Genomic DNA, 57,671 nt, shown 5'->3' with positions numbered 1-57,671 from the left:
GGTACACAATCACCTTCCCTTAAAAAATCTATTGGTTTAGGTTATGTAGATGCTGCATTCGCAAAAGACGGATCAGAAATCTTTATTTCTATCAGAAACCAACCGATCAAAGCTGTGGTAAGAAAACCTCCGTTTGTAAAATAATAAAGAACTCAAAAAATAAAGGGCTATTTTTTAGCCCTTTTCTTTTGTTTCATTTCTTGTTGAGCCAACCTTGCTCTTTCTTCTTGTTTTGCACGAACATCCCTGTTCACTTGCTTCAACAATACAATCTTCAGATAAATCAACACCACCAATAAGGCAATAGAAATACCCAAATAAAGCATTTGGCCACTATTATATCCTGCCCAAGCACTCAACACTAAAAATACAATCCCTAGATTGAGCAGTAAATTCAATATAAACTTCTTTGTCATCTTTTCTTTATTACTTTAAATCCTGTAACCCGTTCCCGAATGAAATAAAAATACACTATTCCCGCCAAAATATTGCCCATAATAATGAATAAAACCAATATTAAGCGCTCACCATTTGATATTCTCGTAGAACGCATGATCTCCAATAAAACTAATATGACCCATATCAAAGACAGTAATATAGAGATACTCAATAGGATAGGGGCATAGCCAACCTTAAGGACAAAAAGAATTAGTGACAAAACATAAAAAACCAGACTAAATAGGAATGCCTGTTTAGTCTGGTGGAATAATTTATTCATAAAACAAAGTTAAGGATAAATTTCCTAGCCTTGGTTATGGGAATATACCTAACTCTTTATAGGATTCTCCAACTTTATTGATAGCACAAATAAATGCTGCAGTTCTTAAATCTTCAACTCCTTCCGTATTCTTCCAGATCTGATGGATTTCTTGATAAGAACCAATCATCGTGTCTTCAAGACCCGAGTAAACTAAATCAACTTCATCAGGACCTCTTAAAATGATTTTACGTTCTAATTTTGAAACCTTTTGATTGGTCATAGATTCGATAATGTTCAGAATTTCTGCAAACATATTTTCGCTAAATCTCTTTTCCAATCTTCCATATCTTACGTGGCTTAAGTTTTTCAACCATTCAAAATAAGATACAGTTACACCGCCGGCATTTAGATAGATATCAGGGATTACCAATTTTCCTTTTCTGTTGAATATTTCATCAGCATCCGGTGTCAAAGGTCCATTTGCTGCTTCACCAATAATCTGAGCTTGGATACGGTCAGCATTGAAACCATTAATTACAGATTCTAGTGCTGCGGGAATCAAAATATCACATGGATACTCTAATCCTTTCGAAGGGTCTTCAATATTGGTAGCTCCTGGGAAGTTTAATATTGATCCTGTAGATTTACGGTGAGCAACAACTTCCTCCAAATCCAATCCGCTTTCATTGTAAATTGCTCCTTCATATTCAATTAATCCAACTAAGATCGATCCACCTTCTTCAAAATACTTGGCAGCATGGTACCCTACATTTCCTAATCCTTGAACAATCACTTTTTTTCCTTCAACACCTGTTGTAAGACCTAGTCTTTGCATGTCCTCTTCATTCTTACAAGCTTCTCTGACACCAAAGAAAACACCAAGACCTGTAGCCTCCGTTCTTCCGCGAACACCGCCCTGTGAAACAGGTTTTCCAGTTACACAAGCCTGAGCATTGATATCATTGGGGTTTAAGGTAGTATAGGTATCAACGATCCAACTCATTTCCCTTGCACTAGTACCATAATCTGGGGCAGGAACATCTGTTCCCGGGCCAATAAAGTTTTTCTTTACCAGCTCCGTAGTATAGCGACGGGTAATCTTTTCCAGTTCATATTCAGTATACTTTTTGGTATCGATTTTTACTCCACCTTTAGCTCCTCCAAAAGGAACATTTACAATGGCGCATTTGTAAGTCATCAAAGATGCCAAGGCCATCACCTCATCCTGATCAACTTCCATGCTAAAGCGAATCCCGCCCTTACATGGTAATTTATGATGCGAATGCTGAACACGATAAGCTTCGATAACTTCTACATTATCTCCTATCTTGACAGGGAATCTAACCCTCAAAATAGAATTACATGCCTTGATTTGTTCAAGTATGCCAGAAGAGAATTTGGTAAACTTGGCCGCCTTGTCGAAATTACGGCCTACTCCTTGAAAGAAGCTCTGAGTTGTGTTGGAATGTTGTGACATAAAATTATGTTTTTGTTTACTCTTGGTACAATGATATAAAGTTAGCTCTTTTATAATTTTTACAATGCAGAAAGAAATAAAAACATAATTTTTTAACAAATATTAATAAGACCGCCCAAAAATTGCTATTTATGCAACAAATAGCCTTAAAAATAAAAAGCTCAAGGTAACCTTGAGCTTTTTATTGATTTACTGTTTTTTAATAAACATCCATTTCAGGATCAAAAGCTTCTTTCCAAGCTAAAATCCCGCCTTGAAGATTCGATAAATTTGTAAATCCTTCCTGCTCCAACAACATAACTGCTTGAGCACTACGCTTTCCTGAACGACAATGAATCACTACTGGAATATCTCTTGAAATCTTTTCAGACTCAATTACAACTCCTGACAATGGAATATTAATCCCATTTAAATTAGATACTTCATATTCGAAAGGCTCACGAACGTCGATCAATTGAAACTCAACGTTGTGATCCATCATGTCCTTTAATTCTTGAACGCTAATTTCCTTCATAGTGTGCTTTTTATCAAATATAAAGATTTTTGAATTCAAACTGTCCCCAAATAGTTTAGAATTTTTGTTATTTTCATCGTAAAAAAATTATATATGAGAAATCAATTATTATCCCTGCTATTTATAGCCTTGCTGTCCAACTTCAGCATAGCACAGGAAACACAAATAACAAGTACTGAAAACATATCCAGAATATTGAACACCCTTGCCTCTGATGATATGAGAGGAAGGTCGGCTCTAAATATCAACGATATCGGAAAAGCTGCAGATTTTATTGCCAATGAATTCAAAGAAATTGGACTTAAACCATATGCAGAAGAAACATTTAGACAATCGTTTATAGTCGAACGCTCCAAAGTAACCGAACAAAATGTAAAATTCGGCAAAAAAAATATCCCTGAAGATGAATTCCTGATATGGGGAGACCTTAATGGTACCATAACCGAAAAAGACAAAAATACTAAACAATATACCATTACGGATGAACAAGATTTCTCTCAAGAGTTCCGAAATATTGTACAGAAAGATACTTCCACAGCAGTGATCCTTGTTGGTAAAAAACATGCTCCGCTGTTAGCAAGGTTTAAAAAAATCTACAACAGAGAACAAGTTAAGTTTATAGACCAAAACACGTCCTCAAAAGGAGCCAAGGTCTTCATTATTGCTGATGGAATTGAAAATAAATATAATATTTCTCAAAAGAAGGATAGCCAGGAATTCTCAATGTTCAATGTTGCTGGCATTATTCCTGGAAAATCAAAACCAGATGAATTCGTGATCATTTCTTGCCACTATGATCATATTGGCATTATTCAACCTGTGGAACAAGATTCAATAGCTAATGGAGCGGATGATGATGCATCAGGAACAACAGCAATGATAGAATTAGCAAGGTATTATAAGAAACTGAACAACAACGAAAGGACATTGATTTTTGTAGCATTTACGGGTGAAGAAATTGGAATGTTTGGTTCTAAATACTTCTCTAACAATATAGATCCCGAAAAAGTGGTTGCCATGATTAATATTGAGATGATAGGAAAGGATTCAAAGTTTGGCCCAAATTGCCTATATATAACAGGATATGAAGCGTCAAACTTAGGAAAGCTAATGCAAGAAAACCTAAAGGGATCAGCATTTACATTTCATCCAGACCCTTATACCACACAAAACCTATTCTATAGAAGTGATAATGCGGTATTGGCAGCATTGGGTGTTCCAGCACATACGTTTTCAACATCACAAATCGACAAAGATCAGTATTACCACACTGTAAAGGACGAAGTAAGCACGCTAGATATCAATAATATCAAATCCAGCATTGAAGCAATTGCAACTGGTGCAATTGGAATCATTAATGGATCTCAAACACCTAGTAGAGTAGAAAAATTAAGAGATTAATGATTTACGCATAACGTAATCATTTAGAAAAAATTCGTAGTAGGGGATATCAACTTCCTCTACTACTTTAAAACCTTGCTTAAGGTAAAAATTATAAGCTTTATTGTATCTGTTTACGTTCAGTTCAAGCTCTTTAAAACCGAGGTTTCTCGCCTCCTCCGCAGCAAGATCAATCAGCATTTTACCAAAGCCTTTTCCTTGCGTACTTGGCAACAAATAGATTTTATCAATCTTCAAAACATCTTCCTTAGGACCAAAACCAATAAATCCAACCGCAACATTCCCTTCATACAGAATATAAAATGTTGTGTTTCCTTGTATTGAACTCTCAAGTGTTTCTATGCAATATAGATTGTCAAGCATAAAATCAATCTGCTCTTTCGACAAGATTTCAGAATAGGTAGGATACCAAATGGCATGAGCCAATTGTTGAATCAATTTTGCGTCCTCAATCTTTGCTTTTATGATCTGGATCATAGCTCTTCAGATATTAATAGGTAATTGTCTTGTTCTAGGATAGAAATAAAACCATCAGACGCTACTTCATAACGATTGATATCAAGATGGTTTAAATTCTTTAAATCTTCCACATTCCCTCTATAATTCTCAATAATCAATGAATATCCTTTGGGAAGCCATTTCTCATATTTTTTTAATAAAAGTGATTTCCGATCAGCATTCAATAATATAATGACAAACTCCTCCAAATACGGCTCGTAGTCAACGATGTTAACTCGATCTGTTAAGATATTGACAGCATGATTTTTCTTTTCATCAAGGTATTTAAAGAGGGGAACAAAATAGTCTTGGGAATAGGGTATAAGGACAAGGTCTTCTTCTATTTCTTTAGTGTCGAGTCCTTGGTTATCAACGACCACGTCAACTTTTATTTCTCGAGATTTTAATAAATCATAATGCTCAGAAAGAGTTATAATGGTAGGGCTCCATTCAAGGAGTTGATTCAAATAGTCGTCAGCAAGACAGTCTGGGTTGGCTATAAACAGGGCTGGTTCCTGATTCTCACGGACTATATGATGGGATGACATCCGATTAGTATTAATTCCCTAAATATTGGACAGCAATATAAGACATCAATCCAATGCTGGTTTCCAAGGCTTTTTCATCAATATCAAACGTCGGCGTATGAACGGCAGAATTTATACCTTTCTCTTGGTTTCCTGTACCCAATCTATAAAAACAAGCATTGGTTTCTTGAGAGTAATAGGCAAAATCTTCCGCTGCCGGCCATAAATCTAATTCAACGACATTATCTGCGCCTAGGTATTCGATAGCATAAGACTGTGCGGCAGCAGTGATGCCTGGTTCGTTGACCAAAAATGGATAGCCTTTTCTTACTTCAAAGTCACAGGTTGCCCCCATGCTCTCAGCAATACCAACGGCCATTTTTACCATTCTCTCATGCGCATCTGCTCTCCATTTCTCGTCGAAAGTACGGAATGTACCTTCTAAATTAACTTCGTCAGGGATAACATTCGTTGCTCCATTTCCGATAATCTTACCCCAAGAAAGCACAGAGGGCGTTCTTGGATCTGCGTTTCTGCTCACGACTTGTTGCAAAGCGGTGATAATTTGTGCGGTAATCGCAATAGGATCTATATTTTGGTGAGGCATGGCACCATGACCACCCTTACCTTTTACAGTCATAAATAACTCGTCACAGGAAGCCATGTACTTCCCAGATCGAAAACCAACTTTGCCAGATTCTATAAATGGCATCACATGTTGGCCAACAATTCCTTGCGGCTCTGGATTCTGCAAAACACCTTCCTTGATCATCAATGATGCTCCACCCGGAAGACGTTCCTCGCCAGGTTGGAAAATCAACTTTATAGTTCCTCCAAACTCTGACTTCAGATTATTTAAGATTTTGGCTACGCCCAAAAGGGAAGAGGTATGGACATCATGTCCACAAGCATGCATAACACCAATATTCTTCGAACCGTAGGATCGACCTTCAACCTCAGTAATGGGAAGGGCGTCCATATCGGCTCTTAACGCCAATACCTTATCTGAAGGTAAATCACCTTTGATAATCCCTACAACTCCAGTGTTGGCCATAGATTCAAAGGGAATATTAAGATCAGTTAGCTTTTGCTTCACAAATGCAGAAGTATTATACTCCTCAAATGAAAGTTCAGGGTTCTGATGTAAAAACCTTCTGTTGTCTACGGTATCTTGAAAATAGGAATTTGCTAGTTCTTGAATTCGTTGTTTTGTTATTGGCATGATGATCCTCCACTATTGCCATGTCCAGACATCTTCGACAAACACAAAAACATTTCTGTATTTACCTCGAAGTTCTCTCATATATGCAGTTGCTGCAGAACGGCTTGTAAAGTCGCCTACTTTGATTCTGTAGTTTGGTTCTACATAATCTAAATAAGCATTGATATCAGAGTTTTGGCTTTGGAAAGAACGCTGAACGTTTTCAGCCTCTCTCCGGCTTGACCCTGAAAAAATCTGAACCCTAAAACCACGGACTTTAACACGAGTAGCTCTCGATTTATCTATGGTTTTAGGCTCTAGACTTACTGCTTTTGTAGAAGTAGTTGGATTTAATGCGTAAAATGACCGATATTCCTGCAAAAGACCAATTAATGAATCTTTTTCAACCAATACCTTATTCTCTTGTGCTTTAGAAATTGTAACTGTAGCAATTAGAATTAAACAGCTTACTATAAATCCTTTGTATTTCATTGTTTTATTAACCTTGTTTCCCGTGACAGTTTTTGTACTTCAACCCAGAACCACAAGGACATTCATCGTTTCTACCAATTGCCTGATCTTTACGGATCGGCTGAGTAACTTGAGGCTCTTGTGTATTCAAGTCTTCCTCTGATACCCCTGTTGGTGAACTTAACTCTTCTTTTGTCTCTTTTACCTTTACCTTCGGTGCCTCTGGGCGTGCTGCTTGAATGTTTTGAGGTTCTTGCTGCTGTCCAGGAATTTCGCCTTTGAACAAGAAGCTGACAATATCTTTGTTCATGCCGGCCAACATCGTTTTAAATAAGTTGTAAGCCTCCATTTTATAGATAATGATCGGATCTTTTTGCTCATATCTAGCATTCTGTACAGATTGTTTCAAATCATCCATCTCACGAAGATGTTCTTTCCATGCCTCATCGATCAAAGCCAATACAATGCCTTTCTCGAATGATTTGAAAACTTCTTTACCTTTACTTTCTACAGCTTTTTGAAGATTTGTAGCAACTTGAATGCCACGAATTCCATCTGAAAAAGGAACGATGATATTTTCTATCATTCCACCACGTTCAGCCAATACATTTGTAAGGACAGGCAGGGTTTGCTCAGCAATATTTACTGCCTTGCGGTGGTAATGTGAAATAACCTGGTCAAATAGCTTGTCAACTAGTGTAGGAGCAGAATTACTTGCAAATTCTTCTTGAGAAATCTCAGGGTTGATCGCAAAAATACGAATCACCTCAATTTGAAACTCATCAAATGAATTGTCTTGTTTTGCTTCCAAAACAACATCTTCAACAACATCATAAATTGTATTGTTCAAATCAACGTCTAAACGCTCACCGAACAATGCATTTTTACGTTTAGTATAGATTACTGTACGCTGTGAGTTCATCACGTCGTCATATTCCAACAAATGCTTACGTGTTCCGAAGTTGTTTTCCTCTACTTTGCGCTGTGCTCTTTCGATAGACTTGGTCAACATACCATGTTGCATCACCTCACCATCTTCAACACCCATCTTAACCATTAGGTTGGAAATACGCTCTGAAGCGAATAAACGCATCAATGGATCTTCAAGTGATACAAAGAACTGTGATGAACCTGGGTCACCTTGACGTCCCGCACGACCTCTTAACTGACGGTCAACACGACGAGATTCGTGACGCTCAGTACCGATAATTGCTAAACCACCTGCATTGATAACCTCAGAAGTAAGCTTAATATCCGTACCACGACCAGCCATGTTGGTAGCAATAGTTACCTGACCTGGACGACCTGCCTCAGCAACGATATCAGCCTCCTTCTGGTGTAACTTCGCGTTCAGTACATTGTGCTTAACACCACGTAACTTCAACATACGGCTCAACAATTCCGAAATCTCAACAGATGTCGTACCAACCAATACCGGACGGCCTTGTTCTGTCAACGTTTGGATTTCTTGTGCAACCGCATTATATTTTTCACGAGCCGTACGATAAATTAAATCCTGACGGTCATCGCGCTGAATAGCCTTGTTTGTAGGTATCTCAACCACATCCAATTTGTAGATTTCCCATAACTCACCCGCTTCAGTAGATGCTGTACCAGTCATACCTGATAATTTATGGTACATACGGAAGTAGTTCTGTAAAGTAATGGTAGCATATGTTTGAGTTGCATCCTCAACCTTAACGTTTTCTTTCGCCTCAATCGCTTGGTGCAACCCGTCAGAATAACGACGTCCATCCATGATACGACCAGTTTGCTCATCAACGATCTTTACTTTACCATCATCAACGATATATTGATCATCGATTTCAAATAAGGTATATGCTTTCAACAATTGGTTGATAGAGTGAATACGCTCTGCTTTAACAGAATAATCACGCATTAACTCTTCTTTTCTTTGTGCTTTCTCTTCAACAGGAATGCTTGATTTTTCGATCTCAGCGATCTCGGTACCTACATCTGGTAGGATAAAGAAGTTTGGATCTTCACCTGTTGCTGTAATTAATTCAATACCTTTTTCAGTAAGTTCAACTTGGTTGTTTTTCTCATCAATTACAAAGAACAATTCCGCATCTGCTTTTGGCATATGGCGATTCTGCTCTTGCATATAGTAGTTTTCAACCTTTTGAAGAATCTGACGGTGATTGCCTTCAGACAAATATTTAATTAATGCTTTGTTCTTTGGCAAACCTCTATAAGCACGGAACAATGCCAATCCTCCTTTTTCAGGATCGGTATCATTTTCTGCAATTGCTTTCTTAGCTTGGTTCAATACCGTATTGATATATGCTTTCTGAGCATTTACCAAACGCTCGATCCTTGGTTTCAACTGATAGAACTCATGTTGATCTCCCAATGGGATAGGACCAGAGATAATCAATGGCGTACGGGCATCATCGATCAATACCGAATCCACCTCATCGATCATTGCAAAGTGAAGTTTGCGCTGAACCATAGAATCCTTGGTATTGGTCATGTTGTCACGTAAGTAGTCAAAACCAAATTCATTGTTTGTACCATAAACGATATCACACATATAGGCTTGACGGCGTTGTGGTGAGTTAGGTTGATATTTGTCGATACAGTCAACACTCATTCCGTGGAACTCGAAGATAGGACCATTCCATTCCGAGTCACGACGTGCTAAGTAATCATTCACCGTTACAATGTGTATACCTTGACCTGCCAATGCGTTCAGATAGGTCGGCAAGGTTCCTACCAATGTTTTACCTTCACCCGTTGACATCTCAGCAATCTTACCTTGGTGCAATACAATACCACCGATCAACTGAACATCATAGTGAACCATATTCCAGGTAACTTCAGTACCGGCTGCTGTCCATGTATTTTTCCAATGTGCTTTGTCACCCTCTATGGTAACATTTGGTTTGCGAGCTGCAATATCTCTATCGAATTGCGTTGCTGTAACCTCAATTTCTTTATTTTCTGTAAAGCGACGTGCAGTTTCCTTAACAACAGCAAAAGCTTCAGGTAATATCTCTAATAATACTTCCTCAAGCTTTTTGTCGCGATCTTTTGTCAATTTGTCAATCTTGTCGTAGGTCGAAGTTTTCAGCTCCATATCTTCGGTAGCTTCAGCCTCTGTTTTCAGACCGTTGATTTCATTGTCGATATCCTGCAAATAGTCGCTGATTCTTTGTTTAAAATCTGCTGTCTTCCCACGCAACTCATCATGTGTTAATGAGGATAGTTTCTCGTATTCTTCTTTGATTTTATTTACTAATGGTTGTACTCCTTTGACATCTCGCTCAGACTTACTACCAAATAATTTGCTTAAAAACTTTAACATAATATTCTATTTCTCTATTCGCATGTACAATAATGACTCCAATTCAATTAAGCAGACATTTTGACATTAATCGGGCAAATTTAGTTATTAAGGTTGATAACTAATACTTTCCCCATTCTTTTTTATTAATTATTTTACCAAAAACAAATTTTTCTCCGTACTGGGTACCAAGTTTAATTCCCGAGCCTTTTCAAACATTTGGTTTATGGCCCTTTTTCCTTCGTCTCCAAGGTTCTCTGAAAACTTATTTACATACAGTTCAATATGTTTGTACATTACTGATTCTTCCATTTCCTGAGCATGGGATCTGATATATTCCAGCCCTGACTTCGGATGGTCAAACCCAAATTTTACGCTCTCAGCAATCAGCCTATTGACTTTGTTCTTTACCTCTTCTGGCAGTGATCTTTTGATCACAATTCCGCCCAATGGAATAGGGGAGCCTGTCGTTTGTTCCCAATAGTCGCCCAGATCAACGATTTTGTGGAGACCTTTGTCCATGTAGGTGAATCTATTTTCGTGGATGATCAACCCTACGTCGATACTGCCATCCAAAAGAGATTTCTCGATATCGGAAAACACCATGATTTCTTTCTGCTGCAACTCTGGAAATGCAAGACCGAGCAGGAAGTTGGCGGTTGTATATTTACCTGGTATGCCAACCTTCAGGTCTTTCAGTTTTTCGGGAAGATCCTTGCCTACATATTGTGAAAGTTCGGCTGCTAGATCCTTGTCCTTGCAGATCAAAAGAGGTCCGACACCAAATCCCAACGCTGAACCCGCATCCAAGAGCTCGTAATCCTCTACAGCATAGGCAAAGGCATGGTAGCTCAGTTTGGTGATATCCAGGTCGCCGCGGAAAGCCTTGGCATTCAAAGTCTCCACATCATGATATTCCACGTGAAACTGTAAGCCCTCGCAATTTATCTTGTCATGGATCAAGGCGTCAAAAATAAATGTATCGTTAGGACAGGGAGAAAACCCCAATGTTAATTCCATTCTCTAATTATTAAAATATACTGATGTTCTTGGTGAACACCAGGGCTAACATACCTAGAAATGTTGCCAAAACAAGACCATTGCCAAACTTGTCCAATTCTTTTTTATAACTGATCCAACAACCAACCAAATTGATCGCTGCAGCAATAACATACAAACCCGCCGGTTTGTCCGGAAAAAGATCCGCCTGCACATTACTGTACCGCATCAGCAAAAAAGCCGCCAATGGACAGATCAAGCCAACAACAAAACCCAAACCAATACTGTTCTTCATAGACCTGTTGTTATTTGTCGAAAGACCATGAATTCAACTCCGGTATAACGTGATGAGCCGTCATGTCAAATTGCGTCGGAACAATGGATACATAACCGTTAAGGATAGCATAAGCATCCGTGTCCTCACCGCGATCCTGAAGATCGAAGTTTCCAGTCATCCAGAAATATTCCCGGTTATATGGGTCCAACCTCTCATCAAACTCCTCAAACCACTTCGCATTCGCCTGCCTACAGATCTTAATGCCCTTGATTTCCTCTCTTTTGTTCGGAAAATTAACGTTCAATAAAGAGTTTTTAGGCAATCCATTTAACAGAACCTGCTCTGCGATAGTCTTTACCCAAGGTCTCGTATGCGAGAAATCTGCATTGTGATGAAAGTCGTCTAAAGAGTAACCAATCGATGGAATTCCTTCAATGGCTCCTTCCACCGCTGCAGACATCGTGCCCGAATACAACACATTGATAGAATAGTTCAAGCCATGGTTGATTCCAGAAACACATAAATCTGGCTTCTTGCCCTTGAAGATCTTGTTTACTGCCAATTTAACACAGTCTACAGGAGTACCTGAGCATTTATACATCTCAACACCTTCATAAAGGTCGATTTTATCTAACCTCAATGGCTTTCCGATCGTTATAGCATGTCCCATTCCTGATTGTGGGCTGTCAGGAGCAACAACTACAACATCCCCGATCTCTTGCATCACCTCTAAAAGAACCTTGATTCCTGGAGCAGTAATACCGTCATCATTTACAACAAGTATAGTGGGTCTCTTTTTTGTCATAGCGCTAAGTTAGTAAAATATGCCTTCAAAATGATGTGACATAAATCAGTAAGATGTTAAACTTTTATTAAGACAGCATTGGAGGTTTATTTATACTTTCTATTCGATCTCCTTCCATTCTCATTATACTCTCCTTCCACTCTCATTCGTCTCTTGTTCGGACTTCCTTCGGACCTCGTTCGGATCTGCTTCGGAAAACACCCGAACAAGGTCCGAACAAGGTCCGAACGAAAGAGGACTCAGAGTGGAACGAGGTAGGAACGAGAGTGGAAGGAGAGTCGAAAAAAAAGTGAGAGATATGGGATGTGAGATGTGAGATATGAGATGTGAGATATGAGATGTGAGAAATGAGATGTGAGATATGAGATAGGAAGGCGCTAGCAAAGCCGTGGGTTGGTGTCTCCACCTGCCACTGAACTGTGAATTGTCTATTTTCTTTTATCTATTTCACAAAATTAGTTTCCTTATCTTGCGATAAGGAATGAACAAGCATTTCCCCAAAAATCGCCCCGTTTTAAAAAAAGAACCTGTCATTCCAGAGCTTTAGCTCTGGAAACTATTTTATCGCCATAATAGTTGCACCCCTCTGGGGCGGTATGATGTAAATGTCATTTTCGACAATAGCACAATCCCATCGGGATGACCTTATTATAGCAGGAATTTAACAAACATGCCACACCTACGGCGTTGGTGTTTGAGGCGATTTTCTTTTCTATAGATATGGCATGCCGATGGCATTTAAGAGAATTCTCATGCCTCCGGCATTTAACCCCGATGGGGTTTTTGGGGTGTATGGCCTTATTTTTTTCTTAACCTAATGACATTGGTCATGCAGGGCATTGACAAACTTGAATGTCTGGTTGGTGGGGACACCAACCAGGGCAATGTGAGCGGAACAAGACACCAAAAAAAGTGAGATATGAGATGTGAGATATGAGATAGGCAGGCGCTAGCAAAGCCGTGGGTTGGTGCATCATAGACAACGATTTATTAGAAGACAAGTTTCTGGTTGGTGGGGACTCCAACCAGGGCAGTGGAAAAACCAGGGACGTGGAATTCCAGGGCAGTGGAAAATAAAAAAGCCGACAAAAATGTCGGCCTTCACTATTTTGTTTTAGGGATTAATCCAGTTTATTCAACCAGTCAATTACTTCTTCTCTGGATTTTCCCAATTTTTGTTGAAGCTTTCCTAATAACTCATCATCTTTTCCTTCTTCATAAGCTAAATCATCATCAGTCCATTCTGCATACTGTTGTTTGATTTTACCCTTCAACTCATTCCATTTTCCTTTTAAATCTAATCTATCCATTTTAAATTTCCTCCTATTGTTTAATTATACAGGTTAAACAGAAGCTGAAAAAAATGGTTTTGTAAAAAAATGTTAATTGATGAATTTGGTACTTAAGAAGAATACAGTCCTTTTTTATCAATAAAATCGATTACCGCATCAGGGGTATAGAATTTTACAGATTTACCTTCTTTGATGGCATTTCGGAGGAAAGTCGATGAAAGTTCCATTACAGGAGTATCGGTCATCAATACGGACGGGTGTTCTTTCATTTCGCCAGCATTATAGCCCGGCCTAGGATAAACAATGATTTTATAATCCCGCAAGATTATATCTGCATTCTTCCATTTCATCAACCCCTGCAGGTTATCCTCCCCCATAATCAGTAAGAAGTCTTTATTCGGATATTTTTCGGCAAGATGTGTTAGGGTATCTATTGTATAGGATGGTTGTGGCAGACTGAATTCGATATCACTTGCGCGCAAATTTTCAGAACCTTCAATAGCAAGGTTTACCATTTCAAGGCGGTCATACATATTCCCAAGGCTCTTTTTATCTTTAAAAGGATTCTGGGGGGATACAACAAACCATACTTCATCCAAGGTAGTATAGTTGGCCATATAATTGGCTATGATCAGGTGTCCTATGTGAATAGGATTGAACGAACCGAAGAATAAACCTACTTTACTATTTGACATATTAAGAATTAATAAAATCCAAGACTAATTTCTCAGCTTCAGCACAGGCTGTTTCTAAATCATTGTTCTGTAGAATAACGTCGAATTTATTGGCAAAGCTCAGCTCATGTTCCGCTTTGGCAAATCGCTCTTTCAGTTTTTCTTCAGAATCTGTTCCTCTCCCAGCAAGCCTTTCTTTCAATATTTCTAGTGATGGCGGATTAACAAATATAGCGAGCGCTTCATTAGGGAACTTCGATTTCAATCTCAGACCTCCTACTACGTCAATATCAAAGATCACATGCTTTCCTTCATTCCAAATACGCTCAACTTCAGAACGTAAAGTTCCATAGAATGTTCCTGAGTAAACTTCTTCAAATTCTATAAACTCGTGTTTAGCAACTTTATGCAAAAAGTCTTCTTTGGAAACAAAATAATAGTCAACCCCATCGACTTCCGCACCACGTGGTTGGCGTGTACTTGCAGAGATCGAAAAAGCGATCTTGTCGCCATGTTTTTCCAATAATCTTCTGACAATAGTGGTTTTTCCTGCGCCAGAAGGAGCAGAAAAAATAATTAGTTTGCCGCTCATATTACAATACGTTTAATAGTTGTTCCTTTACTTTTTCCAACTCATCCTTCATTTTAACAACGATTTGTTGGATCTGCGCATTGTTGGCTTTTGAACCAAGAGTATTGATCTCACGACCCATCTCCTGTGAAATAAAACCTAGTTTTTTACCGTTTGAGTCATCGCTGTTTAATGCTTGTACAAAATAGTCGCAGTGTGAGCGTAAGCGAACCTTTTCCTCTGTGATATCTAATTTCTCAATATAGAACACCAATTCTTGTTCGAAACGGTTCATATCGACATTTTCTTTCCCTACAGCTTCTTCCATATATTGGTTGATCCTTTCACGGATCAGGGGTATGCGGCTACCCTCTACTGCTTCAACTTCTGTTAAGTATGATAAAATCAAGGATACACGATGCTCCAGGTCTTTCTTAAGGACAGCACCTTCATCACCTCTAAATTTATTGAACTGAACCACGGCGGCGTGAAATGCATCTACTAATACCTTTCCCTCTTCTTCATCGATCTCATCATCATGGCTGATTACCTCCGGCATATTCAATGCTAATTCAAACATATTTGCCTTGGTATCGCCCAATTGAAAACCGATATCCTGCAATTGCTTGTAATATGCTTTTAATAAGTCTGCATTGATGTTTGCCCCTTTGGCGGTCTGATCAACGTATTCGGTGCTGATGTTAATATTTACCTTACCACGTTCGATTAACTTGCTACATTCCCCACGAAGTAACAATTCTTTGTCGGAAACAGCTTTTGGCAAGCGAAGGTTTAGTTCGAGGAACTTAGAATTTAAGGATTTGATCTCTACGGTATATTTTACAGTACCGTTCTCTGCAGTACCAATACCATAACCTGTCATCGATTTTATCATATGCAAAGGTATAAAAATTACGAAAAGAAATTACCAATCATGCTTTGCGATTAATACGCAGAGATATGTTTTATAGGCAGCACCCTTTTTCACCCTTACAAATCCGATTCCTACGTCTTTCAAGGAGGCATTCCACGCATCTAAGCCCAACATATGTTTTCGGTGCATAAAACCCGGAGAGCCTTTTCCGATTATAAAAGATTGGATTCCTTCGATGGCCGTATCATGGTTGGCACCAATGGATTCGAAATTATTGGTAGATCTTTTCTTCAACCAATCAGGATTCAGTGCATATCCAGCTTGGCTGATATGATAGTTGGGACCATATCCATCTGGGTCGGTATGGTCGAAATAATTGCGCCTTGCCATGTCTTTTGCTCGTTCTTCAGCAACCTTGGCAAGCTTATCATTCCAAACAAGTTTTGTTTGTGTTACGTTTCTAAGATTGTTAACACGGATTTGTCGGCCATATTTTTTAGGATTCATCCTAAAATCATTCAGATAGTTATAGGCCTGTTTGGCCTCACGACGGTCAACTCGAATATTTTGAGCCAAGATAGGTTGGGCCCATAGGATAAAAGCAAATAATAGATACCTCATAGAAATGTTTAAGAATAAAGACTCCGTTTAAAACTCAACGTTTAAACAAGCTTTTCATTTTAAACCGATTTTTTTGAAGTTTTCTCCTTAATCACCTCAATAATAGGAGGTAAGAGAGAAATACCGATAATAGCAAGAACGACAATGGAGAAATTTTCTTTGACAAAAGAGATCTGTCCGAAAAAATAACCGCCCAAAAGGAACATGCTGACCCATAACACGCCCCCAACAATATTGTAGAGTCCAAATTTTGAGTAAGGCATCTTGGCTATTCCTGCAACAAATGGCGCAAAGGTCCTTACAATGGGAACAAAACGAGCATAAATAATGGTTTTTAATCCGTATTTGCCATAAAAGTTCTGTGTTTTCTCAAGGTAGGAAAGTTTAAATATCTTGGAATCCTTGGTAAAGACACGTTGACCAAAATGCTTACCAATTTCGTAGTTTACAAAATCACCAATAATAGCTGCGGCAATCAATAAAAGCATCTTTATCCATAAGTTCAAATTTGTTTCCGGCTTTGCAATCAAAGCACCCATGGCAAACAAAACAGAATCGCCCGGCAAAAAAGGGGTTACAACAAGACCCGTTTCAGCAAAGATGATCAAGAAAAGAATCAAGTAAGTCCATGTTTGATATTCTTGCGTGATATCGATCAGATGTTTGTCGATATGAAGAATAAAATCGATTAAGGCAGATATAAATTCCATGATAATATATTCAATCCGTATAAAGCAACAATTGAACCAAGGTAGTGCGATTTAACTTTCCAATTCCTTTCCGCAGGACCCAGAAGCAATAAAAAAAGGAAGCTTACTCAGCTTCCTTCTTTTTTGAAAATTTTTCTTTTACGATCTCTATGATTGGAGGGAGTATTGACAAGAATATAATTGCAAATACTACGATTGTAAAGTTGTCTTTGATAATTGGCAGACCACCGAAGAAATAACCAATAAATAAGAATGAGGTTACCCACAGGATTGCACCGATTACATTGTATGAGGCGAATTTACCATAGGACATGGATCCTACACCAGCTACAAATGGGGCAAATGTTCTAACGATTGGGACAAAGCGCGCATAGATAATGGTCTTTCCACCGTATTTTTCGTAGAATTTCTCTGTTTTTTCAAGGTATTCTTTTTTCAGGAACTTATATTTTCCTGAGAAGGCTTTTGGACCAATGTATTTACCGATATGGTAGTTGACCATGTCTCCTAGAATACCCGCAACCATTAACAATCCCCACATTACAAAAACGTTCAGGTTAGTTTCAGGTTTTGCTATAATAGCGCCTGCAGCAAATAAAAGAGAGTCTCCAGGAAGAAATGGTGTCACAACAAGACCTGTTTCGGCAAAAATTATCAGAAACAGGATCAAATAGGTCCAAGTCTGATAGTTATTGACGATTTCCACCAAATGGTCATCAATATGGAGGATAAAGTCAATTAGGGAATAAATTAAATCCAAAGTTCTATGCTATTAAATATTGTTCAACATTACAGGCATTACCAACATTAAGATATCCTCATGGTCTTCTTTTACTGCTGGAACTAATAAACCTGCACGATTAGGCGTGCTCATTTCAAGAACTACTTCTTCACAATTCAGGTTATTAAGCATTTCAACCAAGAACTTAGCATTAAATCCGATTTCCATGTCTTCCCCTTCAAATTGGCAGCTCAATCTTTCATGTGCTTCATTTGAAAAGTCCAGATCTTCAGCAGAGATATGCAATTCGCTTCCTGAAATCTTTAAACGAACCTGATGGGTTGTTTTGTTTGCAAAGATTACGACACGACGTAGGGTGTTCAAAAATAAAGAACGGTCTACGGTAAGTTTGTTCGGGTTGAGGCGCGGAATAACAGCTTCATAATCTGGATAACGCTCATCGATCAAACGACAGATCAGGTTAATGGTACCAAATTGGAAGAAAGCATTCGTGTTGTTGTATTCGATGGACACATTCACATCATCTGATGGAAGTGAGGATTTTAAAAGAGTTAGTGCTTTTTTAGGTAGAATGATTGATGTAGGTTTTTCGGCGCTTACATCAGTTCTACGATAACGTACAAGCTTATGTGCATCTGTAGCGACAAATGTGGTTGATTGCTCAGCCAATTGAACATACACACCAGACATTGCTGGTCGAAGTTCATCGTTGCTTACTGCAAAGATTGTTTTATTGATTGCTTCCAAGAGAATTGGAGCAGCAATATTTACTGTTGATATATTTTCTACGACAGGAATTTTCGGGAAATCATCGGCGTTTTCACCGCTAAGTTTGTACTTACCGTCACCGGCAGAAATCTCGATTGCTAGAGTTTTAGTATCTACTGAGAATGCTACAGGTTGATCTGGGAGAGTTTTTAGGGTTTCGATCAAGATTTTTGATGGCATGGCCACACGTCCTTCTTCTTTTGCTTCAATCTGCAAAGTAGTAACCATACTGGTTTGCAAGTCGGTTGCTGAAATAGTCAGGATGTTGTCTTTGATCTCAAACAAAAAATTCTCTAGAATAGGTAGCACCGTACTGGAGCTAGAGGCGCCACTAATAGCTTGTAATTGTTTCAGTAATATAGATGTTGATACAATAAATCTCATTTCTTTTAGCTAATAGATTTTATTGCAATTATACAGAAAAGAATCTGATTTTTTGCAATTCAAATTAGACTTCGCTTACATAAACATTAAAAAGCACTGCATTAAAATTTGTACATTTGTAAGATTAGGTATGCAATTTAAAAATATCGTAGGGCATCAGGAGCTCAAACAACATCTAATTTCTACGGTTGCTGAAAACCGTGTAAGTCACGCACAACTATTTTTAGGTCCTGAGGGGTCTGGTAGTTTAGCCTTGGCATTGGCTTATGCGCAATTTATCAATTGTGAGCAACGCTTGGAAAATGATAGTTGTGGCACCTGTCCATCCTGCATAAAATATGATAAATTGATCCACCCTGACCTTCATTTTTCATACCCATTTTTTGCAAAGCACAAAGATGACACTGCCACGACTTTTATTGAAGATTGGCGGAAGGCATTTTTAGAAAATCCCTATATGAGCTTAGGGCATTGGCGCAATCAATTGGAGGCAGAAAACAAACAAGCAAACATCAACATTGCTGAAGCACATGATATCATCAAAAAGTTAAGCCTAAAGTCCTTTGAAGCGGAATACAAGGTTTTGATCATGTGGCTGCCCGAATATTTGGATACGCAAGGGAATGCATTGCTGAAACTCATTGAGGAGCCGCCAGCAAAGACCCTCTTTTTATTGGTTGCGGAGAATCAGGATAAAATCTTAAATACGATTATCTCAAGAACGCAATTGGTAAAGGTGAATAAGTATTCACATGAAGAGCTGATGCAGTACCTGATTGACGAAAAGGGCATTGAGGCAAATCGAGCAAATGAGATTTCCTTCATTGCTGAGGGCAATATTCAGACTGCTCTTGATCAAATCGCGGAAGCATCAAATGAAAATTTCGATCTGTTGATTCGCTGGTTAAGATGTATCGTCACGGATGCGGGTTTGAATATTATTCAAATCTGTGATGATGAGATCAGCAAATTGGGGCGGGAGAACCAAAAATTGTTCTTGATGTATAGCATCAATGTCTTAAGACAGATTGTGCTATTAAACCAAGGGCTGCATGAACTAGTCTTTTTAAAGAATGCTGAATTGGATTTTGTCCAAAAGTTCAGCGAAATAACGACTTTGGAGAAGTTGGAAACTGCGATAGATATGCTTGAGAAAACGCATTATTCTGTTGAAAGAAATGCAAATCCTAAAATATTATTTTTAGATTTATCTTTGCAGTTAGTTTTACTATTTAAATACAATACGTTCCCTAAGGGGACTCAATATATATAATTAAACAAATATGGGATGTGGCAGTTGCTCATCCGGGGGTGGTTGCGGAAGTAAATCACTAGGCACAGTACCAGCAGGTTGCAATAACAATGGTACGTGCATGACCAGCGGATGTAATAAATTGGATGTTTACGATTGGTTAGTCGATATGGACTTACCATCTAACTATAAACCTTTTGATATTGTTGAAGTTCGTTTTAAAGGCTCTAGAAAGGAGTTTTTTGTAAATACGGACAATATTTACCTTGAAATGGGAGAGATGGTTGTTGTTGAGCCTAATACAGGCGGATATGACATTGGCCATGTTTCACTGACAGGTGAATTGGTAAGGCTTCAATTGAAAAAGAACAACGTTAAACCTGACGACGTTGTAAAGAAAGTATATAGAAAGGCGAATGAGAACGATGTTGCCAAGTATAATTTAGCCAAAGATCTGGAATGGGAAACCATGCATAGAGCGCGTAATCTAGCGCTCGAACTGGGTTTGTCCATGAAGATTTCTGATGTTGATTATCAAGGAGACAAGACGAAAGCGACTTTCTATTATACGGCTGAGGGCCGTGTGGATTTCCGTGAATTGATCAAAAGAATGGCTGAGGCCTTCCGTATCCGTATCGAAATGAGACAGATCGGGATGCGCCAAGAAGCCAGCAGACTTGGTGGTATCGGCTCATGTGGCCGTGAACTGTGTTGTTCAACTTGGTTAACGGATTTTAAAACGGTTTCAACTTCAGCTGCAAGATATCAGAATCTGTCCTTGAACACATTGAAATTAGCGGGACAATGCGGAAAATTAAAATGTTGTCTGAACTATGAGTTAGACAGCTATATGGATGCTCTAAAAGATATTCCAAACAATATTGACCGTATTGAAACACATTCAGGTGTTGCTTATTTGCAGAAAACGGATATTTTCAAGAAAACAATGTGGTTTTCATACCCACATGCAGAGTCTTGGATTCCATTGACAGTAGATCAAGTTAAGGAATTTGCAGAATTGAACTCACAGGGCAAGAAGCCTCAGGAATTAATCGTTCCTGAAAAAGAAGAGGTTGTAAATGTTCCTAATCCAGATTACGAAAATGTGGTAGGACAGGACAGCTTAACTCGTCTTGATGAGCGAAACAAAAAGAAGAAAAAGCGTAAACCGAAACGTAAGCCTGAGAATGCTCAAAATGCACAAGGTCAAAACGCTGAGAACAAACCTCAAAGGCCAAAGCCTGAAAACAAGAACCCGAATAACGGTCAAAATCAGAACAAGCCTAGAGAAAATCAAGGAAAAGCTGAAAATGGGAACGACTCTAATCAAAATAGAAGAAGACCTCAGAACAGAAATAGAAGAAACAACAACAATAATAATAGAAACAAAGACAATAACTCTGAGGGTTAATTATTAATCCAATGCGCAAATATGTATTTATAGCTATTGTTACGCTTTTGCTGACCTCCTGTCAGGAAGGGCCCTTCTATGAAAGAAATTCTGCTATCCCCAAACAACTGTGGGATAGCAGTTTTAAACCTCAATTCCAAGTCGAGGTGGAAAATAAAGAGGATCGATTCGATCTGTTCTTTAATATTCGACATACCGCCTATTATCCTTATTCGAACTTCTCCTTTTATATAGAACAGAAACAGCTTCAAGACAGTATAATCCGTTCGGAGATCAAATTGGCTGAATCCGACGGTAGATGGTTGGGAAACTCTGCCGGAAACCTATATGGGCAAACGGTTCTTTTAAGAGAGAATTTCACCTTTCCAGATACGGGAAAATATGTTTTTTCTGTTGGTCAGTCTATGCGTGAGAACCCATTAAGGGGAATAAACGATGTTGGTATCAAGATTATAAAGAGATAATTATGCAATGGCTTCGATGGTTACTATTTCCTTTTACCATCCTCTATACCCTTATTATATGGGTTAGAAACAAGCTCTATGACCTAAACTTCTTCCCTTCACGAACTTTTCCTGTTAAGACTATTGTGGTTGGAAATTTGGCTGTTGGAGGTGCTGGCAAAAGTCCGTTGACCCAAAAACTCATCCAATACTTTAGCAACAAATACCGTGTCGCTACCTTAAGCAGAGGGTATGGCAGAAAAACCAAAGGCTTTAGATTGGTGGAAGTAGAAGACAGTGTTGAAAATGTTGGTGATGAACCTTTACAGTTAAAAAAGAACTTCCCAAATATTACTATTGCCGTTGATGAAAATAGAACCGAAGGTATAGAAATCCTACAAAAAGATCATGATTTAATAATATTGGATGATGCTTTTCAACACCGTAAGGTAACTCCAAAATGTTCTATTCTCCTTTTTGAATACAGTTCCATTCTCAATCCGATCTTTTTATTACCTACTGGTAATTATAGAGATACTTTTAATCAAACCAAAAGAGCAGATATTGTTCTCATCACTAAATGTCCGGATGAAATTCCGGCCATGGAAAAGAATAAAATTGAGTCCAAAATAAGATCATACAACAAAACGACTAATATTTATTACAGCAAAATTGGTTATAAAGAATTGATTCCTATATCTGAAATTGCCACAGGAATCAAAGGTCTCCCAAAAAACGTTTTGTTGGTAACGGGTATTGCGAATCCGCAACCTTTAGCGGAATACTTAAGGATAAATGCTGTAAAAAAGGAGCATCTCAAGTTTCCTGACCACCACAACTTTGATGAATTTGATTATAAGGTAATCAATGCCAGGTTTGAGAAATTAAACGCAGACGGAGATTGTATTCTATTGACTACCGAAAAGGATGCTCAAAGACTTTTATTAAATAGACTGGAAGGTATTCCCATATATTATATTCCTATCGATATAATAATAGAAGACGAAGATCAATTTTTCCAAGAATTAGAAACTTCTATATTAAGATAAATTAATTCTAAAAATCAAGGTTATTATATAATGAGCGTGAGGCTATAAATGCTCCATCGAAAATTCTTGTACTCTCTATTCCCAAGTATTGTTGTAACAGATATATATTTTTTTTCTATTCAACTAAAATAAATATAATTTAACTGAAATCTTGCTTAAACCCTATGTTAAGCCACTATTTGAATAATAAAATCACCCTTAGTTGAATTCCTTAACTTGTTAAGAAATGTTAAAAAGTAACAAACATGATACAATTACACAATAAACCATACGAAAGGGCTGTTATTTATTGTACAGAAACGGAGTAAATAATAAAAGTGTTAAACAAAAAAATTAAAATCATGAAAAAGTTATTTTTAGCAGTATCCGCAGTATTATTTTCGTTAAGTCTAACATTCGCACAGGAAGTAAATCCTGAAGAAAAAGCAAAAGCAACAGTTACCGAATGGACTGAGAAGTTGCAACTAACACCAGAACAACAAACAGCTATCTATACAGTTGTCTTAGAGCATAAAAAATCAAAACATGCTTTAAAATCAGATACTACTGTTGCAGCAGAGGCTCAAGTTCAACAAATTGAGGCTTTAAATGCTGACTTAGACAAAAAAGTAAGTGAAATTTTGACAGATGAACAAAAACCATTGTACATTAAAATCGTGGAAGAACGCGCAACTAAAAAGATGCCTGAACCACAAGTACAATAAGCTAACTAATATTCATGTTTCATAAATAAGAAAAGGGATTGCACGAGGTGCAGTCCCTTTTTTCGTTACTTTTGAGGCGCAAAAGTAACCAAAACGCTCGCTCATTTAAGGTGGCTTGTCGCGCGGGGCCAACGCTCATGGAAAAAATGCCTTATTGCCGAGGATGCCGTTCTAATCAATTATCTCTTTTGAGGAGATAATTGCTTGAAAGCATCCAAGGGCAATCCCCACGCACAATGGCCGCGGCATTTTTCCATTCTTCCGCCACTGAAAATGAGCGGGCTAAAGATTGAAAGCCATGTTGAGAGCTTTAGGGCGATTTTTGGGGGAATGTTGTTGCGGCTGGCCGCAACAACATTCCCCCAAAAATCGCCCTTTTTAAAAAAAAGGATTCTGTCATTCCCGAGCTTTAGCTCGGGAAACTATTTAGGCGCTATAATAGTTACACCTACAGGGTTTATTGCCGTTGTATTAACCATTTCTATAATAGTTTCGCCCCGCTGGGGCGATATAGCGTGAAATGTCTTGTCAGTAGTCGGTGAGGACACCAGCCATCTTTAGGATTTGCTAACGCAAGTCTTACGCGCAGGTCTGAGCATAGGGTTGACTTGCGTTTCAACAAAAAAAAAAGCTTGGGATATTCTCCCAAGCTTTTAAATTTCTTTTCTTTACAATGTTTTGTTGTTTTTAAGACGCTTTTAATTTCTTTTGTATGTCTTGCACATAGGTTTTGAATTTCTTATCCGTTTCGATAAGGTCTTCTACTGTTTGGCAAGCATATATTACGGTAGAGTGGTCGCGACCGCCAAAGAAATTACCGATTGATTTCAGGGATGATTTGGTGTGATTTTTTGCCAAATACATTGAAATCTGTCTTGCTTGTACGATTTCACGTTTACGAACTTTCGATTTAACCATTTCAACTGGTACCTCAAAGTATTCACATACTAATTTTTGAATGTACTCCATTGATATTTCTTTATGTGTATTCTTCACAAAGTTTTTCAACATTGACTTTGCTAAATTCAGGTCAATTTCTCTTTTGTTAAGAGTAGATTGAGCCAATAAAGAAACCATAGCACCTTCTAATTCTCTGACACTGTTGTCAATCTGATTCGCCACGTATTCCACTACATTCTCTGGGAGTTCAATACCATCTGAATACATCTTTTTCTTGAGGATAGCCATTCTTGTTTCCAAGTCAGGCACTTGAATATCTGCAGATAATCCCCATTTAAAGCGGCTCAACAGCCTTTCTTCGAGACCAGAAAGATCTTTTGGCGCTTTATCAGATGTCAAGATGATTTGTTTACCAGTTTGGTGTAAGTGATTAAAAATGTGGAAGAAAATATCCTGTGTTTTTTCTTTACCCGCAAAATTGTGAACATCATCCATGATGATAACATCCATCGCTTGGTAAAAATTCACGAAATCATTGATGGTATTGTTCTTAAGGGAATCAACAAACTGTTGACAGAACTTTTCACATGACACGTAGATTACCAACTTATCTGGTAGATTACGTTTGATTTCATTACCAATTGCTTGAGCAAGGTGGGTTTTCCCCAATCCAACATCTCCATAGACCATTAAAGGGTTGAAAGAAGTTCCTCCGGGTTTATTTGCGACAGCATATCCAGCCGAACGAGCCAAACGGTTACATTCTCCTTCAATGAAGTTGTCGAAAGTATAATTTTGATTTAATTGAGGATCAACTTGCAGTTTCTTTAAGCCCGGAATCACGAAAGGATTCTTGATGTTCTTATTCAATGCAACAGGAACAGGAATAGATTGTTTCTTTCCTTCAGCACCATTTCCATTTGATGGAATGTTGGTGGTGTAAGGTGGGTTTGCAGATGATTTTTCTACAACGATGTTGTACTCCAAACGACCTTGCTCGCCCAAGAATTTTTTAACTGTTTTTCTGAGAATACCTACATAATGTTCTTCTAGCCACTCATAGAAAAACAAACTAGGTACTTGAATAGTTAAAACGTTTCCTTCAAGACGTACAGCTTTAACGGGCTCGAACCATGTTTTAAAACTTTGCGTTGGTATGTTATCTTTTATGACTGCAAGACAACTTTCCCAAACACTTGTACACGTTTTTTCCATTCTAAATTTGTTAATAACTTGAAAACCAATAATTGACAAAAATTCTGTTCATAACTTTTGCCTACAACGAATATGACAAAAAAAATTGAGCTAAAAAATTAAAAAGGTAAAAAAAAGACAAGTATCTAATAAACAATATTTTAATTGTAATTTTTAGCATATTTTGTCCATTTTATTAGCCCAAAATTATTTTATTAACACATATAATTTACATAAGATTTTTAAAGCTTTTTTAAAGCAAAAATTAAGCTTTAGGAAATTAATGTGGAAAACTTTTAATAAAAAAAGGAAGCCTGTTGGCTTCCTTAGGTAGACAATTAAAAGTCTTAGGATTACCGATTATTGATAAGCAATTATCCTACCAAAGTTTCAGTTTTTATACCTTTAGTTAATTTACGAACCTGATCCTCAATACCTGTAGCATCATATCCACAGATATGCCATAACTCAGCTTGCTCACCATGCTCAACTATACCATCAGGAATTCCCAAACGTACCACATGAGCATCATAATTATGGTCAGCCATAAATTCTAATACTGCTGAACCGATACCTCCAGGTAAACAGCCGTCTTCAACAGTTATAACTTTGTTGTATTTTCTAAACACTTCATGTAACATCTCTTCGTCCAAAGGCTTAGCAAACCTTAAATCATAATGAGCAGGATGTATACCATCTTCTCTTAATTTAAGAATAGCTTTGCTTGCTTCGTTCCCGATATGTCCGAATGTTAATATAGCAATTTCTTCTCCGTCACAGATTTTCCTTCCTTTACCGATTTGAATTTCTTTGAATGGAAGTTTCCAGTCAGGCATTACCCCATTACCACGAGGGTAACGGATTGTAAATGGTCCCTTATCAGGTAATTGTGCGGTATACATTAAGTTTCTCAGCTCTTCTTCGTTCATTGGCGATGAAACGATCATGTTAGGCACACATCGCATAAATGCGATATCATACGCTCCATGATGTGTTGGTCCATCTGCACCTACCAAACCTGCTCTATCCAAACAAAATACTACATTGAGCTTCTGAAGGGCTACATCATGGATGACCTGGTCGTATGCTCTCTGCATAAAAGAAGAATAGATATTACAAAAAGGCACCAAGCCTTGTGCTGCCAAGCCTGCACTGAATGTAACAGCATGTTGTTCGGCAATACCTACATCAAACGCCCTATCAGGCATAGCTTTCATCATGATATTCATCGATGAACCACTAGGCATTGCTGGGGTAATACCCATGATATCTTTATTCTGTTCTGCAAGTTCCACCAAACTGTGTCCAAATACATCTTGGTATTTTGGAGGTTGTGGCTTTTCAGAGATAGATTTCTTGATTTCTCCCGTTATTTTATCAAACAAGCCTGGAGCATGCCATTTTGTTTGATCTTTTTCTGCCAGCGCATAGCCTTTACCTTTTACAGTAACCACATGCAAAAGCTTTGGACCATTGATATGTTTCAGGTCCTCAATTGTCTTTACAAGTTTATTGACATCATGACCATCAACAGGTCCAAAATATCTGAAGTTTAAAGATTCAAATAGATTAGAGTTCTTTAAAAGAGTACCTTTAATGCTCTGTTCAAGTTTTTTTGCCCAGCCGTATGCATTAGGACCCTTTTTAGAGATCTTTTCCAATACAGAAACCAAATCATCTCTGAATCTATTATAGCTTTTTGAAGTTGTAATGCTTGTTAAATATTCTTTCATTGCACCCACATTTGGGTCAATGGACATACAGTTGTCATTTAGAATAACCAATAGGTTTGATTTTTCTATACCAGCGTGGTTTAGGGCTTCAAACGCCATTCCGCCGGTCAAGGCACCATCTCCAATAATGGCAACATGTTGTCTATCGGTTTCACCTTTGTAAGCTGATGCTACGGCCATACCGAGAGCTGCAGAGATGGATGTTGAGGAGTGTCCAACACCAAATGCATCATATTCACTTTCACTGCGTTTAGGAAAACCAGAAATACCACCAATAATACGATTGGTGTGAAAATCATCCCTTCTTCCCGTCAATATCTTATGTCCATAAGCTTGATGCCCTACATCAAAAATCACCTGATCATAGGGTGTATTCAATGCATAATGCAACGCTACGGTCAATTCAACAACGCCTAAACTAGCTGCAAAATGTCCGCCATTTACAGACACGATATCGATGATAAACTGTCTTAGCTCCTTACAAACTTCCTCAAGTTCTGACTCCTTCAGATTGCGAAGGTCAGATGGAAATTGAATCTGTTGTAATAGCGGTCCTGCTTCTACCTGCATAAATGAAAATTTTTCAAAATAAGATACAAAGTAACAATTTATTCTTTTAACTATAGAATATATATACAATTTAATAGGTAGCATTGTTTTGCTTTATTCAAAACAATATCACCATTTATTGGACCAAATCCTTATTTTTGGCATATTCTATGGAAGCTACGAACTACGAAATAAAATTAGCTCAATTTCAGGGTCCTTTTGACTTATTATTGTTCTTTATCGAACGTGATGAGCTCAATATCCACGATATTCCCATTTCAAAAATAACGGATGATTTCCTGGCCTATATCCAACATATGCAGGCCCTAAACATTGAATTGGCTTCAGAATTTATTTTCGTAGCTTCAACATTGATGCGTATCAAGGCCAAAATGCTGTTGCCAAGGCCTGAACTGGACGAGAATGAAAATGAAATCGACCTTAAAAAGGAACTTGTCCAAAAACTTATGCTCTATAAGCAGTTTAAGGAAGTTTGTGAAGAGCTGAAAGTATTGGAGGATAGGAGAGGGAAGTATTATGAAAGAGGAAATACAGATCAAGATCTTAAAATTGCCCGTGAAGCTAAAGCCCAAACTCTAGAAGAGGAACTTTCTACATTCGACCTGTATAAACTGATGTTGGTATATGAAAGAGTGATGTATAACTATTCCCATAGAGTTCAAGATGTCACACATACCGTTGTAAAATATCCTTACAGCATAGAACAACAAAAGAAAGCAATTGCCGAATTAATTGAAATCAATAAATCCTTGGATTTTTCGCAATTGGCAAAGAATTCTGAAAACAAAGTTCAATTTGTCTATAATTTCTTGGCTATGCTGGAAATGTTACAACAGAAATTATTAGACATTGAAATTGGTTTGGGATTCAATAATTTCTGGATTGAAAAGAAAGTTTCTTAGTTTTTATTGAGCTTTTCGTCCATAGATTTTTTCACTTCTTCTCTATCTTTCAGTTTATCCAAAGCCTGTAACAACAAATCATATTGCTTTGAGCTTTCTATATCACGGATTGCCTTTAATGCTTCTATTCCTGCTTTCATTGCAAAACCACTTTTTTCCGCAAAAGAACCCACGAAAGTTTCCAAATCCATTTGTTCAAGGTAACCATCAACCAATCCCAATTCGATTGCTTTTTCGGTATTAAATGGATTGGGATCTAAACATAGCTGTAGTACTTTCTTTTCAGGCATTATTCTTCTGAGTCCGGCCATCACTTGAAACGGAAAAATACCTAATGCTATTTCTGGAAGCCTAAAATTTAGGTCATTCTTGGCAAAAACAAAGGTACAGCCCAAGATATATAAAAATCCACCCGCTATTACATCTCCTTGTACAACCGCAATAGAAGGTTTGTTGAAATTATCGAATACCTCACCTAATGAAATATCTTGATTTTTAATTTCTGGATTGGGAGTATCCAATTCCTTATTTTGAAAAGTCTTTAGATCCATTCCGGCACAGAATACAGGTCCATTTGCTTTCAACACCAAAACATGGATATCATCATTGTCATTTGCTTGCTTTAGAGCATGCGCAATTTCATTAACAGTTGTAGGCGTAAAAGCATTGCGTTTAGCCTCCCTGTCTAATGTCAGAGTAAATACATGATCTTTTATCTCAGTTTTTATGAAATTATAGTTCATTGTTGATCAAATTTTGAAATCCTTGCATCAATTTAGAAACGTCTTCGAAACTTCCTTTGCCAAAACGGTCAACCAGCAATTCTGATGGTATATTTCCGACCAATTCATCTTTTGCAAAAGGACATCCACCATAGCCTAAAATTGCTCCTTCAAACCTCCTACACCCAGCAGCATATGCTGCATCAATTTTTAGTAAAGCACTTTCAACAGGTGAATGTAGATGTACGCTAAAAGGAATATCCTCATGTTCCTTTGTCAATTTATGAAAAAGGTCATGAATAGATTCAGGAGTGGCTTCAGATGTTGTATCAGCAATCGAGAAATTCTTAACACCGATATTTTTCAAATTGGAAACCCATTGGGATACTAAATCCATATCCCAATGATCTCCGTAAGGATTACCAAACGCCATAGAAATATAAACTACGAGCTCTTGATTACCTTTGTTTATAATATCCACCATTTCTTTTACAGTTTCAAATGCTTGAGCAATATTAGCATTGGTATTGTTTTTTTGAAATGTTTCTGAGATAGAAAATGGATACCCTAAATAATCTATTTTATCGATTTGAGATCCAATTTCGGCACCTCTTATGTTTGCAATAATCGCCAACAACTTCACTTGGTCATTCTTTTCCAATCCATTGATTACTTCAACCGTATCACTAAGTTGCGGAACAGCTTTTGGGGATACAAAACTTCCAAAATCTATACAATCAAACAATTTACTTTCGATCAATTGATTGATATAGGCAATCTTTTTTTGTGTAGGTATCTGGTTTTTTATTCCCTGAATAGCATCTCTGGGGCAATCTACCAAGCTTACATTATTGTTATTGTACATCTTTTTTAATTTCTCTAGCTATTACCATTCTTTGAATTGAGCTTGTTCCTTCACCAATGGTACATAATTTAGCATCTCTAAAGTATTTTTCTGCAGGAAAATCTTTGGTAAAACCATAACCACCGAGAATTTGTACAGCTTCGTTTGACACTTCCACCGCTGTTTCTGATGCAAACAACTTAGCCATTGCTCCTTCTTTAGTTACTTTTAAACCATTGTCTTTTAAATCTCCTGCTTGACGGATCAATAATTCAGATGCATTGATCTTGGTCGCCATATCTGCTAAATTAAAACCAACCGCTTGGAAATCAAAAATTTTCGTTTGAAATTGTTCACGTTCGTTTGCATATTTCAGAGCACATTCATAAGCACCTCTAGCAATACCTAATGAAAGAGCAGCAATAGAAATTCTACCACCATCCAATAATTTCAACGCTTGAACAAATCCGTCTCCGATTTCACCTATCAATTGATCTTTGTGGATTCTACAGTTATCAAAGAATAAAGATCCTGTTTCAGATGCACGCATTCCGAGTTTATCCATTTTAGCACCTGCAGTAAATCCTTCCATTCCTTTTTCCACAATAAATGCAGAAATACCTTTTTTATCGCCTTTTTCACCAGTTCTCGCCATCACTACCGCCACATCTCCAGATATTGCATGAGTAATAAATGTTTTGTCACCATTCAATATAAAATAATCACCATCTTGAACGGCTGTTGTATTCATTCCACCAGCATCCGATCCTGAACCTGGTTCTGTTAATCCCCAAGCACCGATCCACTCTGCTTTAGCTAATTTCGGGAGGTATCTTCTTTTTTGCTCTTCATTTGCAAAACTTAAAATATGATTTGTACATAGGGAGTTGTGGGCAGCAACAGAAAGTCCTATGGATCCACAAACTTTAGATATTTCATCTAAAATGGTAATGTATTCTTGGTAATTCAACCCTGAACCGCCATATTCTTCAGGGACAAGAATCCCCATAAATCCATGATCGCCCAAATTTTTGAAAAGTTCAATCGGGAAAGTTTGGGACTCATCCCATTTCATGACGTGGGGCTTAATATAAGTATTGGCGAAGTTTCGTGCGCTTTCCTTAACTAAGGTCAATTGTTCTTTAGAACCTACGTTATGCATAATATTATTTTAATTAAGTTTATATTTGGGTTATAATTATTTTTTACAAATATTATAAAAAACAAATTATATTTTATGATATTTATAAATATTTAATATTAACACCACTTATAAATTACATTATTTCAATAAAGCTATGCGAGGCCAATTAGACGAACTCCAAAAGAAAAGAGAAAAATTATTGCTTGGTGGCGGATTGGACAAAATCCAAAAACAACATGAAAAAGGTAAACTATCGGCTTGGGAGCGGGTTTTATACCTGTTAGATGACGATAGGGATTTCACTGAGGTTGGTGTATTTGCGGCAGATGGTCAGTATAAAGAACATGGTGGTTGCCCCAATGCAGGAGTAGTCGTGGTGTTGGGTTATGTAAAGGGAAGGTTATGTGTCATTGTATCAAACGATGCAACTGTAAAAGCTGGAGCTTGGTTTCCAATGACCTGTAAGAAAAACCTGAGAGCTCAAGAAATAGCCATGGAAAATCATATTCCAATTATATATTTAGTTGATTCTGCAGGAGTTTATCTACCGATGCAAGCTGAGATATTTCCTGATAAAGAGCACTTTGGTCGAATATTCAGAAACAATGCTAAGATATCTTCCATGGGTATCCCTCAGATTTCAGCTATTATGGGTTCATGTGTAGCGGGTGGTGCCTACCTTCCCATTATGTCAGATTATGCTTTGATCGTTGAAGGTACGGGTTCTGTATTCTTAGCAGGTTCATATCTAGTAAAATCGTCTATAGGGGAAAATATTGATAATGAAACCTTAGGTGGAGCAGATACACACTGTGAAATATCTGGAGTAACAGACAATAAATTCCCGAATGATGAGAGCTGTTTAGATGCTATCAAGAATATTGTAGACAAATTCGGTTCAGAGCCTACCTATGATTATTCCAGGATAGAAGCTCAATCACCGGAATATCCAATGGACAAACTTTATGATTATCTTCCGGAAGATAGATTAAAGCCATATAATATGGTTGAAATCCTGAAATGTATCGTGGATAAGGATTCATTGGAGGAGTATAAAAAAGATTATGGCAAAACCTTGATTTGCGCATTGGCACGAGTTGATGGATGGGCGGTTGGTATAGTAGCTAATCAGCGTGAGGTTGTCAAAGCTAAGAAACCTGGCAATTCAACAGAAATGCAGATGGGTGGTGTTATCTATTCAGATTCAGCAGATAAGGCAGCACGTTTCATTATGAATTGTAACCAGCAGAAAATACCAATGGTATTTTTTCAGGATATTACGGGTTTTATGGTTGGATCTAGGGCGGAACACGGCGGCATCATTAAGGATGGTGCAAAAATGGTCAATGCGATGGCTAACTCCGTGGTTCCAAAATTCACTTTTATGGTTGGAAACAGTTATGGTGCAGGTAATTATGCGATGTGCGGGAAGGCCTATGACCCTAGATTGATCTACGCTTGGCCAACAGCTAAAATTGCGGTAATGAGCGGTGCTTCAGCTGGAAAAACATTGCTTCAGATTCAAGAAGCAACGTTGAAATCAAAAAATGTAACACTGGGTGAGGAGGAAAAATCAAAATTGCTCAAAGAAATTGAAGAGCAGTATAATGAACAATTGAGTCCTTACTATGCTGCGTCCCGTTTATGGGTCGACGGTGTTATCGATCCGGCGGAGACCAGGAAAATAATTTCTATGGGTATTGAAGCTGCATCCCACAATACGGATATCGGAAGATACAATGTTGGAGTTATTCAGACATAAAAAAAGGCTTTTATAAAGCCTTTTTTTATAATAATTTAAGTGTTTTCACAATCTTCAACAGATCAATTGTATTTTCACAACCAGTTTTATGTAACAAATTCTTTCGGTGTGTCCTAACGGTATGGATACTGATAAAAAGTTTGTTTGCTATTTCTTCGCTGGTATTTGCTTGATCCAATAAATTCAATATCTCCAATTCTCTTTTAGTGAACTTAAGGGTTGATCTTTTTACAATATCAGCCTTAGTTTCAATATTATAGTAAGATGGATGACCATTTCTACCAATAAAATGTAATTCAGGGACAGGAGAAGCTTTAATATTCGTAATGTCCATATGCTGAATTATGGTTTTTAAAACAGCACTTTCAGAAATTTCGTAAGCAGCTGTTTGTTGCATTATCCTAAGGTAGTATCCATCTGATTTTCTCATTCTGAAATCATGGATAATTTTATAGTCTTTTTGTTTTTCAATTTCCAATGACAGGCAGAAATCTAGCGCTAGATGCTCATGTTTCATAAAAATATCCTTATCATCGGGATGTATTAGATCGAAAAATTTTTCTAAAGTAAAGTCTATAGGATTATATCCCAACACATTGGAAATACCATCGGAACAAGTGATTATTTGAGGATTTATACAATCGTAAATAAAGTAATAAAGATCGAGTTTTAAATCTAAATGATCATTAAATTCCCTACTATTAGCCACACTGAGCCTATTGGTAAGCTCATGAGCTGTTTTTAAAAACTCATTCCATTCCAAAACATACTATTATTGGTTAATTATTCGGTTCCGCTTTTAAAAGCATTCCAACCTTGAGCTTTAAGTTCGTGTACATTTCCAGATTTGGAAACCAACAAACATCCAGCAGATGGTTCGGTAATATGTCCAATAATACTAATTTCCATGTTATTTTTCAACTTTTCGTAATCATTTTGCGGAACGGTGAACAACAATTCATAATCTTCACCACCGCTTAACGCACAGACAGTTGGGTCCAACCCAAACTCACGAGCAGTTTCATAAGTCATGGGATCGATAGGAATTTTTTCTTCGTAAAGTTTACAACCGACATTGGATTCTCTACAGATATGCAGGATCTCAGAAGCCAGGCCATCAGATACATCAATCATAGCGTGTGGCTTAATGTCCATTGAAGCTAATAATTCAACAATATCTTTACGCGCTTCAGGTTTCAATTGACGCTCAATGATATAGTCCTTACCTTCTAAGTCAGGTTGAATATTAGGGTTTTCAAGGAAGATCTGTTTCTCTCTTTCCAATAACTGAAGACCTAAGTATGCACCACCTAAATCTCCTGAAACACAGATTAAATCCCCTTCTTTGGCAGCAGATCGATAGGCTATATTTTCATTATCAGCATATCCTATGCTTGTAACAGAAATAACAAGTCCTTGAGTTGAAGTGCTCGTATCACCACCAATTAGATCTACATTATAATTTTGGCAAGCAAGTAAGGCGCCTTCATAAATTTCCTCAACTGCTTCAAGCGGAAATTTTGAAGATAAGCCAATTGAAATAGTCACTTGACTGGCAATCCCATTCATCGCATAAATATCACTCAAGTTGACTTGAATGGCTTTATATCCTAAATGTTTTAGGGGTACATAGCGAAGGTCGAAATGAACATTTTCTAACAATAAATCAGTTGATATCAATGTTTTTTTGCCGGAAAAATCCAATACTGCTGCATCATCTCCAATTCCTTTGATGGTGCTTTTTTGCGTCAATACGACAGATTGGGTCAGATGATTTATGAGACCAAATTCACCAAGTTCATTTAAGTTTGTTCTTTCGCTATTTTCAAATATACTCATCTTATAATCCTAGTTTTGCTGAGATATCAAGCATTCTTTCGATAGGTTTTTGCGCACGAATGATAATATCTTCAGAAAGTGTAATTTCTGGTTGTTCGTAGTACAAACAATTGTAAAGTTTCTCCAATGTATTCAATTTCATGTGTGGGCAATCATTGCAAGCACATAAATTGTTTGGAGGAGCTGGAATAAATGTTTTTGAAGGGCTGGCTTTTTGCATTTGATGTAAAATACCAGATTCTGTAGCTACGATAAAGGTGTCTGTTGGATCTTCAATTGTAAATTTCAACATACCAGATGTTGAACCGATATAATCTGCTTGTGCCAAGATATGCTCTTCACATTCTGGATGAGCAATGAATTTAGCATTTGGATATTCTGCCCTCAAGGCATCGATTTTTTCTTGAGAAAAGATTTCATGGACCATACATGCGCCATTCCAAAGTACTAAATCTCTACCTGTCTTTTTCTTGACATAATCGCCAAGGTTACGATCAGGTCCAAAAATAATCTTTTGATCTTCAGGCAAGCTTTCCACAATCTGAACTGCATTTGAAGAAGTACAGACAATATCTGAGAGTGCTTTTAGTTCAGCTGTACAATTGACATAGGTAATCACCAAGTGATCAGGGTACTTCTCTTTAAATTTAGCAAAAAGGTGTGGAGGACAACTATCTGATAATGAACATCCTGCTTTTAAATCTGGTAATAAAACTTTTTTCGATGGAGATAATATCTTAGCAGTTTCAGCCATGAAATGTACCCCAGCAAATACGATTACGTCAGCATCTGTTTTAGCTGCTTGTTGGGACAAACCTAGACTATCTCCAATATAATCTGCTATATCCTGAATTTCAGACTCTTGATAGTAATGAGCCAATATAACTGCATTTTTCTCCTTCTTAAGTCTTTCAATTTCTTTTACCAAATCTAAGCTTGGATCTATTGCAACATCAATATATCCCTTAGCCACTAAGTCTGTTTCAAATGTTGTATTCATTTGGTTTTTCTAAGTTGATTACTTTCTCTTTGACTACCTAACATCACAAAAGTAAAGAAAGAAAACGAAACGAAATCCACATTCCTTTTTTTCAATAAATAATAACTCTTTTTTTAAAGAAGAATCTTGTTGTTTATTAGCATGTGGAAAATGGGGATAATTCAATTGAAATTTATTTTTTTTAGTGGATATTCTATAGTTATTCACAATTTATCCACAGGTTTCTGGGGCTTAAGTATTGATTTTCAATTCTCTCGTTTTTGACCATTTATTTTTTCCATATTTTGATGTGAAATTATAATTGTTCGGAAGTTGTTAATATTTGAATCATATTCTCTTAATATTTTGGTAATACATGTGTGAAAATTGCTAGTATTGTGGAAATAAAAGAAGTTTTACATTTTAATCCACGAGTTATTTACACGTTTTGCACATTATTTGTTAATTTGTTGGTTTAATAGGAATTAAAGAAAGCATCTACAATTAAGATTACATGCTAGATAGAAAAGTTGATTTTTTGATCGTTGGTTCCGGTATTGCCGGATTGAGTTTTGCACTAAAAGCAGCGAAGCTTGGGAAAGTACTGATCGTGACGAAATCCAATGAGGATGAGTCAAATACGAAATATGCTCAGGGTGGAGTCGCCGTCGTTACCGATGAAGATGATAGCTTTGATAAGCATATTGAGGATACCTTAATTGCAGGTGATGGATTATGTGATGCGCAAGTTGTGGAAAACGTTGTTAAAGAAGGTCCAGAACGCATTGCAGAGTTAATTTCCTATGGGACAACTTTTGACAAGGAAGATTCTGGTGAATATGATTTAGCTCGAGAAGGTGGCCATTCAGAACATAGAATCCTTCATTATAAGGATATTACGGGTTATGAGATTGAGCGTGCTCTATTGGAAAAAGTACATGCTGAACCTAATATTGAGATACTAACACATTACTTTGCCGTTGACTTGATTACTCAACATCATCTGGGTGTACATGTGGATAAACGGACGAATGATATCAATTGCTTTGGTATATATGCTTTTAATACACAAACAGGGCATGTTGAAAAGATCCTTTCAAAAATCACTTTAATGGCAACTGGAGGTGCTGGCCATATTTATTCTAGTACTACAAATCCTACTATTGCAACAGGTGATGGTATTGCCATGGTTTATCGAGCAAAAGGTAAAGTTAGAAATATGGAATTCATCCAATTCCATCCTACGGCTCTTTATAATCCAAGGGAATATCCTGCTTTTCTTATTTCTGAAGCTGTAAGAGGATTTGGTGGTATTTTAAAAAGAGCGAATGGTGAGTCTTTTATGGAGGAATATGATGAAAGAGGTTCATTAGCTCCAAGGGATATTGTCGCTCGAGCAATTGATGCTGAGATGAAGAAATCAGGTTTGGATTATGTTTACCTGGATATTAGACATCGATCTAAAGCAGATATATTATCGCATTTTCCAAATATCTATGAAAAGTGTCTTTCTATAGGATTGGATATGACCAAAGATCTTATTCCTGTAAGCCCTGCTGCCCACTATTTATGTGGAGGAATTCTGGTTGATGAATATGGGGCTACTTCTATTAAGAGTCTATATGCCTGTGGTGAATGTTCATCAACAGGATTACACGGTGCTAATAGGTTGGCTTCCAATTCTTTACTAGAGGCGGCAGTTTATGCACATCGTATTTTCGAAGATGCAAGCAAGCATATTGCTAACCTTGAATTTCAGGATCATGTACCATCTTGGGATGAGTCGAATACTCAATTATTGAACGAGGATATTTTGGTTACGCACAATCTACGTGAAACACAAAAATTGATGAGTGATTATGTAGGTATCGTACGATCTGATTTTAGATTGGAAAGAGCTATGCGTAGGTTAGGTCTTTTACATGAAGAAACAGAGTCTTTTTATAAGAACACTAAGCTTTCTGTCAAGTTATGTGAGTTGCGTAATGTTATTCAGGTTGCTTACCTTGTTGTAAAATCAGCAATGCAGAGGAAAGAGAGTAGGGGACTTCATTATACTACGGATTATCCGAACCATGCTGAAGTATTGGAAGATACAATTCTTTAATATTATTGTTTAATTCAATTTATGGCGACGATTTTACCAGTTAAAGGGAAAACACCAGAAATAGAGGGAGATAGCTTTATAGCGCCTAATTGTACCATTGTAGGTGATGTAACTATAGGTTCACACTGTTCGGTTTGGTTTAATGCAGTTATTCGTGGTGACGTTAATTATATTAAGATAGGTAATTACTCCAATATCCAAGATAATGTGACTATTCACGGTACCTATGAGAAGAACGGTACTGATGTTGGTAACTATGTTAATATCGGTCATAATGCTATCGTACATGGTTGTGTGATAGATGATTATGTGTTAATAGGTATGGGTGCGATTGTAATGGATAAGGCACATATTCAGTCGAATGTTATTATTGCAGCAGGAGCTGTAGTCTTGGAAAATATGGTTTGTGAATCTGGATTTCTCTACGCTGGTGTTCCTGCCAAAAAAATTAAGCCGCTCACCGATGAGCAGCTTAATTTATTAAAGAAATTACCGCACAATTATGTGCTTTATTCATCTTGGTTTACTGAGTAACTATTTAAATGAAACATCTATTGTTTCATTCTGCTCCCAATTTGCCCTTATTGTAAATGTTCTATCCAGATACCAGATTCTTTCTGCCTGGATTCCCTTATATACATCACCAGCGTCCCATTTGCCATTGTTATTGGCATCTTCAATCAAACGTATAGAATATTTGCCACCTGGAAATTTAATATATCGCATGATTTTATCTGCAGGTAATTTTCTGACATCAAACAATTTTTCTTTGGTTTCATCGATCAATTCTACGATATAATTCTGAGCAGAATCCAAACCTGTAAATGTGAGGTTTATATCGCCGTAATTCTCGGTTTCATTCAACGTAAACTGAGATTTAAACTCTTTGTTTGTTTCATCAAATGGACCTAAAATAGCACCTTCTTGTACTACAAGCTCATAATTTCTGTTTGGTCTCCAATTGAATCGGATATGGTACATTTCCCTATTCAATGAATCTTGTTGCAGCTGGAAGTTCCTTCTAGAAACAGAATCTTCCAATATTAGTATTTTATTCTTATCAACCGATGCAATTGGGTATTCAGATGTTAATTCAATATGTTTTATTCTATCAACCTTATTGTTGATGTTCAATTTAGGAACAATAGTATTGTCTATTTTTAGGTTTCTAGCTTTCCTTAAATCTATAGTATCAATTGGAGTGTTATTTTCAGCCACTTCAATCTTTAAAGAATCAAATTCTAGATTTTCCAAATAGATTTTCGCAGTATCTAAAGTAGGTTTGTATTTGATTAATTTATTGTTATCCAATTGATTAGGAGATATTATTCGTAAATCTGGTTCCTGTAATGGACGATTAAACGTCAATAATATGGCTCCATCGTTATCAATTTTTTTCTCTAGATTCCTGAATATGTTAGGGACACCCTTCGTGTATTCCAATAGCAGTCCTGAAACATTTTGATTAAGGGTAATACTATCATTTAAAAATCCTATCCATTCATCATTTCCATTATAGACCTTATCATTGTTCATGTCTTTTAATGCATAAACTCTATAGGTATCTTCCCTGAGGTTATTGAAACTAAAATTTCCGGATGAGTCTACAGTTGTGTAATAAGAAGCTTTCTTTTTACCAAAGATAGAATCGCGAGAAGTAGGAATAAGAATAGCAATGACTTCTTTGTCTTTTTCAAGATTAAAGTCTTTGGTATATCCATTCAGCACTCTTCCTGAAATGCTCAAAGAATCTAATTCATCACCAGTGGCAAATACATAGTTGTAATTGATAAATGGATTTCCTTCATTGAAGTCGACTAGGCCTTTACCAAAGTTTATAGTATAGGTTGTATTTTCTTCCAATGAATCTGGCAATTCGATGATGAATCTTTTTTTCCTGACTTTATAGATTGGTTGAGTTTCTACATCCGGAGAGATATTGAATTCCTTTCCTGGGTTCACCGTTTTTATAAATTCATCAAAAGTCATTTCGATAACTTTCTCCTTAAAATTTTTGGATAGGTTAGGGGGTGTGACTCCTAATAATTCTGGTGGTGTAGAATCTTTTGGTCCTCCAGTTGGTCTTTGCATGTTTGCACATTGGATAAAACTCAATGATATCATGAATGCAAGACCTAAAAAGATTAGGTTTGGAAATAAAGCTGTTTTAAGGCGATTTAACGAATTATTATCTTTTTTGGATAGCTGAGTCATAAAATTTAAAATAGTGTCTTAAATCGTTTTATTTTAGCTTATTGTTTTTATTGTTTAAACTACTGAAAATCAGTTATTTAACTCATGTGTACCATCAAAACGCTGATATCTGCCGGTGATACCCCTGAAATTCTAGATGCTTGTCCAAGTGTTCTTGGTTTTACCTTTAACAGTTTTTGTCTAGCTTCAATTGATAGTGAAGTTAATGAATTATAGTCAAATTCCGGATTGATTTCTTTGTCTTCCATTTTCTTCATCTTGTTCACGATTTCCATTTCTTTCTCGAAGTAGCTATCGTATTTAACTTTGATGCCTGCCTGTTCTATGGTGTCTTCATCAAAATTAGTAATGAATTCAGCAAAGTCTTTATCAGCTTTGATAATGTCTTCGATTTCAATTTGCGGTCTTGACAGGATTCCGAAGAGTCTTGATTTTTGGGTTATTGGACTTGAACCTTTTTCCTCCAGTATTGGGTTCATCTCTGATGTACCTATTGAATTATTTTTAAGGTAGTCTACAATTCTATCGGAGTTATTGATTTTGTCATTAACCTTTTGAAGTCTTTCATCGGATACCAATCCCAATTTATGTGCCATTGGTGTCAGTCTGATATCGGCATTATCCTGTCTAAGTAGAAGTCTATGTTCAGCTCTTGATGTGAACATACGGTAGGGTTCATCAGTACCTTTTGTTACGAGGTCATCGATCAGTACACCTATATAGGATTCGGATCTTTTCAGGATGAGTTCGTGTTGATCGTTGATTCTTTGGTGTGCATTTATACCAGCGACGAATCCTTGTGCTGCTGCTTCTTCGTATCCTGTTGTTCCGTTAATCTGTCCTGCGAAGAAGAGGTGTTTTACGGATAGTGTTTCCAGGGTCAGGTCGAGTTGCATAGGAGGGAAGTAGTCATATTCTATGGCATATCCCGGTCTGTACATTTTGGCATTTTCAAATCCTGGTATGAGTTGCAAAGCTTTTAGCTGTACGTCTTCTGGGAGTGATGTTGAGAAACCGTTGACATAAATTTCCACTGTTCTGAAACCTTCCGGTTCTACGAATATCTGATGTCTTTCACGTTCTGCGAATCTATTGATTTTATCTTCGATGGAAGGGCAGTATCGAGGTCCGAGTCCTTTGATTCTTCCGGTGAACATAGGAGACTTTTCAAATCCAGTCTTTAATATTTCATGTACTGCAGAGTTGGTGTAAGTGATCCAACAGCATCGCTGTTCCTGTGGAATTTCAACATCGGTATAAGAGAATCTTCCACGTGAAACATCTCCCCATTGTTCTTCCATCAGTTCATAATTCAGGCTTCTTCCATCCACGCGTGGGGGAGTTCCAGTTTTCATTCTTCCGGATTCGAAACCTAGTGATACCAACTGTTCGGTCAGTCCGGTTGCTGCTTTTTCACCAGTTCTACCGCCGCCGAATTTTTTCTCACCCACATGGATTACACCGTTAAGGAAAGTCCCGTTTGTCAATACTACGGCATCAGCTTCGATACGGATTCCCATGGAGGTTATCACTCCTTTAGCTTGTCCGTTTTCTACGATCACTTCTTTGACGGTATCTTGCCACATATCCAGATTTGGGATTGACTCGAGTGTCAATCTCCATTCTTCTGCAAAGCGCATTCTGTCGTTCTGTGTCCTTGGGCTCCACATAGCGGGACCTTTGGATTTATTGAGCATCCTGAATTGTATGGTTGACTTATCGGCGATGATTCCGGTGTATCCACCCATAGCGTCGATCTCTCTTACGATCTGTCCTTTTGCTACTCCGCCGATTGCGGGGTTGCAACTCATTTGGGCAATAACGCCCATGTTCATGGTGATCAATAAAACCGATGAACCTAAATTGGCAGCTGCTGCTGCCGCCTCACATCCGGCATGGCCGGCTCCAACTACAATGACATTATATTTATTGAACATATATCTTTTTCTAGTTTCACGTGAAACTCTTTTCAATCTCCTTGTTTGAGTTTCACGTGAAACGCTATATAAACTCTGCTAGTTCCATCCATCTCTCGGTCTTCTCGTCGAGAGTGGTTTTTGTTTTTTCGATCTCCTCGGCGATCTTCTGAAGCTCTACGTGGTCCGCCGTTTTTGAAAGTTCCTCCGTCAGTGAATTTACCTTTTCTTCCAGTTCCGCAATTTCATTTTCCAGCCCTTCAAATTCTTTCTGCTCCTTGAAGTTCAGCTTCTGTTTCTTCTCTGGCGCCTTCGCTTTTTCTATTTTCTTTTCTGGTTTTTTCACCAATGCTTCTTGCTCCAGTTTGTAGTCCGCATAGTTACCATTATAGATAACGATGTTTCCATCTCCCGGGAAAATGAAGAGCTGCTCGGTCAGCTTGTCGATCAGGTAGCGGTCATGCGAAACCAATACCAATACCCCTGGAAAATTTTCCAAGAACTCTTCCAAGACATTCAACGTATCAATGTCAAGATCATTGGAAGGCTCATCGAGAATCAAAAAGTTCGGGTTCGCCATCAGCACACGCATCAACTGAAGCCTCTTCTTTTCGCCACCACTCAGCTTGCTCACAAATCCAAATTGCTTTTCAGGAGGGAAGAGAAATTTAGTCAATAATTGGGAGGCAGTGATCACTTCTCCATTTTTCATTTCAATGTAGTCCGCAACATTTTTTACAATGTCCAAGACTCTTTCATCGGATTTGAAACTTAAACCCTCTTGTCTATAGTAACCGTACTTTGTCGTTTCACCGATAGAAACTGAACCGCTGGTCGGCTGGATATTTCCAGTAATAAGATTAAGGAAAGTGGTCTTGCCACTACCATTTTTTCCGGCTAACCCAATCCGGTCCGACTTCTTGAAAGTATAGGTAAAAGGGGAGAGGATATTCTTGTTGGGAACAGCAAATGAAGCTTCATTAATTTCAAGGATTTTGTTTCCTTGCCTCGAAACTTGCATGCTCAATTCTACCTGGTCCTTCTTCCTTGGTCCCTTGGATTTTTCTTCTAAATCATAAAAAGATTCTATCCTTGCCTTGGCTTTTGTACCACGAGCTTGAGGTTGTCTCCGCATCCAATCAAGTTCTTTTCTCCAAAGGTTCCTCGCCTTGTCTGCAGCCAAAATTTCATTAGCTTCTCGCTCTGCTTTCTTCTCCAAGAAGTAAGCATAGTTCCCTTTGTAAAGAAAGACCTGACCTTTGTCCAGCTCACGAATCTCCGTACAGATGTTGTCTAAAAAATACCTGTCGTGGGAGACTAGCAAAACTGTTTTGTTGCCTGTGGTCAAAAGCTTTTCTAACCATTCGATAGTCTCAATATCCAAGTGGTTGGTTGGCTCATCCAGTATATAAATATCGGGTTCATCTATCAATAATTTCGCCAATGCTAGACGCTTTTTCTGACCTCCACTCAATGAATCAATTCGTTGATCAAAATTGGTGATCTGAAACCTGCTGAGAATAGTCTTGATGTTATTTTCATATTCCCAAGCATTCAAAGCGGTAAGCTTTTCAGTGATTTCTAAGAATTTTTTTGAGGTAACATCTTCATTTTCAATTAGTTCCTCATATTCTTTGATTAATTGCTGTTGTTCGTTGTCGGCGCTGAATATAAAATCGTTGATGGTCTTCAGGTCAGAGAAATCTGGATCCTGAGGCAGGTATCCGACTCTTAATCCCTTTTCTTTGACTACCTTTCCTTTATTGGGAATAACGATCTCTGCTAATATTTTTAATAGGGTAGATTTACCGGTACCATTAATACCGACCAATGCCACACGATCTCCTTTTTGTAAGGCAAAATGAAGATCAGTAAATAACCATTTGTCGTTGTAAGAATGGCTGACTTGTTCTGTGCTTAAAATACTCACTTGATGTGTTGACGTAAAAATCCAAGCACAAAATTATTAAATATTTATTAGGAATAAATTAATAATGAAAAGTATACAGTAAGTTGACGGAAGGAGGGTACCTTAATTAAGGCGATAGTTAGCGATTAAATTGAATCTGGGGATATGAACATGAAAGATAGAGTTGTCCATTTCACGGATCATTTCATAGTATCCTTCCATAAAACCCATATCGCTTTTCAGGTTACAGCCCGATACATACTGATGCATCTCCCCAGGTTGTAGGATTGGTTGCTCGCCTACCACACCATCACCATCTACTTGCTTATTCAAGCCAATAGAGTCATAAATATTCCAATGTCGTCTTACCAATTGAATGGTATATTCACTCAAGTTTTCTATTGTAATCCTGTAGGCAAACATGAAATGTTCGTTCTCTGGATTAGAATATTCAGACTGATAAGTGGATTCAACTGAAATTTTTACACCTGATGTAGTTTGTGTTGTCATAGTCAACCAAATATATATATTCTCCTCATTTAGACAAAATATCGAGATTATGGTTCTTCTAATTTACATTTATAAGACAATAATAATCCATAAGTGTTTGAAATAAAGTAACAAACAAAAAGTTGAAGCCTCAAATTATTTATGTAATATTTCAATTATGTAAAAGTTAAAATATTAATAAAACTCAATTTTTGTTAAATTAAATGGCAAATGATTAGGTTTGTAACATGGCAAAAGGCACTTTATATCTACTCCCAGTACCCTTGGCAGAGCATGCCGAAAAAGCTTCATATACCATTCTCCATTACGATATCATCAATAATATCAAGGAATATGTGGTAGAGAATGAAAAAACAGCTCGGAAATTCTTGAAAGAGGCGGGACTTAAAAGGCCACAGAGTGAGCTTATTATCCATGATTATGGTAAACATAGCCGTGAAAAGATTAATTATACTGAAATTTTCAAGTCGGTAGAGCAAGGCAGTGATATGGGTTTGATGTCAGAAGCAGGTTGCCCAGGGGTTGCTGATCCAGGCGCTGATGTGGTATTCCAAGCTCATAGAAGAGGAATCAGGGTTATTCCATTGGTAGGACCAAGTTCAATCCTATTGGGATTGATGGCCTCTGGCTTTAATGGTCAAAATTTTAGCTTCAAAGGCTATCTTCCAATAGATAAAGGTGCTAGAACAAAAGCTATTAAGGATTTGGAAAATCAGAGTGCCAGAGAAAGAAGTACGCAGATTTTTATTGAAACACCTTTTAGAAATAATCAAATGCTTTCCGAGTTATTGAAAAGCTGCAAACCTCAGACAAAACTATGTGTTGCATGTAATGTAACAGGTGAAGATGAGTATATTAAAACCAAAACTATAGCTGATTGGAAGAATACAACGATTGATTTGCACAAGAAGCCTTGTATATTTTTAATTTTTGCATCATAAAATCGTATTTTTATAGATGATGAAAAAGTTTGCCCTATTTTTAATACTGTTGTTGAGCTTTCCTTGTTTAAACATTTTTGCGCAACAACCAACTTATGTTATTGTTCACGGAGCATGGGGCGGATCTTGGCAATTCAAGAATACCGCAAATGAACTTGAGAAATTAGGTTCAAAAGTATATAGGGTTAATCTTACCGGATTAGGCGAGAGATACCATTTGGCAAACGCTGATATCAACTTAAGCACCCACATCAAAGATGTTGTAAATACGATTTTATTCGAAAGATTAGACTCTGTTATACTCATTGGTCACAGCTACGGAGGGATGGTCGTAACAGGAGTGGCGGACAGTATTCCCGAGAAGTTAAAAAAGGTCATTTATTTAGATGCATTTCTTCCTGAAAACGGAGAGAGTGTAGCTGCTTATGTGGAAGGCAGCCCTACAGCAGACATCATTTCAAGTCCAGATGGAGAATATGTATTTCCGTCTTGGGTAAAAGATACAACGGCCTTTCCAAGAGATGTACCACATCCATTGGCATCTATTAAGGAATCCATAGTTTTAAAAAACAGCAAAAGATTAGAGATACCCAGCACGTATATCTTGACATTTGATCCAAAAAATGGGGTAGGGAAGGATGATTTTTATTTCTTTTCAACGCGAGCAAAGAAATATAACTGGAAAGTGATCGAAATGGAAGCAGACCATAATCCACAGATCAATAAACTAGATGAATTAGTGAAAATCTTAAACAACGAAAAATAAATGAACGATGTACTTTCGCCCGAACTGACCGCTGAAATTGAAAGAATCAGTATTTTTTTCGTAGTCGTTATTTTAATTATATGGGTACTTTTTGCCAATACTGTTAGGAGCACTCTAAAGCTTATTTCTAAGGAAAATCAAGCGATATTGCCCAATCAAGCATGGTTTTTAGTCGTTCCATTTTTTAATATCTACTGGAATTTTGAAGTAGCAAGGCGGTTATCTTATTCTTTGAACAATGAATTCTATGATCGTAAGATCGCTGTTGAGGAAGACCCTACCTTTACTGCTGGGATGACCTATGCCTGGTCGTTCTTAATATATAATTTCCCTTTCCCATTGTTCTGGAGAATTTTGGGCATGGTGGTAAGCTTTGTTTATTTCATTACTTATTGGTTTAAAATCAATCAATACAGAGTATTGTTGTTAGAGCATAATAAATGGTTGGAAACTGAAGAGGGAAAATCAAAAAAAGATGAGAATTAAAGAGATTATAAAATATTTAGAAGAAATAGCACCATTAAATTACCAAGAGAGCTATGACAATTCGGGTCTGATCGTTGGAGATCCTGAACAGGAGGTTCATAAAGCTTTAATCTCTTTGGATTGTACAGAGGCTGTAGTTGATGATGCCATAGCAAAAGGATGCAACTTGATTATTTCTCATCATCCTATTGTATTTTCTGGTTTAAAGAAATTCACCGGAAAGAACTATGTGGAGCGCGTGGTTATAAAAGCAATCAAGAATAACATTGCTCTTTATGCTATCCATACCAATCTTGACAATGTTTTGGGAGGAGTAAGTTCAAAAATGGCTGATATGTTAAATTTAAACAGTCAAGCTGTATTGCGTCCTAAGACAGGATTATTGAAGAAGTTGGTTGTTTATGTTCCTAGAACTCATGTTGAAGAGGTTCGTCAGGCTATATTTGACGCAGGAGCTGGCGCAATAGGGGATTATGACCAATGTAGTTATAATACCGCTGGATATGGGACATTCAGGCCATTAGAAGGCGCAAATCCTGCCATTGGAACGGTAGGTGACCAAGAACGTGTAGAAGAAACCAAGATTGAAGTTATATTTCCTGCTCAATCAGAGCGCAAGATATTGGTTTCGATGTTATCGGCACACCCATATGAGGAAGTAGCTTACCAAGTTGTTGGATTGGATAATCCATTTTTATATGTTGGTTCTGGCATTATTGGCAATCTTGAAAACCCGATGGATGAGATGGAGTTTTTAGCTTATCTGAAAGATAAGATGAAGCTGAATGTGATTCGACATACGAAAACCTTGGGCAAGAAAATCAGCCGAGTGGCAGTCTGTGGAGGTGCGGGAGGCTTTTTACTGGGTGATGCTAAGCGTTCTGGTGCTGATATTTTCATTACGGCAGATTATAAGTATCATGAATTTTTTGATGCTGAAGGCGAGATTATTATTGCAGATATCGGACATTTTGAAAGCGAACAATTTACGCAAGAATTATTGTTAGATATAATTCAGAAAAAATTTGCTAACTTTGCTGTCCTATTGACGGAAATAGACACAAATCCAATAAAATACTACAGTTAATGGAACAAACCGTAGAACAAAAACTAAAAGCTTTATGGGCTTGGCAATCAATCGAAACAGAGATTGACAAGATTCGCCAAGTACGTGGAGAACTACCTATCGAGGTAGCAGACCTGGAAGATGAGATTGCAGGTTTAGATACACGTATCGAAAAAATTCGTAACGAACTGGACGAATTAGAAGATTCTATTGTGAAGCGCAAAAACATGATCAAAGATGCGCAGGCAGCAATCAAAAAATACGAAACACAACTAAACGAAGTTAAAAATAACCGTGAGTACGATGCTATTTCAAAAGAGATAGAAATCCAAGGGTTAGAGATTCAAGTTTGTGAAAAGCGTATCCGTGAAGCTGAATTCGAAATCAAGAACAAAACTGAAGCTTATGAAGCTACAGCGAAGAACGTAGATTTCAGCAAAGGTGAGTTGGATGCCAAGAAACAAGAATTGGAAACAATCACGTCTGAGACTCAAAAGGATGAAGACAAATTGTTAGCAGAAGTTGAAAAATCTGAAAAGAATATCGACGAGCGCTTACTAAAAGTAATCAAGAAATTACGTAGGTCATTCCGTAACGGATTGGCAGTGGTTTCAATTGAGCGTGATAGCTGTTCAGGGTGTCACAACAAGATTCCACCTCAGTTACAATCAGAAATTCGCCAAAGAAAGAAAATCATTATTTGTGAGCACTGTGGTAGAATTTTAGTAGACGAGGAAATCGCATCTGAAGAAGCATAGTTAATTACTATAAATAAAGTAACGCCGATACATTGTGTCGGCGTTTTTTGTATATTTATTGTCTTACCAAATTATTAACACCAATTTATTAAAATGCTAAAGAATATAATTACTTTATTTGCTTTAGCTGCTGGTCAACTCAGTTTTGCCCAAACAGCTGAAGAAACCCTATTATTGAGAAACCCAAGCATCAGTCAGAACCATATCAGCTTTGTATATGGCGGTGATATTTGGATTGCCGATAAAAACGGTCAAAACCCACGTCGTCTCACGGTCAATCCTGCCGTAGAACAAAACCCAATCTTTTCACCAGATGGCTCGAAAATTGCATTTACAGGCAATTATGATGGAAATACAGATGTGTATGTCATATCCATTCAAGGAGGCGAACCCAAGCGCGTTACTAGCCACCCTGCAGGTGATGTTTTAAGAGGATGGCTATCAAACGATGAAGTTTACTTCACCACCCAACGTGAATTGAACTATTCCCTTGGATTAAGGTTATATAAAACCAAAATTGACGGTTCCGTAGATTATCCACTGATTATGCCTGAGGCAAATCAAGGTTCCCCTTCAGCGGATGGTAGATATTGGGCATATATTAAAAACGGTGATCCTACAGAAAGAGATCGCGTTGCATTTAAACGTTATCGCGGAGGTGGAATGCCTTCTATTTGGATATTTGATACTCAAACGCATGATGTACAGGTTGTACCAGGCGAGAAATGCAATGATGTAAAACCTATTTGGTTAGGCGATAAAGTATATTTTCTGTCCGACAGAGACAAGATCGTCAATGTATTTAGTTATGATGTTAATACAAAACAGGTCAGTAAACTAACAAATTTCAGTGATTACGATGTAAGGACCCTTCAAGGCAAAGGTTCTGAGCTGATTTTTGAGCAAGCAGGTAAGCTTCATTTGCTTAATACTGCTAATAAAACCACTAATCCTATTGCTATTCATATTCAAGCGGATGCTTTATCAAAAAGAGGGCATTACGTAGATATGAAAGATGACTTACGTAATTTTGAAATTTCCCCAACGGGACAGCGCGCTTTATTTGAAGCAAGGGGTGAGATTTTTACTGTTCCAAAGGAAAAAGGTGACGCCAGGAACATCTCAAATTCCCCAGGCTCCCACGAAAAATTCCCAGCTTGGTCTCCCAACGGTAAATGGATCTCCTATGTCTCTGACAAAAATGGAAAATATGAACTCGTATTACGCGACCAAAAAGGAATGGACGAACCTGTTTATATCAATTTGGGAACATCAAATTTTTATTTCCAACCTACTTGGTCTCCTGACAGCAAAAAGCTTTTTTACAATGATTCACATTTAAATCTATTCTTTGTTGATATTGATTCCAAGAAAATCACAAAAGTGGATGATGATTATTTAGGCTCGCATACCGGCCGTTCTTATAATTATTTCGAATCGAGCTGGTCTCCAGATTCAAAATGGATAGCTTATGTGAAAACACTCAAGAGCGGTGTTAATGCTGTTTATATGTACAATATTGATACGAAGCATTCTCAACAGGTTACAGACGGAATGAGTGAGGTGCAACGCCCTATATTTACCAGAGATGGAAAATATCTGATTTTTAATGCGAGTACTGACGTGGGGTTGACAAACTCTGGTCTCCATATGACCGCTTACGACAGAAGATCGCAATACTCTACTTATGCCTTTATTTTGTCCAGTGATTCTCCTTCTATTTTCAAGAATGAAAGCGATGAGGAAACAATAAAAACAGAGGACTCTAAAGAACAAAAAGAAGAAGATAAAAAAGATAAGAAGGGATCTAAAAAAGACTCTGATAAAGATAAGAAATCTGAAGAGTCCAAAGATCAGAATAAGCCTATCAAGGTAGATTTCAATAACATCAACAATCGCATTATTGCATTAAGTATTCCGAATGGTTCTTATGGTTTTGATGGATCAGTAGAGAATATGTTAATCTATGTAAGGGAAGGGAATATTTATGCTTATGATCTTAAAAAGCTTGAGGAAAAATTAATCGTTGAAAAAACTAGAGGCTTTAGCATCAGTCATGATGGGAAACAAATGCTATATAGAAATGCTCAAGGATACTTTATTGTTGCTGCAGGTCAAAAACCAACAGGCGATACCGGTAAGCTCAAGCTTGATGACATTAAATTAAGGGTTGAACCTGAAGAAGAATGGAAGCAGATCTTTAATGAAGTTTGGGCTATGCAGCAAGATTTCTTCTATGTCGAGAACATGCATGGTGCAGATTGGAATGCTGTAAAAGCGAAGTACGAGAAATTCCTGCCCTATGTAAACCATCGCTCTGACCTTAGTTACTTATTGAATGAGATGCTTGGTGAATTGGTTGTAGGGCACAGTTATATTTATCCTGGCGACGAACCATCTGCTCCTTCTGTTTCTGCGGGCGTATTGGGAGCTGATTATGTAATTGAAAATAATCGATATAAAATAAAGAGAATTTACAACAGAATGGACTGGAACCCTAATTTCAAAGCTCCTCTTGCTGAACCAGGTTTGGGTGTAAAAGAAGGGGTGTATATTCTTGCCGTAAATGGAAAAGAACTGACTGCCGATACGGATATTTACAGCTTATTTGATTTTACAGTTGATAAACAAATAGGATTGAAAGTAAATGATAAACCGACAATGGCTGGTGCTAGAGAAATTACGGTAAAACCTATTTCATTTGGCAATGAGGTTGCGCTAAGAAGACAATTTTGGGTGGAAAGCAACCGCAAGAAGGTTGACTCCTTAAGTAACGGTCAAATAGCCTATGTTTACATGCCTAATACGGGCAGAGAGGGTTATACTTCTTTCAACCGTTATTACTTCTCCCAGATGGATAAAAAAGCCCTTCTATTGGACGAAAGGAACAATGGTGGTGGCTCCGTTGCTGATTATGTAATTGATTTATTGTCTAGGGAGTTAATTTCTGGATGGGGAATTCGTGACGGTAAGAGCTTCACAACTCCTGGAAACGGAATCTTTGGTCCAAAAGCCATGATTATCAATGAGAACGCGGGTTCTGGTGGAGACATGATGCCATATATGTTCAGGTTCAAAGGCTTGGGCAAATTGGTTGGCCGAACAACAATGGGCATCTTGGTCGGTATTTCTGGCTATCCACAATTACTGGACGGTGGAATGGTAACTTCACCTAACTTTGGAATCTTTGATCTTGACGGCAACTATATCATCGAAAACGAAGGTGTTGCACCAGATGTATTCGTAGAGCAAATGCCTAAAGACCTGTTGCAAGGAAAAGATCCACAGCTCGAAAGAACAGTTCAGATCTTATTGGAGGAAATGAAAACTTATCCTTACAAGGAAGTTAAAAAACCTGCAGATCCTGTCAGGGTAAACTAATTTTCAACGAAAGCCAAGGGTTTTGCTCTTGGCTTTCGTTCTTTTTTAGAATTTAAAAAGTATTTTTGGGAATGCTAATAGAAATTTGGTCTGATATCATGTGTCCTTTCTGTTATATCGGGAAGGCTCATTTTGAAAAAGCTCTTGATTCTTTAAGTTTCAAGGATAAGATTGAGGTTAAGTATAAAAGCTATCAATTAGATCCCAATTACCATCACGTCGAGGGTGATACGACTTACAAATACTTGAGTGAGTCTAAAGGAATGCCTTTGGAACAGGTTAAGGAAATGACAAATCATGTTGAGCAGATGGGCAGAAATGCGGGTGTTAACATTAATTTCGGCACAAATATCCCTGCGAATACATTTAAAGCTCATGAGTTAATTCATTTTGCTGATTCAGAAGGTAAGGGTACAGCAATGAAGGAGAAACTTTTTAAGGCTCATTTTGAAGACGGATTGAATATTGAAGATGACAGCGTTTTATTGTCATTGGCTCAAGAGGTTGGTCTTTCTGAAGATGCCGCTAAAGAGGCATTAAATAGTGATAAATATGCCTACGAAGTAAAGCAGGACATCGCCGAGGCACAACAGATTGGAATTCGCGGAGTTCCTTTTTTCCTGTTGAACCGTAAATACGCGATCTCTGGAGCACAACCGGAAAGTGTTTTCGTGGAAGCGCTGGAAAAAAGCTTTTCAGAATGGAAAGAAAGCAATCCTGATATTACGTTTTTGGGAGGAGATAGTTCAGCACCGAGCTGTACAGATGATAAATGTGATATTTAGTTTTAAGGAAACCAATTATGTACCAGTCTAAGCCAAATTCGCCATGGTTATCCCTGATGATTCTTTTGGGATTGACCTTTGCTTGCACCTTTGTTTTGCAACTGTTTGTTGTCTTAGGCATCGTATTCAGCAGTGGTGATATCAACAGTATTCTAAATTCAGGGGGAAATATATATCCTGAGGATACGAACATGTTATATTTACTTTTGGGCGTTAGCAGTATCTCCACATTTCTACTTCCTGCCATATTCCTACAGATGATAGAAAAGAAGCAGGTCAAATATTTTCCTTCTGAACCTTATAAAGTAGGCACATTTTTGATCTTGATTTTTGCTTTTCTAATTGTTTTTAATCCCGCGATGGAATTAATCAGCCGTTGGAACATGGACATGAAGCTTCCAAGATTTTTGGAGAATACTGAGAACTGGATGCGTAGCCAAGAAGACCAGATGGCAGAATTGACAGAGCGGTTGGTCATGGTAGATCGGATAGACCTTCTGTTGCTGAATATTCTTGTGATGGCTGTTTTGCCGGCAATTGTTGAGGAATTCTATTTTAGAGGAGCATTGCAAAAGATCTTTGAAAGGATGTTCAAAAATGCGCATGTTGCAATTTGGGTAACTGCAATCATCTTTTCAGCTATTCATGTTCAATTTTATGGCTTCTTTCCGAGAATGTTTCTTGGATTAATATTCGGTTATGCCTTATTATGGACAAACAACATTTGGGTTCCCGTATTTGCACACTTTCTGAACAATGTTTCAGTAACCATAATAGCATTTTTATATTTCAAAGATGGAAAGACCTACGAAGACTTACAAAACTCCGACGCATACAGTGTACCATTATATATCGGTAGTATTATCCTGAGCATCGGTGTAGGTTATTATTTTTATAAGATATCACAACAAAAAAATAAAGTAAATGGACTCAAACTGGACGAAAATCAAAGTATACAATAAACCTTTTGAGGCAGAGATTGTTAAAAACATGCTCCTTGAAAACAATATTCCGGCAGTAGTATTAAATAAACAGGACTCATCCTATTTTTTTGGTGTTGTTGAGTTATATGTCGATCAAGAACATTCCGTGGAAGCTTTGGCTTTGATCGATTCTTTTGGAGATGAAGAAGAATAAATGAAAACAAGAGCAATTACTGGATTTTTCTTTGTTGTTGCACTCGTCTGCGCAACGATTTTTAATGAATATGTATTCTCCATCTTTTTTGGTATTGTAGGGATTCTTGCAGCTAAAGAGTTTTTTACAATCTGTAAAACAGAGGAAACAAAACCCTTGGAAGGTCTTGGATTAGTTACTTCCATCGTTTTGGCTACCATCGCCATTGCATACTTTTTGGGTTATATAGAATTAAAATACTTTGGCTTAGCAATACCGCTATTTTCTCTTCTTTTTATTTCATCTCTATATCTTAAAAGAGCAAAACCATTTCATGATATTGCCTATACCATTTTAGGAATTTGGTATGGCACGATTCCTTTTTTGTTTTTTATTGGGTTAGGATTTATCAATGGAGATTTCAATCCATATATCCCGATGGGATTTTTAATTATACTATGGTCAAATGATACAGGGGCATATCTTTCAGGAAGAGCCCTGGGAAGGACAAAGCTATTCGAACGCATAAGTCCCAACAAAACATGGGAAGGATTTATTGGTGGTGTTTTATTGGCTATGGGCGTTGCCTTTGGGCTTTCCTATTGGTTTGGAACTCTAACAAAACTAGAATGGGTAATGATTGCTGCTATCATTGGAATCTTTGGAACCCTGGGTGATCTAGTGGAATCCATGTTGAAAAGAAGTTTGGGTATCAAAGACTCAGGAAGTATTTTACCAGGTCATGGTGGTTTTTTAGATAGATTTGACGGGCTTTTAATTGCTGCACCTTTAGTTTATATTTTGCTTACCTTATTTTAATTTACCATGAAAATAGAAAAGGCAACTTTTGACTTTTTAAACAATCTTAAAGAAAACAACAATAGAGAATGGTTTCAAGAGAATAAGCCTGCTTATGAAGCCGCTTTGAAGAATGTTACTGAATTTATAGAACAAATCATTGTTGGACTTTCTGGCATGGATCCGCATATCAACCAGGATATTTCCGCGAAGAAATGTCTTTTCAGAATCTATAGAGATGTTCGGTTTTCCAAAAACAAGGACCCTTACAAATCATGGTTTGCTGCCGGAATCTCAGTAGACGGCAGAAAATTGGCAGGACCTGAATATTATATCCATATAGAACCTAATGGAACTTTCATTGCTGTGGGTTATTGGAGACCAGATAAGAACCACCTGGAAGCCATCAGACAGGAAATTGACTATAGTGCTCCTGAATTGTTCGAAGCATTGAAAAAAGGAGGTTGGAAAGCTGAAGATCTTTCATCGGAGGACAAGTTGCAGAGGCCTCCCGCAGGATATTCAGCGGACAACGAACATATAGAGCTTTTAAAGCACCGTAGTTTCATCTTGTCAATGAATATCAGCCGAAAAGACATGGAGTCCTCAAAAGCCTTGGAAACGGTTATTTCGAGTTATGCTACGATGATACCTTTCAAAGAATTTATCCACCAAGCCTTAGATCAATAAGGCAAGCTTATTTTTCCCATACAAACCGCGGGAGAGTCTTTAATGTTTTTGACAGATTGAGGATTGCCCGCTAAAGTTTCATTTGCCAGAACAGCAAATAAACAAGCTTCTTTTGCATCCGGATTTATGCCAAGGTCCAAGAAAGAAGTTACTTGATCAGGAAATTCTCTATGGAGCTGCTGCATAGTCAAAGGATTGTGAAGACCGCCTCCGCTCACATATACCTTAAACCCATCCATGTCTTTCGTAGCTTTCTTAATTCCGTTTATTATGGTCTGCGCAGAAAACAGATTCAAGGTCGCCATAATATCCTCGTGACTCAGGTTTTGTAAAGCTGTTTTCTTAAGGGCATTGTTCAGATACTCTAAATTGAACAGTTCGGGGCCTGTTGTTTTGGGAAAACTCAAATCCAAAAATTCTTCATTCATAAGTTCTTTCAGAAGAACGTCATTGGCCTTTCCTTTTATGGCAACTGCCGCATCTTCGTCCATTTCTAGTCCAAAATGCTTTTCCATGTATTGGTTCATCATTGTATTTCCCGGGCCAAGGTCAGTGGCGTAGGCCTTCGATTCGGAACCAATTTTAGGAAGAAAGGTAAAGTTTGATATTCCTCCTATATTTAATAATATCCTGTTTTCATTTTCAGAAGAAAATAGGAGGTAATCACCATACGCCGCTAAAGGGGCTCCTTCTCCACCTGCGGCCAAGTGTTTTTGTCTAAAATCCGAAAGACATATTATTCCGGTCTTAACGGCAATATGGTCACCATCCCCAAGTTGAAGGGTACTGTTTGGAAGTGAGCGATCTCCTGTCAGCGATTGTGGCGCATGGAAAACAGTCTGACCATGGCTTGCAATAACATCGATTTTCTCGGGCTTTATCTTCCACTTCTTGAGCGCTTTCAAAATTAAGTTGCTATGTATTTCTGCTATATAGGGGTTTAATCCACAAAGGGTCTGCTGGTCAATGGTTTTCTTCGCGAAAACCTTTCGAATCCATACTCTAAATTCCCGGGTATAATCCATGGTTTCAAACTTGAGGAGTTCGAGCTTGGTATTATTACCGTTTCCATTGAATTTACAGAGTGCTATGTCCAGTCCATCTAAAGATGTTCCTGACATTAACCCAATGATTAATCTATCTTCTTTTAGGGCAATATCTGATAGTTTGGCGATGCTGGGATTCATAGGATAAAAATACAATAACTTTTGTATTCTCCATTCTTAATCCTATTTTTGGGGGAAAAACAAATAGAAAAGACATGAATTTTCCTTCAGAATTAAAATACACCAAAGATCACGAATGGGTTCGTGTAGAAGGTGATGAAGCAGTTATTGGTATTACAGATTTTGCTCAAAGAGAATTAGGTGATATCGTGTTTGTAGACATAAACACTGTCGGTGATGAGGTTGCTGCAAACGAAGTTTTCGGATCAGTGGAAGCTGTTAAGACTGTATCTGATCTTTTTATGCCAGTTACAGCTACTGTTTTGTCTGTAAATGACGCAATTGATTCAAACCCTGAGTTGGTAAACTCTGATCCTTATGGTGAAGGTTGGATTATCCGTGTTAAATTAAACAATGCTGCTGACGTAGATGGTCTATTGTCTGCTGACGCATACCAATCAGAAATTAACGCGTAATCGCAATAAGAAAATAAAAGGGGCTGTCTAAAAAGGTCTCTTAAAAAAATAACCCCGTCATTAAAAAATGGCGGGGTTTTTCTGTTTTTTGTCCTCAAGATTTTGTATCTTAAGGTGCACCCAAAAAACAATATGGCAAACATACAATTCAAAGCTCTTCCATCCAATAGTCCGAGTCTTTTTCCTGAGAATATTTTAGACCGTATCCCCTTGAACCATCCGGTTCGTTTGGTGAGTCAGGTTGTTGACCAGTTGGATCTGGAACATATCATCCGTCAGTATAAAGGCGGAGGCACGACCAGTTTCCATCCCAGGATGCTCATCA

Annotated in this window: 55 protein-coding genes and 1 pseudogene (1 of these 56 running past the window's edge); 24 read left to right on the top strand and 32 right to left on the bottom strand. The window is 37.6% G+C overall.

Features of this window, described 5'->3' with window-relative positions:
* On the top strand, nucleotides 1-144 hold the final stretch of the coding sequence (gene gcvT / locus CRT24_RS00290) for a glycine cleavage system aminomethyltransferase GcvT (protein ID WP_099369266.1). The gene continues 936 nt to the left of window position 1, outside the view; 144 of the gene's 1,080 nt are visible here — the last part of the coding sequence; its start codon lies off the left edge, out of view; its stop codon occupies nucleotides 142-144.
* 23 nt (nucleotides 145-167) lie between these two features.
* On the opposite strand, the gene CRT24_RS00285 is transcribed toward gcvT, so the two are convergent.
* The 3 genes from CRT24_RS00285 to CRT24_RS00270 all read right to left on the bottom strand — a co-directional run bounded on the left by CRT24_RS00285 (nucleotide 168) and on the right by CRT24_RS00270 (nucleotide 2,691).
* Nucleotides 168-416 (bottom strand): DUF6358 family protein, encoded by a 249-nt coding sequence (locus tag CRT24_RS00285; protein WP_099369265.1) that lies wholly within the window; start codon nucleotides 414-416, stop codon nucleotides 168-170.
* A 336-nt stretch (nucleotides 417-752) separates the two neighbouring features.
* Complete coding sequence (locus tag CRT24_RS00275) at nucleotides 753-2,177, bottom strand: Glu/Leu/Phe/Val dehydrogenase (RefSeq protein WP_099369263.1); 1,425 nt, start codon at nucleotides 2,175-2,177, stop codon at nucleotides 753-755.
* 199 nt (nucleotides 2,178-2,376) lie between these two features.
* Nucleotides 2,377-2,691, bottom strand: a complete 315-nt coding sequence (locus tag CRT24_RS00270; protein ID WP_099369262.1) for a rhodanese-like domain-containing protein — start codon at nucleotides 2,689-2,691, stop codon at nucleotides 2,377-2,379.
* A gap of 93 nt (nucleotides 2,692-2,784) precedes the next feature.
* Here CRT24_RS00270 and CRT24_RS21115 point away from each other — a divergent pair, with 93 nt between their 5' ends.
* Nucleotides 2,785-4,092, top strand: a complete 1,308-nt coding sequence (locus tag CRT24_RS21115; protein WP_099369261.1) for a M28 family metallopeptidase — start codon at nucleotides 2,785-2,787, stop codon at nucleotides 4,090-4,092.
* Here the strand turns inward: CRT24_RS21115 and CRT24_RS00260 are convergent.
* From CRT24_RS00260 to dnaN, 16 genes are all read right to left on the bottom strand, one after another.
* Complete coding sequence (locus tag CRT24_RS00260; protein ID WP_099369260.1) at nucleotides 4,081-4,569, bottom strand: GNAT family N-acetyltransferase; 489 nt, start codon at nucleotides 4,567-4,569, stop codon at nucleotides 4,081-4,083. The two genes, CRT24_RS21115 and CRT24_RS00260, sit on opposite strands and share 12 nt — an antisense overlap.
* The gene (locus CRT24_RS00255; protein ID WP_099369259.1) at nucleotides 4,566-5,138 is read right to left on the bottom strand and encodes a hypothetical protein; all 573 of its coding nucleotides are present in this window, start codon (nucleotides 5,136-5,138) and stop codon (nucleotides 4,566-4,568) included. The genes CRT24_RS00260 and CRT24_RS00255 overlap by 4 nt, the downstream gene beginning before the upstream one ends.
* 10 nt (nucleotides 5,139-5,148) lie before the next feature.
* The gene (locus CRT24_RS00250; protein ID WP_373604698.1) at nucleotides 5,149-6,333 is read right to left on the bottom strand and encodes a M20 family metallopeptidase; all 1,185 of its coding nucleotides are present in this window, start codon (nucleotides 6,331-6,333) and stop codon (nucleotides 5,149-5,151) included.
* A gap of 18 nt (nucleotides 6,334-6,351) precedes the next feature.
* Nucleotides 6,352-6,810, bottom strand: a complete 459-nt coding sequence (locus CRT24_RS00245; protein ID WP_099369257.1) for an SPOR domain-containing protein — start codon at nucleotides 6,808-6,810, stop codon at nucleotides 6,352-6,354.
* 7 nt (nucleotides 6,811-6,817) lie between these two features.
* Nucleotides 6,818-10,117, bottom strand: coding sequence for a preprotein translocase subunit SecA (gene secA / locus CRT24_RS00240; RefSeq protein ID WP_099369256.1), 3,300 nt, complete (start codon nucleotides 10,115-10,117; stop codon nucleotides 6,818-6,820).
* 129 nt (nucleotides 10,118-10,246) lie between these two features.
* Nucleotides 10,247-11,116, bottom strand: coding sequence for a 1,4-dihydroxy-6-naphthoate synthase (locus CRT24_RS00235; protein ID WP_099369255.1), 870 nt, complete (start codon nucleotides 11,114-11,116; stop codon nucleotides 10,247-10,249).
* 10 nt (nucleotides 11,117-11,126) lie between these two features.
* Nucleotides 11,127-11,390 (bottom strand): hypothetical protein, encoded by a 264-nt coding sequence (locus tag CRT24_RS00230; protein ID WP_099369254.1) that lies wholly within the window; start codon nucleotides 11,388-11,390, stop codon nucleotides 11,127-11,129.
* Nucleotides 11,391-11,400: 10 nt separating this feature from the next.
* The gene (surE, locus tag CRT24_RS00225; protein ID WP_099369253.1) at nucleotides 11,401-12,177 is read right to left on the bottom strand and encodes a 5'/3'-nucleotidase SurE; all 777 of its coding nucleotides are present in this window, start codon (nucleotides 12,175-12,177) and stop codon (nucleotides 11,401-11,403) included.
* 1,121 nt (nucleotides 12,178-13,298) lie between these two features.
* The gene (locus CRT24_RS00220; protein WP_099369252.1) at nucleotides 13,299-13,487 is read right to left on the bottom strand and encodes a CsbD family protein; all 189 of its coding nucleotides are present in this window, start codon (nucleotides 13,485-13,487) and stop codon (nucleotides 13,299-13,301) included.
* Nucleotides 13,488-13,579: 92 nt separating this feature from the next.
* Nucleotides 13,580-14,164 carry a nicotinate (nicotinamide) nucleotide adenylyltransferase gene (gene nadD / locus CRT24_RS00215; protein ID WP_099369251.1) on the bottom strand — a complete coding sequence of 195 codons (585 nt, stop codon included), beginning with the start codon at nucleotides 14,162-14,164 and terminating at the stop codon, nucleotides 13,580-13,582.
* A 1-nt stretch (nucleotide 14,165) separates the two neighbouring features.
* Nucleotides 14,166-14,735, bottom strand: a complete 570-nt coding sequence (gene gmk, locus CRT24_RS00210; RefSeq protein WP_099369250.1) for a guanylate kinase — start codon at nucleotides 14,733-14,735, stop codon at nucleotides 14,166-14,168.
* Between the two features lies 1 nt (nucleotide 14,736).
* The gene (locus CRT24_RS00205) at nucleotides 14,737-15,609 is read right to left on the bottom strand and encodes a YicC/YloC family endoribonuclease (protein ID WP_099369249.1); all 873 of its coding nucleotides are present in this window, start codon (nucleotides 15,607-15,609) and stop codon (nucleotides 14,737-14,739) included.
* A gap of 30 nt (nucleotides 15,610-15,639) precedes the next feature.
* Nucleotides 15,640-16,209 carry a CAP domain-containing protein gene (locus CRT24_RS00200; RefSeq protein ID WP_099369248.1) on the bottom strand — a complete coding sequence of 190 codons (570 nt, stop codon included), beginning with the start codon at nucleotides 16,207-16,209 and terminating at the stop codon, nucleotides 15,640-15,642.
* Nucleotides 16,210-16,268: 59 nt separating this feature from the next.
* A complete protein-coding gene (locus tag CRT24_RS00195; protein ID WP_099369247.1) occupies nucleotides 16,269-16,919 on the bottom strand; it encodes a DedA family protein in 651 nt (216 codons plus the stop codon).
* A 103-nt stretch (nucleotides 16,920-17,022) separates the two neighbouring features.
* The gene (locus CRT24_RS00190; RefSeq protein WP_099369246.1) at nucleotides 17,023-17,679 is read right to left on the bottom strand and encodes a DedA family protein; all 657 of its coding nucleotides are present in this window, start codon (nucleotides 17,677-17,679) and stop codon (nucleotides 17,023-17,025) included.
* Nucleotides 17,680-17,691: 12 nt separating this feature from the next.
* Nucleotides 17,692-18,813, bottom strand: coding sequence for a DNA polymerase III subunit beta (dnaN, locus tag CRT24_RS00185; protein ID WP_099369245.1), 1,122 nt, complete (start codon nucleotides 18,811-18,813; stop codon nucleotides 17,692-17,694).
* Between the two features lie 130 nt (nucleotides 18,814-18,943).
* On the opposite strand from dnaN, the gene CRT24_RS00180 reads away from it, so the two are divergent.
* The 5 genes from CRT24_RS00180 (at nucleotide 18,944) to CRT24_RS00160 (ending at nucleotide 23,672) form a co-directional block, all read left to right on the top strand.
* Nucleotides 18,944-20,086 (top strand): hypothetical protein, encoded by a 1,143-nt coding sequence (locus tag CRT24_RS00180; protein ID WP_099369244.1) that lies wholly within the window; start codon nucleotides 18,944-18,946, stop codon nucleotides 20,084-20,086.
* A gap of 100 nt (nucleotides 20,087-20,186) precedes the next feature.
* Complete coding sequence (locus CRT24_RS00175; protein WP_099369243.1) at nucleotides 20,187-21,476, top strand: regulatory iron-sulfur-containing complex subunit RicT; 1,290 nt, start codon at nucleotides 20,187-20,189, stop codon at nucleotides 21,474-21,476.
* 11 nt (nucleotides 21,477-21,487) lie between these two features.
* Nucleotides 21,488-21,940, top strand: coding sequence for a gliding motility lipoprotein GldH (locus CRT24_RS00170; RefSeq protein ID WP_099369242.1), 453 nt, complete (start codon nucleotides 21,488-21,490; stop codon nucleotides 21,938-21,940).
* Between the two features lie 2 nt (nucleotides 21,941-21,942).
* Nucleotides 21,943-22,968, top strand: coding sequence for a tetraacyldisaccharide 4'-kinase (lpxK, locus tag CRT24_RS00165; protein WP_099369241.1), 1,026 nt, complete (start codon nucleotides 21,943-21,945; stop codon nucleotides 22,966-22,968).
* 341 nt (nucleotides 22,969-23,309) lie between these two features.
* Nucleotides 23,310-23,672, top strand: coding sequence for a hypothetical protein (locus CRT24_RS00160; RefSeq protein WP_144034470.1), 363 nt, complete (start codon nucleotides 23,310-23,312; stop codon nucleotides 23,670-23,672).
* A 687-nt stretch (nucleotides 23,673-24,359) separates the two neighbouring features.
* Here the strand turns inward: CRT24_RS00160 and dnaA are convergent.
* Together dnaA and dxs are read right to left on the bottom strand one after the other, a co-directional pair.
* Nucleotides 24,360-25,787, bottom strand: coding sequence for a chromosomal replication initiator protein DnaA (gene dnaA, locus CRT24_RS00150; protein ID WP_099369238.1), 1,428 nt, complete (start codon nucleotides 25,785-25,787; stop codon nucleotides 24,360-24,362).
* 353 nt (nucleotides 25,788-26,140) lie between these two features.
* Nucleotides 26,141-28,069: a 1-deoxy-D-xylulose-5-phosphate synthase gene (dxs, locus tag CRT24_RS00145; protein WP_099369237.1), complete on the bottom strand. Its 1,929-nt coding sequence runs from the start codon at nucleotides 28,067-28,069 to the stop codon at nucleotides 26,141-26,143.
* Between the two features lie 149 nt (nucleotides 28,070-28,218).
* Here dxs and CRT24_RS00140 point away from each other — a divergent pair, with 149 nt between their 5' ends.
* Nucleotides 28,219-28,971 (top strand): ScpA family protein, encoded by a 753-nt coding sequence (locus CRT24_RS00140; RefSeq protein WP_099369236.1) that lies wholly within the window; start codon nucleotides 28,219-28,221, stop codon nucleotides 28,969-28,971.
* On the opposite strand, the gene CRT24_RS00135 is transcribed toward CRT24_RS00140, so the two are convergent.
* Genes CRT24_RS00135 through CRT24_RS00125 form a run of 3 tightly spaced genes read right to left on the bottom strand, consistent with a single transcriptional unit; the run spans nucleotide 28,968 to nucleotide 31,699 of the window.
* Nucleotides 28,968-29,714, bottom strand: a complete 747-nt coding sequence (locus CRT24_RS00135; protein ID WP_099369235.1) for an enoyl-CoA hydratase/isomerase family protein — start codon at nucleotides 29,712-29,714, stop codon at nucleotides 28,968-28,970. The genes CRT24_RS00140 and CRT24_RS00135 overlap by 4 nt on opposite strands.
* Nucleotides 29,704-30,558, bottom strand: a complete 855-nt coding sequence (locus tag CRT24_RS00130) for a hydroxymethylglutaryl-CoA lyase (RefSeq protein ID WP_099369234.1) — start codon at nucleotides 30,556-30,558, stop codon at nucleotides 29,704-29,706. The genes CRT24_RS00135 and CRT24_RS00130 overlap by 11 nt, the downstream gene beginning before the upstream one ends.
* Entirely contained in the window at nucleotides 30,548-31,699 is a 1,152-nt protein-coding gene (locus tag CRT24_RS00125; protein ID WP_099369233.1) for an acyl-CoA dehydrogenase family protein, read from the bottom strand. The genes CRT24_RS00130 and CRT24_RS00125 overlap by 11 nt, the downstream gene beginning before the upstream one ends.
* 136 nt (nucleotides 31,700-31,835) lie before the next feature.
* Here CRT24_RS00125 and CRT24_RS00120 point away from each other — a divergent pair, with 136 nt between their 5' ends.
* On the top strand, nucleotides 31,836-33,443 hold the full coding sequence (locus tag CRT24_RS00120; protein ID WP_099369232.1) for an acyl-CoA carboxylase subunit beta: 1,608 nt from the start codon (nucleotides 31,836-31,838) through the stop codon (nucleotides 33,441-33,443).
* 25 nt (nucleotides 33,444-33,468) lie between these two features.
* Here CRT24_RS00120 and CRT24_RS21110 read toward each other — a convergent pair whose 3' ends face one another.
* Genes CRT24_RS21110 through nadA form a run of 3 tightly spaced genes read right to left on the bottom strand, consistent with a single transcriptional unit; the run spans nucleotide 33,469 to nucleotide 36,282 of the window.
* Nucleotides 33,469-34,206: a LuxR C-terminal-related transcriptional regulator gene (locus tag CRT24_RS21110; protein WP_099369231.1), complete on the bottom strand. Its 738-nt coding sequence runs from the start codon at nucleotides 34,204-34,206 to the stop codon at nucleotides 33,469-33,471.
* 20 nt (nucleotides 34,207-34,226) lie between these two features.
* Nucleotides 34,227-35,276, bottom strand: a complete 1,050-nt coding sequence (gene thiL, locus CRT24_RS00110; RefSeq protein ID WP_099369495.1) for a thiamine-phosphate kinase — start codon at nucleotides 35,274-35,276, stop codon at nucleotides 34,227-34,229.
* Between the two features lie 7 nt (nucleotides 35,277-35,283).
* Nucleotides 35,284-36,282 carry a quinolinate synthase NadA gene (gene nadA, locus CRT24_RS00105; RefSeq protein ID WP_099369230.1) on the bottom strand — a complete coding sequence of 333 codons (999 nt, stop codon included), beginning with the start codon at nucleotides 36,280-36,282 and terminating at the stop codon, nucleotides 35,284-35,286.
* A 493-nt stretch (nucleotides 36,283-36,775) separates the two neighbouring features.
* On the opposite strand from nadA, the gene nadB reads away from it, so the two are divergent.
* Both nadB and CRT24_RS00095 read left to right on the top strand, forming a co-directional pair.
* Nucleotides 36,776-38,368, top strand: a complete 1,593-nt coding sequence (nadB, locus tag CRT24_RS00100; protein ID WP_099369229.1) for an L-aspartate oxidase — start codon at nucleotides 36,776-36,778, stop codon at nucleotides 38,366-38,368.
* 21 nt (nucleotides 38,369-38,389) lie between these two features.
* Nucleotides 38,390-38,902, top strand: coding sequence for a gamma carbonic anhydrase family protein (locus tag CRT24_RS00095; protein ID WP_099369228.1), 513 nt, complete (start codon nucleotides 38,390-38,392; stop codon nucleotides 38,900-38,902).
* On the opposite strand, the gene CRT24_RS00090 is transcribed toward CRT24_RS00095, so the two are convergent.
* The 4 genes from CRT24_RS00090 to apaG all read right to left on the bottom strand — a co-directional run bounded on the left by CRT24_RS00090 (nucleotide 38,903) and on the right by apaG (nucleotide 44,917).
* Entirely contained in the window at nucleotides 38,903-40,582 is a 1,680-nt protein-coding gene (locus CRT24_RS00090) for an Ig-like domain-containing domain (protein ID WP_099369227.1), read from the bottom strand.
* Between the two features lie 77 nt (nucleotides 40,583-40,659).
* Nucleotides 40,660-42,519, bottom strand: a complete 1,860-nt coding sequence (gene mnmG / locus CRT24_RS00085; RefSeq protein ID WP_099369226.1) for a tRNA uridine-5-carboxymethylaminomethyl(34) synthesis enzyme MnmG — start codon at nucleotides 42,517-42,519, stop codon at nucleotides 40,660-40,662.
* A gap of 64 nt (nucleotides 42,520-42,583) precedes the next feature.
* Nucleotides 42,584-44,428, bottom strand: coding sequence for an ABC-F family ATP-binding cassette domain-containing protein (locus CRT24_RS00080; protein WP_099369225.1), 1,845 nt, complete (start codon nucleotides 44,426-44,428; stop codon nucleotides 42,584-42,586).
* A 102-nt stretch (nucleotides 44,429-44,530) separates the two neighbouring features.
* The gene (apaG, locus tag CRT24_RS00075; protein ID WP_099369224.1) at nucleotides 44,531-44,917 is read right to left on the bottom strand and encodes a Co2+/Mg2+ efflux protein ApaG; all 387 of its coding nucleotides are present in this window, start codon (nucleotides 44,915-44,917) and stop codon (nucleotides 44,531-44,533) included.
* Between the two features lie 227 nt (nucleotides 44,918-45,144).
* Between apaG and CRT24_RS00070 the strand changes: the two genes are divergently transcribed.
* The 11 genes from CRT24_RS00070 (at nucleotide 45,145) to CRT24_RS00020 (ending at nucleotide 55,704) form a co-directional block, all read left to right on the top strand.
* Nucleotides 45,145-45,858, top strand: coding sequence for an SAM-dependent methyltransferase (locus tag CRT24_RS00070; protein ID WP_099369223.1), 714 nt, complete (start codon nucleotides 45,145-45,147; stop codon nucleotides 45,856-45,858).
* A 16-nt stretch (nucleotides 45,859-45,874) separates the two neighbouring features.
* Nucleotides 45,875-46,624, top strand: coding sequence for an alpha/beta fold hydrolase (locus tag CRT24_RS00065; RefSeq protein WP_099369222.1), 750 nt, complete (start codon nucleotides 45,875-45,877; stop codon nucleotides 46,622-46,624).
* Nucleotides 46,625-47,110: a hypothetical protein gene (locus CRT24_RS00060; RefSeq protein ID WP_099369221.1), complete on the top strand. Its 486-nt coding sequence runs from the start codon at nucleotides 46,625-46,627 to the stop codon at nucleotides 47,108-47,110.
* Nucleotides 47,100-48,197: a Nif3-like dinuclear metal center hexameric protein gene (locus CRT24_RS00055; RefSeq protein ID WP_099369220.1), complete on the top strand. Its 1,098-nt coding sequence runs from the start codon at nucleotides 47,100-47,102 to the stop codon at nucleotides 48,195-48,197. Before CRT24_RS00060 ends, CRT24_RS00055 begins: the two co-directional genes overlap by 11 nt.
* Nucleotides 48,197-48,934, top strand: coding sequence for a zinc ribbon domain-containing protein (locus tag CRT24_RS00050; RefSeq protein WP_099369219.1), 738 nt, complete (start codon nucleotides 48,197-48,199; stop codon nucleotides 48,932-48,934). Before CRT24_RS00055 ends, CRT24_RS00050 begins: the two co-directional genes overlap by 1 nt.
* 93 nt (nucleotides 48,935-49,027) lie before the next feature.
* Nucleotides 49,028-52,315, top strand: coding sequence for a S41 family peptidase (locus CRT24_RS00045; RefSeq protein ID WP_099369218.1), 3,288 nt, complete (start codon nucleotides 49,028-49,030; stop codon nucleotides 52,313-52,315).
* 71 nt (nucleotides 52,316-52,386) lie between these two features.
* Nucleotides 52,387-53,100, top strand: coding sequence for a DsbA family oxidoreductase (locus CRT24_RS00040; RefSeq protein WP_099369217.1), 714 nt, complete (start codon nucleotides 52,387-52,389; stop codon nucleotides 53,098-53,100).
* 17 nt (nucleotides 53,101-53,117) lie between these two features.
* Nucleotides 53,118-54,062, top strand: coding sequence for a CPBP family intramembrane glutamic endopeptidase (locus CRT24_RS00035; protein ID WP_099369216.1), 945 nt, complete (start codon nucleotides 53,118-53,120; stop codon nucleotides 54,060-54,062).
* The gene (locus CRT24_RS00030) at nucleotides 54,025-54,237 is read left to right on the top strand and encodes a putative signal transducing protein (protein WP_099369215.1); all 213 of its coding nucleotides are present in this window, start codon (nucleotides 54,025-54,027) and stop codon (nucleotides 54,235-54,237) included. The genes CRT24_RS00035 and CRT24_RS00030 overlap by 38 nt, the downstream gene beginning before the upstream one ends.
* Nucleotides 54,238-55,035, top strand: a complete 798-nt coding sequence (locus CRT24_RS00025; RefSeq protein WP_099369214.1) for a phosphatidate cytidylyltransferase — start codon at nucleotides 54,238-54,240, stop codon at nucleotides 55,033-55,035.
* A 6-nt stretch (nucleotides 55,036-55,041) separates the two neighbouring features.
* Complete coding sequence (locus CRT24_RS00020; RefSeq protein WP_099369213.1) at nucleotides 55,042-55,704, top strand: DUF2461 domain-containing protein; 663 nt, start codon at nucleotides 55,042-55,044, stop codon at nucleotides 55,702-55,704.
* Here the strand turns inward: CRT24_RS00020 and CRT24_RS00015 are convergent.
* Nucleotides 55,698-56,891 (bottom strand): anhydro-N-acetylmuramic acid kinase, encoded by a 1,194-nt coding sequence (locus CRT24_RS00015; protein WP_099369212.1) that lies wholly within the window; start codon nucleotides 56,889-56,891, stop codon nucleotides 55,698-55,700. The two genes, CRT24_RS00020 and CRT24_RS00015, sit on opposite strands and share 7 nt — an antisense overlap.
* Before the next feature lie 74 nt (nucleotides 56,892-56,965).
* Between CRT24_RS00015 and gcvH the strand changes: the two genes are divergently transcribed.
* Together gcvH and CRT24_RS00005 are read left to right on the top strand one after the other, a co-directional pair.
* The gene (gene gcvH, locus CRT24_RS00010; RefSeq protein ID WP_099369211.1) at nucleotides 56,966-57,346 is read left to right on the top strand and encodes a glycine cleavage system protein GcvH; all 381 of its coding nucleotides are present in this window, start codon (nucleotides 56,966-56,968) and stop codon (nucleotides 57,344-57,346) included.
* A 132-nt stretch (nucleotides 57,347-57,478) separates the two neighbouring features.
* Nucleotides 57,479-57,671, top strand: a pseudogene (locus CRT24_RS00005) (IS5/IS1182 family transposase); the annotation flags it as partial.

It is taken from the genome of Sphingobacterium sp. 1.A.5 (assembly GCF_002734235.1).
Lineage (GTDB): Bacteria > Bacteroidota > Bacteroidia > Sphingobacteriales > Sphingobacteriaceae > Sphingobacterium > Sphingobacterium daejeonense.
Note: the sequence above shows the minus strand (reverse complement) of the source record. Positions and strands in the feature narration are given on the sequence as shown.

Excerpts from the sequence above, each read along its gene's own strand:
- CRT24_RS00205 (WP_099369249.1), bottom strand. The coding sequence starts at position 15,609 with ATGATAAAATCGATGACAGGTTATGGTATTGGTACTGCAGAGAACGGT.
- CRT24_RS00015 (WP_099369212.1), bottom strand. The coding sequence starts at position 56,891 with ATGAATCCCAGCATCGCCAAACTATCAGATATTGCCCTAAAAGAAGAT.
- gcvH (WP_099369211.1), top strand. The coding sequence starts at position 56,966 with ATGAATTTTCCTTCAGAATTAAAATACACCAAAGATCACGAATGGGTT.
- CRT24_RS00035 (WP_099369216.1), top strand. The coding sequence starts at position 53,118 with ATGTACCAGTCTAAGCCAAATTCGCCATGGTTATCCCTGATGATTCTT.
- CRT24_RS00170 (WP_099369242.1), top strand. The coding sequence starts at position 21,488 with ATGCGCAAATATGTATTTATAGCTATTGTTACGCTTTTGCTGACCTCC.
- nadB (WP_099369229.1), top strand. The coding sequence starts at position 36,776 with ATGCTAGATAGAAAAGTTGATTTTTTGATCGTTGGTTCCGGTATTGCC.
- CRT24_RS00070 (WP_099369223.1), top strand. The coding sequence starts at position 45,145 with ATGGCAAAAGGCACTTTATATCTACTCCCAGTACCCTTGGCAGAGCAT.
- CRT24_RS00025 (WP_099369214.1), top strand. The coding sequence starts at position 54,238 with ATGAAAACAAGAGCAATTACTGGATTTTTCTTTGTTGTTGCACTCGTC.
- CRT24_RS00195 (WP_099369247.1), bottom strand. The coding sequence starts at position 16,919 with ATGGAATTTATATCTGCCTTAATCGATTTTATTCTTCATATCGACAAA.
- CRT24_RS00200 (WP_099369248.1), bottom strand. The coding sequence starts at position 16,209 with ATGAGGTATCTATTATTTGCTTTTATCCTATGGGCCCAACCTATCTTG.
- dxs (WP_099369237.1), bottom strand. The coding sequence starts at position 28,069 with ATGCAGGTAGAAGCAGGACCGCTATTACAACAGATTCAATTTCCATCT.
- CRT24_RS00285 (WP_099369265.1), bottom strand. The coding sequence starts at position 416 with ATGACAAAGAAGTTTATATTGAATTTACTGCTCAATCTAGGGATTGTA.
- apaG (WP_099369224.1), bottom strand. The coding sequence starts at position 44,917 with ATGACAACACAAACTACATCAGGTGTAAAAATTTCAGTTGAATCCACT.
- CRT24_RS00245 (WP_099369257.1), bottom strand. The coding sequence starts at position 6,810 with ATGAAATACAAAGGATTTATAGTAAGCTGTTTAATTCTAATTGCTACA.
- CRT24_RS00135 (WP_099369235.1), bottom strand. The coding sequence starts at position 29,714 with ATGAACTATAATTTCATAAAAACTGAGATAAAAGATCATGTATTTACT.
- CRT24_RS00270 (WP_099369262.1), bottom strand. The coding sequence starts at position 2,691 with ATGAAGGAAATTAGCGTTCAAGAATTAAAGGACATGATGGATCACAAC.
- mnmG (WP_099369226.1), bottom strand. The coding sequence starts at position 42,519 with ATGTTCAATAAATATAATGTCATTGTAGTTGGAGCCGGCCATGCCGGA.
- CRT24_RS00230 (WP_099369254.1), bottom strand. The coding sequence starts at position 11,390 with ATGAAGAACAGTATTGGTTTGGGTTTTGTTGTTGGCTTGATCTGTCCA.
- CRT24_RS00050 (WP_099369219.1), top strand. The coding sequence starts at position 48,197 with ATGGAACAAACCGTAGAACAAAAACTAAAAGCTTTATGGGCTTGGCAA.
- CRT24_RS00065 (WP_099369222.1), top strand. The coding sequence starts at position 45,875 with ATGATGAAAAAGTTTGCCCTATTTTTAATACTGTTGTTGAGCTTTCCT.
- CRT24_RS00260 (WP_099369260.1), bottom strand. The coding sequence starts at position 4,569 with ATGATCCAGATCATAAAAGCAAAGATTGAGGACGCAAAATTGATTCAA.
- CRT24_RS00130 (WP_099369234.1), bottom strand. The coding sequence starts at position 30,558 with ATGTACAATAACAATAATGTAAGCTTGGTAGATTGCCCCAGAGATGCT.
- CRT24_RS00125 (WP_099369233.1), bottom strand. The coding sequence starts at position 31,699 with ATGCATAACGTAGGTTCTAAAGAACAATTGACCTTAGTTAAGGAAAGC.
- CRT24_RS00255 (WP_099369259.1), bottom strand. The coding sequence starts at position 5,138 with ATGTCATCCCATCATATAGTCCGTGAGAATCAGGAACCAGCCCTGTTT.
- lpxK (WP_099369241.1), top strand. The coding sequence starts at position 21,943 with ATGCAATGGCTTCGATGGTTACTATTTCCTTTTACCATCCTCTATACC.
- CRT24_RS00060 (WP_099369221.1), top strand. The coding sequence starts at position 46,625 with ATGAACGATGTACTTTCGCCCGAACTGACCGCTGAAATTGAAAGAATC.
- CRT24_RS00160 (WP_144034470.1), top strand. The coding sequence starts at position 23,310 with ATGAAAAAGTTATTTTTAGCAGTATCCGCAGTATTATTTTCGTTAAGT.
- secA (WP_099369256.1), bottom strand. The coding sequence starts at position 10,117 with ATGTTAAAGTTTTTAAGCAAATTATTTGGTAGTAAGTCTGAGCGAGAT.
- CRT24_RS00020 (WP_099369213.1), top strand. The coding sequence starts at position 55,042 with ATGAAAATAGAAAAGGCAACTTTTGACTTTTTAAACAATCTTAAAGAA.
- CRT24_RS00030 (WP_099369215.1), top strand. The coding sequence starts at position 54,025 with ATGGACTCAAACTGGACGAAAATCAAAGTATACAATAAACCTTTTGAG.
- CRT24_RS21115 (WP_099369261.1), top strand. The coding sequence starts at position 2,785 with ATGAGAAATCAATTATTATCCCTGCTATTTATAGCCTTGCTGTCCAAC.
- CRT24_RS00220 (WP_099369252.1), bottom strand. The coding sequence starts at position 13,487 with ATGGATAGATTAGATTTAAAAGGAAAATGGAATGAGTTGAAGGGTAAA.
- CRT24_RS00055 (WP_099369220.1), top strand. The coding sequence starts at position 47,100 with ATGAGAATTAAAGAGATTATAAAATATTTAGAAGAAATAGCACCATTA.
- dnaA (WP_099369238.1), bottom strand. The coding sequence starts at position 25,787 with ATGGAAAAAACGTGTACAAGTGTTTGGGAAAGTTGTCTTGCAGTCATA.
- gmk (WP_099369250.1), bottom strand. The coding sequence starts at position 14,735 with ATGAGCGGCAAACTAATTATTTTTTCTGCTCCTTCTGGCGCAGGAAAA.
- dnaN (WP_099369245.1), bottom strand. The coding sequence starts at position 18,813 with ATGAGATTTATTGTATCAACATCTATATTACTGAAACAATTACAAGCT.
- CRT24_RS00275 (WP_099369263.1), bottom strand. The coding sequence starts at position 2,177 with ATGTCACAACATTCCAACACAACTCAGAGCTTCTTTCAAGGAGTAGGC.
- CRT24_RS00180 (WP_099369244.1), top strand. The coding sequence starts at position 18,944 with ATGCAATTTAAAAATATCGTAGGGCATCAGGAGCTCAAACAACATCTA.
- CRT24_RS00235 (WP_099369255.1), bottom strand. The coding sequence starts at position 11,116 with ATGGAATTAACATTGGGGTTTTCTCCCTGTCCTAACGATACATTTATT.
- CRT24_RS00095 (WP_099369228.1), top strand. The coding sequence starts at position 38,390 with ATGGCGACGATTTTACCAGTTAAAGGGAAAACACCAGAAATAGAGGGA.
- CRT24_RS00090 (WP_099369227.1), bottom strand. The coding sequence starts at position 40,582 with ATGACTCAGCTATCCAAAAAAGATAATAATTCGTTAAATCGCCTTAAA.
- surE (WP_099369253.1), bottom strand. The coding sequence starts at position 12,177 with ATGACAAAAAAGAGACCCACTATACTTGTTGTAAATGATGACGGTATT.
- nadA (WP_099369230.1), bottom strand. The coding sequence starts at position 36,282 with ATGAATACAACATTTGAAACAGACTTAGTGGCTAAGGGATATATTGAT.
- CRT24_RS00120 (WP_099369232.1), top strand. The coding sequence starts at position 31,836 with ATGCGAGGCCAATTAGACGAACTCCAAAAGAAAAGAGAAAAATTATTG.
- CRT24_RS00040 (WP_099369217.1), top strand. The coding sequence starts at position 52,387 with ATGCTAATAGAAATTTGGTCTGATATCATGTGTCCTTTCTGTTATATC.
- CRT24_RS00140 (WP_099369236.1), top strand. The coding sequence starts at position 28,219 with ATGGAAGCTACGAACTACGAAATAAAATTAGCTCAATTTCAGGGTCCT.
- CRT24_RS00175 (WP_099369243.1), top strand. The coding sequence starts at position 20,187 with ATGACCAGCGGATGTAATAAATTGGATGTTTACGATTGGTTAGTCGAT.
- nadD (WP_099369251.1), bottom strand. The coding sequence starts at position 14,164 with ATGTCAAATAGTAAAGTAGGTTTATTCTTCGGTTCGTTCAATCCTATT.
- CRT24_RS00045 (WP_099369218.1), top strand. The coding sequence starts at position 49,028 with ATGCTAAAGAATATAATTACTTTATTTGCTTTAGCTGCTGGTCAACTC.